53 protein-coding genes and 4 pseudogenes (1 of these 57 running past the window's edge) are annotated in these 55,737 nt (G+C 67.2%); 27 read left to right on the top strand and 30 right to left on the bottom strand.

Going from position 1 to position 55,737, the window contains the following annotated elements:
- Nucleotides 1-71 precede the first annotated feature (71 nt).
- A complete protein-coding gene (locus JQX13_RS12985) occupies nucleotides 72-1,430 on the top strand; it encodes a S41 family peptidase (RefSeq protein WP_203409314.1) in 1,359 nt (452 codons plus the stop codon).
- Nucleotides 1,431-1,546: 116 nt separating this feature from the next.
- On the opposite strand, the gene JQX13_RS12980 is transcribed toward JQX13_RS12985, so the two are convergent.
- Both JQX13_RS12980 and JQX13_RS12975 read right to left on the bottom strand, forming a co-directional pair.
- The gene (locus JQX13_RS12980) at nucleotides 1,547-2,104 is read right to left on the bottom strand and encodes a GNAT family N-acetyltransferase (protein ID WP_239014724.1); all 558 of its coding nucleotides are present in this window, start codon (nucleotides 2,102-2,104) and stop codon (nucleotides 1,547-1,549) included.
- A gap of 391 nt (nucleotides 2,105-2,495) precedes the next feature.
- Complete coding sequence (locus JQX13_RS12975; RefSeq protein ID WP_203409313.1) at nucleotides 2,496-4,220, bottom strand: RICIN domain-containing protein; 1,725 nt, start codon at nucleotides 4,218-4,220, stop codon at nucleotides 2,496-2,498.
- A gap of 238 nt (nucleotides 4,221-4,458) precedes the next feature.
- Between JQX13_RS12975 and JQX13_RS55360 the strand changes: the two genes are divergently transcribed.
- Complete coding sequence (locus JQX13_RS55360; RefSeq protein WP_275424994.1) at nucleotides 4,459-4,587, top strand: hypothetical protein; 129 nt, start codon at nucleotides 4,459-4,461, stop codon at nucleotides 4,585-4,587.
- 217 nt (nucleotides 4,588-4,804) lie between these two features.
- Here the strand turns inward: JQX13_RS55360 and JQX13_RS12970 are convergent, their stop codons facing one another.
- Complete coding sequence (locus JQX13_RS12970; protein WP_203409312.1) at nucleotides 4,805-6,649, bottom strand: cellulase family glycosylhydrolase; 1,845 nt, start codon at nucleotides 6,647-6,649, stop codon at nucleotides 4,805-4,807.
- Between the two features lie 325 nt (nucleotides 6,650-6,974).
- Here JQX13_RS12970 and JQX13_RS12965 point away from each other — a divergent pair, with 325 nt between their 5' ends.
- Together JQX13_RS12965 and JQX13_RS12960 are read left to right on the top strand one after the other, a co-directional pair.
- Nucleotides 6,975-7,379, top strand: coding sequence for a RidA family protein (locus JQX13_RS12965; RefSeq protein ID WP_203409311.1), 405 nt, complete (start codon nucleotides 6,975-6,977; stop codon nucleotides 7,377-7,379).
- A 277-nt stretch (nucleotides 7,380-7,656) separates the two neighbouring features.
- Nucleotides 7,657-8,592, top strand: a complete 936-nt coding sequence (locus JQX13_RS12960) for a polysaccharide lyase (RefSeq protein WP_203409310.1) — start codon at nucleotides 7,657-7,659, stop codon at nucleotides 8,590-8,592.
- A 394-nt stretch (nucleotides 8,593-8,986) separates the two neighbouring features.
- On the opposite strand, the gene JQX13_RS12955 is transcribed toward JQX13_RS12960, so the two are convergent.
- The 3 genes from JQX13_RS12955 to JQX13_RS12945 all read right to left on the bottom strand — a co-directional run bounded on the left by JQX13_RS12955 (nucleotide 8,987) and on the right by JQX13_RS12945 (nucleotide 11,365).
- Nucleotides 8,987-9,391, bottom strand: a complete 405-nt coding sequence (locus tag JQX13_RS12955; protein WP_203409309.1) for a hypothetical protein — start codon at nucleotides 9,389-9,391, stop codon at nucleotides 8,987-8,989.
- A 271-nt stretch (nucleotides 9,392-9,662) separates the two neighbouring features.
- Entirely contained in the window at nucleotides 9,663-10,271 is a 609-nt protein-coding gene (locus JQX13_RS12950; RefSeq protein ID WP_203409308.1) for a pyridoxamine 5'-phosphate oxidase family protein, read from the bottom strand.
- Nucleotides 10,259-11,365: an iron-containing redox enzyme family protein gene (locus JQX13_RS12945; protein ID WP_203409307.1), complete on the bottom strand. Its 1,107-nt coding sequence runs from the start codon at nucleotides 11,363-11,365 to the stop codon at nucleotides 10,259-10,261. Before JQX13_RS12945 ends, JQX13_RS12950 begins: the two co-directional genes overlap by 13 nt.
- Nucleotides 11,366-11,912: 547 nt before the next feature.
- Between JQX13_RS12945 and JQX13_RS12940 the strand changes: the two genes are divergently transcribed.
- Entirely contained in the window at nucleotides 11,913-12,581 is a 669-nt protein-coding gene (locus tag JQX13_RS12940; protein ID WP_203409306.1) for a hypothetical protein, read from the top strand.
- 38 nt (nucleotides 12,582-12,619) lie between these two features.
- Here the strand turns inward: JQX13_RS12940 and JQX13_RS12935 are convergent, their stop codons facing one another.
- Nucleotides 12,620-13,945, bottom strand: a complete 1,326-nt coding sequence (locus tag JQX13_RS12935; protein ID WP_203409305.1) for a glycoside hydrolase family 16 protein — start codon at nucleotides 13,943-13,945, stop codon at nucleotides 12,620-12,622.
- Between the two features lie 223 nt (nucleotides 13,946-14,168).
- Here JQX13_RS12935 and tnpA point away from each other — a divergent pair, with 223 nt between their 5' ends.
- The 4 genes and pseudogenes from tnpA (at nucleotide 14,169) to JQX13_RS55880 (ending at nucleotide 16,359) form a co-directional block, all read left to right on the top strand.
- A complete protein-coding gene (gene tnpA / locus JQX13_RS12930; protein ID WP_203409304.1) occupies nucleotides 14,169-14,549 on the top strand; it encodes an IS66-like element accessory protein TnpA in 381 nt (126 codons plus the stop codon).
- A 135-nt stretch (nucleotides 14,550-14,684) separates the two neighbouring features.
- A complete protein-coding gene (locus tag JQX13_RS12925) occupies nucleotides 14,685-15,392 on the top strand; it encodes an IS66 family transposase zinc-finger binding domain-containing protein (protein ID WP_203409066.1) in 708 nt (235 codons plus the stop codon).
- Nucleotides 15,338-16,188 (top strand): annotated as a pseudogene (gene tnpC / locus JQX13_RS55885) (IS66 family transposase); the annotation flags it as partial. The gene JQX13_RS12925 and the pseudogene tnpC, both read left to right, overlap by 55 nt.
- Complete coding sequence (locus tag JQX13_RS55880) at nucleotides 16,174-16,359, top strand: transposase domain-containing protein (RefSeq protein ID WP_343211149.1); 186 nt, start codon at nucleotides 16,174-16,176, stop codon at nucleotides 16,357-16,359. The pseudogene tnpC and the gene JQX13_RS55880, both read left to right, overlap by 15 nt.
- 66 nt (nucleotides 16,360-16,425) lie before the next feature.
- On the opposite strand, the pseudogene JQX13_RS12915 reads toward JQX13_RS55880, so the two are convergent.
- The 7 genes and pseudogenes from JQX13_RS12915 to JQX13_RS12885 all read right to left on the bottom strand — a co-directional run.
- Nucleotides 16,426-17,077, bottom strand: a pseudogene (locus JQX13_RS12915) (isoleucine--tRNA ligase); the annotation flags it as partial.
- 84 nt (nucleotides 17,078-17,161) lie between these two features.
- Nucleotides 17,162-17,488 carry a DUF4150 domain-containing protein gene (locus tag JQX13_RS12910; protein ID WP_430384172.1) on the bottom strand — a complete coding sequence of 109 codons (327 nt, stop codon included), beginning with the start codon at nucleotides 17,486-17,488 and terminating at the stop codon, nucleotides 17,162-17,164.
- A gap of 59 nt (nucleotides 17,489-17,547) precedes the next feature.
- Nucleotides 17,548-18,567: a DUF2169 family type VI secretion system accessory protein gene (locus JQX13_RS12905; RefSeq protein WP_203409301.1), complete on the bottom strand. Its 1,020-nt coding sequence runs from the start codon at nucleotides 18,565-18,567 to the stop codon at nucleotides 17,548-17,550.
- A gap of 19 nt (nucleotides 18,568-18,586) precedes the next feature.
- Nucleotides 18,587-19,888: a TIGR02270 family protein gene (locus tag JQX13_RS12900; protein ID WP_203409300.1), complete on the bottom strand. Its 1,302-nt coding sequence runs from the start codon at nucleotides 19,886-19,888 to the stop codon at nucleotides 18,587-18,589.
- A gap of 163 nt (nucleotides 19,889-20,051) precedes the next feature.
- Nucleotides 20,052-20,411, bottom strand: a complete 360-nt coding sequence (locus tag JQX13_RS12895) for a hypothetical protein (RefSeq protein ID WP_203409299.1) — start codon at nucleotides 20,409-20,411, stop codon at nucleotides 20,052-20,054.
- A 36-nt stretch (nucleotides 20,412-20,447) separates the two neighbouring features.
- The gene (locus tag JQX13_RS12890) at nucleotides 20,448-20,990 is read right to left on the bottom strand and encodes a hypothetical protein (protein WP_203409298.1); all 543 of its coding nucleotides are present in this window, start codon (nucleotides 20,988-20,990) and stop codon (nucleotides 20,448-20,450) included.
- A gap of 13 nt (nucleotides 20,991-21,003) precedes the next feature.
- Nucleotides 21,004-22,038 (bottom strand): hypothetical protein, encoded by a 1,035-nt coding sequence (locus tag JQX13_RS12885; protein ID WP_239014723.1) that lies wholly within the window; start codon nucleotides 22,036-22,038, stop codon nucleotides 21,004-21,006.
- 63 nt (nucleotides 22,039-22,101) lie between these two features.
- Here JQX13_RS12885 and JQX13_RS56260 point away from each other — a divergent pair, with 63 nt between their 5' ends.
- The 12 genes and pseudogenes from JQX13_RS56260 (at nucleotide 22,102) to JQX13_RS12835 (ending at nucleotide 27,678) form a co-directional block, all read left to right on the top strand.
- Nucleotides 22,102-22,464, top strand: a complete 363-nt coding sequence (locus JQX13_RS56260; protein ID WP_430384204.1) for a zinc-binding dehydrogenase — start codon at nucleotides 22,102-22,104, stop codon at nucleotides 22,462-22,464.
- A 233-nt stretch (nucleotides 22,465-22,697) separates the two neighbouring features.
- On the top strand, nucleotides 22,698-23,285 hold the full coding sequence (locus JQX13_RS12875; protein WP_203409296.1) for a hypothetical protein: 588 nt from the start codon (nucleotides 22,698-22,700) through the stop codon (nucleotides 23,283-23,285).
- Nucleotides 23,192-23,824 (top strand): hypothetical protein, encoded by a 633-nt coding sequence (locus tag JQX13_RS12870; protein ID WP_203409295.1) that lies wholly within the window; start codon nucleotides 23,192-23,194, stop codon nucleotides 23,822-23,824. Before JQX13_RS12875 ends, JQX13_RS12870 begins: the two co-directional genes overlap by 94 nt.
- A 27-nt stretch (nucleotides 23,825-23,851) precedes the next feature.
- The gene (locus JQX13_RS12865) at nucleotides 23,852-24,019 is read left to right on the top strand and encodes a hypothetical protein (protein ID WP_203409294.1); all 168 of its coding nucleotides are present in this window, start codon (nucleotides 23,852-23,854) and stop codon (nucleotides 24,017-24,019) included.
- A gap of 373 nt (nucleotides 24,020-24,392) precedes the next feature.
- Nucleotides 24,393-24,884, top strand: a complete 492-nt coding sequence (locus JQX13_RS12860) for a transposase (protein ID WP_203403352.1) — start codon at nucleotides 24,393-24,395, stop codon at nucleotides 24,882-24,884.
- Nucleotides 24,824-24,976: pseudogene (locus tag JQX13_RS56255) on the top strand (hypothetical protein); the annotation flags it as partial. The gene JQX13_RS12860 and the pseudogene JQX13_RS56255, both read left to right, overlap by 61 nt.
- 59 nt (nucleotides 24,977-25,035) lie before the next feature.
- Entirely contained in the window at nucleotides 25,036-25,341 is a 306-nt protein-coding gene (locus tag JQX13_RS12850) for a transposase (protein ID WP_203407016.1), read from the top strand.
- Nucleotides 25,329-25,709: a hypothetical protein gene (locus JQX13_RS12845; protein WP_239013989.1), complete on the top strand. Its 381-nt coding sequence runs from the start codon at nucleotides 25,329-25,331 to the stop codon at nucleotides 25,707-25,709. Before JQX13_RS12850 ends, JQX13_RS12845 begins: the two co-directional genes overlap by 13 nt.
- Entirely contained in the window at nucleotides 25,697-25,828 is a 132-nt protein-coding gene (locus JQX13_RS55355) for a hypothetical protein (RefSeq protein ID WP_275424884.1), read from the top strand. Before JQX13_RS12845 ends, JQX13_RS55355 begins: the two co-directional genes overlap by 13 nt.
- Before the next feature lie 196 nt (nucleotides 25,829-26,024).
- Nucleotides 26,025-26,174, top strand: a pseudogene (locus tag JQX13_RS56250) (RCC1 domain-containing protein); the annotation flags it as partial.
- 21 nt (nucleotides 26,175-26,195) lie between these two features.
- Nucleotides 26,196-27,245: an RCC1 domain-containing protein gene (locus JQX13_RS12840; RefSeq protein ID WP_203409293.1), complete on the top strand. Its 1,050-nt coding sequence runs from the start codon at nucleotides 26,196-26,198 to the stop codon at nucleotides 27,243-27,245.
- A gap of 118 nt (nucleotides 27,246-27,363) precedes the next feature.
- Nucleotides 27,364-27,678 carry a hypothetical protein gene (locus JQX13_RS12835; RefSeq protein WP_203409292.1) on the top strand — a complete coding sequence of 105 codons (315 nt, stop codon included), beginning with the start codon at nucleotides 27,364-27,366 and terminating at the stop codon, nucleotides 27,676-27,678.
- Between the two features lie 166 nt (nucleotides 27,679-27,844).
- Here the strand turns inward: JQX13_RS12835 and JQX13_RS12830 are convergent, their stop codons facing one another.
- The 3 genes from JQX13_RS12830 to JQX13_RS12820 form a co-directional block, all read right to left on the bottom strand.
- The gene (locus tag JQX13_RS12830) at nucleotides 27,845-29,218 is read right to left on the bottom strand and encodes a serine hydrolase domain-containing protein (protein WP_203409291.1); all 1,374 of its coding nucleotides are present in this window, start codon (nucleotides 29,216-29,218) and stop codon (nucleotides 27,845-27,847) included.
- A gap of 389 nt (nucleotides 29,219-29,607) precedes the next feature.
- Nucleotides 29,608-29,958: a hypothetical protein gene (locus JQX13_RS12825; protein WP_343211083.1), complete on the bottom strand. Its 351-nt coding sequence runs from the start codon at nucleotides 29,956-29,958 to the stop codon at nucleotides 29,608-29,610.
- Between the two features lie 156 nt (nucleotides 29,959-30,114).
- Entirely contained in the window at nucleotides 30,115-31,044 is a 930-nt protein-coding gene (locus JQX13_RS12820) for a DUF2381 family protein (protein ID WP_203409289.1), read from the bottom strand.
- 443 nt (nucleotides 31,045-31,487) lie between these two features.
- On the opposite strand from JQX13_RS12820, the gene JQX13_RS54020 reads away from it, so the two are divergent.
- A complete protein-coding gene (locus JQX13_RS54020) occupies nucleotides 31,488-32,033 on the top strand; it encodes a hypothetical protein (RefSeq protein WP_239014722.1) in 546 nt (181 codons plus the stop codon).
- 80 nt (nucleotides 32,034-32,113) lie between these two features.
- On the opposite strand, the gene ileS is transcribed toward JQX13_RS54020, so the two are convergent.
- From ileS to JQX13_RS12755, 12 genes are all read right to left on the bottom strand, one after another.
- Complete coding sequence (gene ileS / locus JQX13_RS12810; RefSeq protein ID WP_203409288.1) at nucleotides 32,114-35,857, bottom strand: isoleucine--tRNA ligase; 3,744 nt, start codon at nucleotides 35,855-35,857, stop codon at nucleotides 32,114-32,116.
- A gap of 74 nt (nucleotides 35,858-35,931) precedes the next feature.
- A complete protein-coding gene (locus JQX13_RS12805; RefSeq protein WP_203409287.1) occupies nucleotides 35,932-38,691 on the bottom strand; it encodes a glycoside hydrolase family 44 protein in 2,760 nt (919 codons plus the stop codon).
- On the bottom strand, nucleotides 38,691-40,292 hold the full coding sequence (gene epsD / locus JQX13_RS12800) for an exopolysaccharide biosynthesis glycosyltransferase EpsD (RefSeq protein WP_203409286.1): 1,602 nt from the start codon (nucleotides 40,290-40,292) through the stop codon (nucleotides 38,691-38,693). The genes JQX13_RS12805 and epsD overlap by 1 nt, the downstream gene beginning before the upstream one ends.
- Complete coding sequence (locus JQX13_RS12795) at nucleotides 40,289-40,927, bottom strand: hypothetical protein (protein WP_203409285.1); 639 nt, start codon at nucleotides 40,925-40,927, stop codon at nucleotides 40,289-40,291. The genes epsD and JQX13_RS12795 overlap by 4 nt, the downstream gene beginning before the upstream one ends.
- Nucleotides 40,928-41,034: 107 nt before the next feature.
- Nucleotides 41,035-42,564, bottom strand: a complete 1,530-nt coding sequence (wzy, locus tag JQX13_RS12790; protein WP_203409284.1) for an exopolysaccharide repeat unit polymerase — start codon at nucleotides 42,562-42,564, stop codon at nucleotides 41,035-41,037.
- 31 nt (nucleotides 42,565-42,595) lie between these two features.
- Nucleotides 42,596-43,786 carry an exopolysaccharide biosynthesis GT2 family glycosyltransferase EpsU gene (gene epsU / locus JQX13_RS12785; RefSeq protein WP_203412005.1) on the bottom strand — a complete coding sequence of 397 codons (1,191 nt, stop codon included), beginning with the start codon at nucleotides 43,784-43,786 and terminating at the stop codon, nucleotides 42,596-42,598.
- A gap of 39 nt (nucleotides 43,787-43,825) precedes the next feature.
- Nucleotides 43,826-45,334, bottom strand: a complete 1,509-nt coding sequence (locus JQX13_RS12780; protein ID WP_203409283.1) for a GumC family protein — start codon at nucleotides 45,332-45,334, stop codon at nucleotides 43,826-43,828.
- Nucleotides 45,335-45,338: 4 nt separating this feature from the next.
- Entirely contained in the window at nucleotides 45,339-45,737 is a 399-nt protein-coding gene (locus tag JQX13_RS12775; RefSeq protein WP_203409282.1) for a response regulator, read from the bottom strand.
- A 20-nt stretch (nucleotides 45,738-45,757) separates the two neighbouring features.
- Nucleotides 45,758-45,931, bottom strand: coding sequence for a hypothetical protein (locus JQX13_RS12770; protein ID WP_203409281.1), 174 nt, complete (start codon nucleotides 45,929-45,931; stop codon nucleotides 45,758-45,760).
- A gap of 12 nt (nucleotides 45,932-45,943) precedes the next feature.
- Nucleotides 45,944-47,185, bottom strand: coding sequence for a hypothetical protein (locus JQX13_RS12765; RefSeq protein WP_203409280.1), 1,242 nt, complete (start codon nucleotides 47,183-47,185; stop codon nucleotides 45,944-45,946).
- Between the two features lie 4 nt (nucleotides 47,186-47,189).
- Nucleotides 47,190-47,816, bottom strand: a complete 627-nt coding sequence (epsY, locus tag JQX13_RS12760) for an exopolysaccharide export protein EpsY (RefSeq protein WP_203409279.1) — start codon at nucleotides 47,814-47,816, stop codon at nucleotides 47,190-47,192.
- 17 nt (nucleotides 47,817-47,833) lie between these two features.
- Entirely contained in the window at nucleotides 47,834-49,465 is a 1,632-nt protein-coding gene (locus tag JQX13_RS12755) for a flippase (protein WP_239014721.1), read from the bottom strand.
- Between the two features lie 111 nt (nucleotides 49,466-49,576).
- Here JQX13_RS12755 and sitA6 point away from each other — a divergent pair, with 111 nt between their 5' ends.
- Nucleotides 49,577-50,320, top strand: a complete 744-nt coding sequence (gene sitA6 / locus JQX13_RS12750) for a SitA6 family polymorphic toxin lipoprotein (RefSeq protein ID WP_203409278.1) — start codon at nucleotides 49,577-49,579, stop codon at nucleotides 50,318-50,320.
- A 7-nt stretch (nucleotides 50,321-50,327) separates the two neighbouring features.
- Complete coding sequence (gene sitI6, locus JQX13_RS12745) at nucleotides 50,328-51,050, top strand: SitI6 family double-CXXCG motif immunity protein (protein ID WP_203409277.1); 723 nt, start codon at nucleotides 50,328-50,330, stop codon at nucleotides 51,048-51,050.
- 33 nt (nucleotides 51,051-51,083) lie between these two features.
- Here sitI6 and epsZ read toward each other — a convergent pair whose 3' ends face one another.
- Complete coding sequence (gene epsZ / locus JQX13_RS12740; RefSeq protein ID WP_430384171.1) at nucleotides 51,084-52,658, bottom strand: exopolysaccharide biosynthesis polyisoprenyl-phosphate hexose-1-phosphate transferase EpsZ; 1,575 nt, start codon at nucleotides 52,656-52,658, stop codon at nucleotides 51,084-51,086.
- 298 nt (nucleotides 52,659-52,956) lie between these two features.
- On the opposite strand from epsZ, the gene JQX13_RS54015 reads away from it, so the two are divergent.
- The 3 genes in view from JQX13_RS54015 to JQX13_RS12730 are tightly spaced (each overlapping or abutting the next) and all read left to right on the top strand, a layout consistent with a single transcriptional unit that may run on beyond the window.
- Nucleotides 52,957-53,739 (top strand): HAD family hydrolase, encoded by a 783-nt coding sequence (locus JQX13_RS54015; protein WP_239014720.1) that lies wholly within the window; start codon nucleotides 52,957-52,959, stop codon nucleotides 53,737-53,739.
- Entirely contained in the window at nucleotides 53,740-54,552 is an 813-nt protein-coding gene (gene otsB, locus JQX13_RS54010) for a trehalose-phosphatase (protein WP_239014719.1), read from the top strand.
- A protein-coding gene (locus JQX13_RS12730; protein ID WP_203409276.1) for a glycoside hydrolase family 65 protein crosses the window boundary here: on the top strand, nucleotides 54,549-55,737 show its 5' end (the start). Its footprint extends 1,265 nt past the window's final position; 1,189 of the gene's 2,454 nt are visible here — the first part of the coding sequence; its start codon is at nucleotides 54,549-54,551; its stop codon lies off the right edge, out of view. The genes otsB and JQX13_RS12730 overlap by 4 nt, the downstream gene beginning before the upstream one ends.

The raw sequence follows: 55,737 nt of genomic DNA, 5'->3' as shown, positions 1-55,737 counted from the left end.
GCTGAGAGGGGTGACATCGAGCCTCGGCTCCGGTGTTCCTATCGGGCAACCTTTTTCCTGAAGAGGAATGGATGACCCTGTGGTTTCGGATGATGTCGCTGGCGCTGCTCGTGATGCTGGCCGCGTGTGGGAAGGACGGGACTGACGATGGCGGAGGAGCACCCCCGCCCGCGGAGACGCTGGAGGGGAGTTGGACCACCGAGGGCTATGGCTTCACCTTCCGCTTCCAGGGCGACACGGTGACGCTCTACGAGACCACCGCGGTGAGCTGTCTGAAGATCTCCGAGGGACCCCTGGAGGACGGAGTCCTGCCCGAGCTCGGGATGCGCTTCCGGCTCGAGGGAGACAGGCTCGTCATCGACAATGGAGGAACGCTCTTCATCACCGGGCGGCGTACCCCCTTCCCGGAGGTCTGCACCCGGGTGATGCCCCCGCCGGATGACCCCGTGTTCAACTTCGAGGTGTTCTGGCGCACCTTCGCCGAGCACTATCCCTTCTTCGACCTCCACGGGGTCGACTGGAATGCCCGTTATGAGACGTTCCGGCCTCGTGTCTCGGCCGCGACCACGGATGCCGAGCTCTTCTCCCTCCTGTCCGAGCTGCTCGAGCCTCTCGAGGACGCACACATCGGGCTCGAGGCGGGCGAGTGGCGCTTCAACCCCAAACCGCCTCCCGAGTGGGTCGAGGCGTATGGCGCGCGGGTCGAGCAATACCTGCTCGAGCACTACCACGGAGGGCCAGGTGTCACGGTGACGGGCGGCGGGATGCTGGCCTATCAATCCCTCGACGAGCGCGTCGGGTACATCCACATCGCGGCCATGGCCGGATTCAGCGAGGGCGAGCAAGAGGAGGAAGTTGACGCGGAGGCGGCCGGCCGTGCCATGGACGAGGCGCTGGCGGCGCTCGCCGACAAGGAGGCCCTCGTCATCGACGTGCGCTTCAATATAGGGGGCTACGACTCCACCTCGCTGGCCATCGCCAGCCGCTTCGCCGACAGGGAGCGGCTCGCCTTCACCAAGAAGACTCGCGCGGGAGAGGGCTTCACGCCGTCACGGGAGTACCGCTTCGCCCCTGCGGGTGCGCGTCAGTTCACCAGGCCGGTCTACCTCCTCACGAGCAACCTGACCGTGAGCGCGGGGGAGATCTTCACCATGGCGATGGGAACGCTCCCGCATGTCAACGTCGTGGGCGAGAGGACGACGGGCGCTCACTCCGACATCCTTCCCAGGCACCTGCCGAACGGCTGGGCCTTCAGCCTGTCGAATCAGGTGTACACCGCGCCTGACGGACAGGTGTACGAGCGGGTCGGGCTCCCTCCGGACGTGGAGCTTCCGCTCGACGCGCCGGCTCTGGTCGAGGGCTCGGACCGCATCCTCGAGGAGGCGCTCCGGCTCGCGGCGACGCCAGGGGCTTCGCGGATGCTCCATTAGGCACGGGGCTCCGGGTGTGAGATGGGGGAGGGCCGCTCCGTCCCTCGGTATGGGGCCTGGGCCGTGGCACCTTGCTTCGTGGGGTGCGCGGCTCCACCTGGAGGAGGTCGGGGGCTTCAGGTTTCCTTGTCCGACCCCTGGAGGTGTCTGCGTTGGGGTCGAACGTGGGGGCTCCTCCACGACCTCTCGGAATCCGCCCCTCCCAGCTCCATCCGGAAGTTGCGCAGCACCTCCCCGGCGACGGGCACGTCCTGCGCCGCGATGAGCGTGAAGCCACGGCGCTCGAAGAAGGGCCGGGCGGTGAGGCTGGCCTCGGTGTAGAGGCGCCTGAGGCCCGCCGCCTTCGCGCGGGCCAGGATGTGGTCGAACAGCGCCGCGGCGACGCCCCGCCCTTGATGGTCCGCGTGCACGAACAGCATATCGATGTGGCCGTCAGGCTCCAGGTCGCTGAATCCGGCGATCTGTCCGCCTATCTCGGCGACGAAGGTGGGCCTGGCGGCCAGGCGCTCGAGCCAGCGCTCCCGGTCCATCCGCCCGGCCCAGGCCCGCACCTGGGCTTCGGTGTAGTCGCGTCGCGCCACCTGGAGCACCGCGGTGCGGAACAGGTCCATCAGTGCGTCCACATCCTCGGGGCGGTAGTCACGCACGACGATGGCGGCGGAGGTCCGATCCATGACGCGGAGCCTAACATCGATGGGTCCGGGTGACGGCGTCGGCGGCGCTCGCACCATGGTCGACGACCGGGTGCGAGCGCGAAGTCGAAGCCCATCACCCGCGGCGAGCCGGACTGGCCGCTGGGATATGAGCCGACGGAACCGAGCACGTAGATGCGGCCCGTTGCCGCGTTGAAGGCGATGTTGCCATCAGGACTGGGGCGGTTCACCCGGTGGGTCTTGATTGCTCACACCGTGCTGCACCGCGTGTACGACAAGAGCGATGGAGCAGCGCCCGCCTGGCACGGGAGGTCATGCCCGAGGGCTATAGCACCGAGCGTTGCGGGTGACAGGAGCCCCCGGGTGCCGGCCATGTGGCCGCTGAACGTCTCCCGGCGCGGGTGCGTGCCGGTCAGGGAGTCAGGTTCCAGAGCTGGCCTGGGCCACCCCAGAAGGTCCACGTATCGACGTTGGCCCCGTCAGCGGTGCCGAGGTTGTACACCTCCAGCGCCTGTTCCGGATGGGTGCGCATCCGGACCGTGCCCGCGGCGGTGTCCACCGTGAACCGCTGGTTTGCATTGCCGTTACACGTCCAGAGCTGGATTCTGGCGCCATTCGAGAATGAGCCACCGTTGTCCAGGCAGTAGCGAGGATCCTTCTTGCTGCGGATCAGGCCGGATCTGGCGTCGTAGCTCCACTTCTGCCAGTCGCCGCCATCGCAGGCCCATTGCTGCACCTGGGTGCCATTGGCCATGGTGCCGTTGCTGATGCCCAGGCATCGGCCCGAGTTGCGATTGACGAACTGGTGGTAGATAGCCGCCGCTGGCTTGGAAACCTGTGGTGCATACACGACTCCCAGCTTGTCGACTTCATCCCCCGCACGGCCATGGAAGCCGACGATCTGCCAGCCACTGGGGGCGGTGTACGTCGTGCAGTTGGATGTGGCCTTCCCACCCGCCAGACTGCGGCCAGCGCTGGTGGTGAACCGGGTGTAGAAGATACGTGTGGTGTTGTTGTAGCTCCCGGAGCACAGATACAGGGAGGTCAGGTACTCATTGCTGGCCAGCGGCAGGGAGCTCTCCGTGCCCCCCGTGCCCCCGTGGGAGAAGATGTAGCCATTGCTGAGCGTGACCTCCACGCGATCCACGCGATTGCCGCTGCGAATCGTGAGCGTGCTCACCGCGGGATTGTCCGGCAGGCTGTACACATCGTTGAACGCGATGCCATGCGGGCCGCCCCATACGTCGCTGAGCTGCCGGTTCGAGGCGGTGGAATAGCTCCAGGTCGTCTTGATGCCACGATGGTCGGAAAGCTCCTCACCCGCCGCGTTCTGGGTGTCCGTGGGGATCAGGAAGGAGAGCGCCTGCAAGCCGACGAAGCCATTGTCACGGAAGAGTACCTTGTCCACCACCTCGCAGTTGGGACTGGTGTAGGCCGGCGAGCAGACCAGGGCTGCGGTCCCCTCGGCGGGTACGTCGCCATGGCGGACCTTGCTGACCCAGACATCCGTGAAACCGCGCCGCAGGAACTCCCACATGTTGTCGCCACTGCGGGTGTAGCGTGTGTTGGTGTCCCCCATCACAATCACGGCATTGCCGGCGGAGTGCGTCTCGATGTACCCGAGAATCTGCAGGATGTCCTCGCGGCGCGCGACCAGATCCGCGTCTTCTATCTGGGCCTGCGTGTGCAGGTTGTAGATGTCCACATACACGCCCTCAGCCAGGCGGGTCCGCGCGATCGTGAAGCCCTTGGGGGTCAGGCAGTCAACCCCATTGCAGTTGTTCCAGGAAACGCGCTCCCAATCCATGTAGGGGAAGCGGCTCATCGAGTTGAGGCCACTGCCGATACCGGCCCCTCCGCTGGTGGGGGAGCGATATGGGTGGTCATCGCAGGTGTCGTAGAGTGCCGCGTGATAATTGAAGTCTTCCTGCACGTTGACGAAGTCAAACTGCTTGACGTAGCAGCTGATTCTCTCCGTGGCATCCTGGCGGGCGCTGGTGGCGCTGGAAAGCACCTCCGGCAGGCCGGCAATATTGTAGGTGAACGTGCTGAAGGAGCCGCTGGTTGCGTGGGCCGGGTCGCTCAGAAAGACTGTCATGCCCAACGCGAGACATCGAAGAAGACCCTTCGTTTTCATCAGATGCTCCTCTCGAGTGTGCGGCTCGCGCAATCATGGGCGCATGAGCCGACCGGGGACGGTAGCGGATTTCCGAGCCCCGCAGAGGTCAAATGACATTTCCTTCGAGGTGGGCGGACAAGGGGATGTCAGGGTCACGAGCCCCTGCGGGTGTCAGGCCACAAGAGGCGAGCCCAGAGCCCACTGATGCCAGCGAACCCCGGGAGGCCGATTCCGCTGCGAGTGGGATGCACTGCTCGTGGTCGAGCGCACCCGATTCGAGGAGGCCCCTTCCCTGGATGCGCTCGTCACCGCCAGCGTCCGGCTCGATGTTCCCCCGATTGAGATTGACGAGGGATTGTCCGGCTACGTGGGTTGGCTGCGGTGACTCGGGGCGAGTCGGGAGCCCAGGCTCGTAGCTGCAATGGGCAATCCCAGGTGCTCCACTCATGTCCGAGCGGTTCGTCCGCTACGCCGACGAACCGCCAACGTGCGAGGACCGGGGGCATTCGCCCTCGGGCGCGCGGGGCTGGAAGATCGCCGAGCAGGCGGCGGGAGCTCCCCGAAGACGACCTCGGGGAGACCACCCGGCGGGGTGGAGGGCGTCAGCCTCCGAACGCAGCCGACACCCACGCCGCCAGTTCCGCCCCTGCTGCCTCCAATGACTCGCCACCCTCGCCGTTGGTCACCAGCGCGAAGTGGAGGTTGGAGTCCCGTGTCGAGAGCAGGAGCCGGTTCACGCCCGGGACACCCGGTTCCGCCGCCGCGGCCACCGACTCGGCGCCGGTGTACGCGGGCACACCCCTGACCGAGCCGAGCGAGCTCACCACCGTCGTCGCGCCCGGCGCGAACGACGCGGGCAGGTGCAGTTCGGTGGGCGCCGTGCCGCCGTTGGACCGCCACACCAGCACGCCGAACTGCCCCGTACCAACCAGTGCGCGCACCGCGGGCATCGTGTCGGGAATCTTGTTCCACGTCAGCACGGTGCTGCCGTCGCGCGCCCGGTCCTCGTAGGTGAACGCCGCCGTCGTGCCCGCCACGGCGCGCGGGAACAGCCGGTCCACCAGGCGTTCGTCCACGGTCAGGGCGGCGGTGCCGTTGTCATCGACGTGCACGGCGGAGAAGTGCTCATCGTTCATCGCGTCTCCGTCGGTGCGAACCTTGTCGGGGTTGTCGTTCATCAGCTCGTGGTGCCGGTCGTAGTTGACGTCCCAGTGCCACTGGCTGCCCGATAGCACCGGACCGGACGACGCGGCCGACGCCCACCACCGCGCGCCGGACAGGCGCGAGTCGAGGCCCTGGTACATGGCCTTGAGCACGGTGGACTTCTTGTCGGAGGTGTTGCCGTCGACCGGGTGCCCGTACTCGGTCACGATGCCCGCCGTGCCCAGGGCACTCGCGCGGTCGCGGATCTTGTTGAAGTCACCGGTGTACTGCCCGTCGCTGGCCTTGCCGGGCATCAGCACGCCGGACTGGGCCTTGCCGTCGTAGAAGTGCGCGTTGAACACGTAGCGCTGCCCGAGCGCCGGCACGTCGGTGAACCCGCCGGGTTCGGCGAAGAAGTCGACGTTCTGGTTCCAGAACACCAGCGGCTCGACGAACGCGGGCTTGTCCGCCCAGCCGACCTGGTCCATGCGTGCCCGGAACTGCTGGTGGAACGGCCACAGCAGGTCGCGCTCCCACTCGATACCGTCCTGGCCGGAGTCGTAGCGGCCGGCGTAGGGCTCGTTGAGCGGATCGACGCCCACCACGAGCCGGAAGGCGTCGGCGGACAGCCGCGACTTCACCCGCGCCATCGCTTCGCCGGCCGCGTACAGGAACTCGTCGCGGATGCGGATCGGCCCGGCGGAGGTGGTCACCTCACGGTTGTGCCAGAAGTCGTAGGTGGCGGCGGTGACGGCGTTGTTGTTCTTCATGTTCTGGCCCCAGTGGAAGCACAGGCCGCATGACTCGCGCGGGTAGCCGCCCGCGCGCACCACCCACTCCGGGGCGCCGTCGCCGGTGTACCAACTGTCGCGGTTGAACAGGTACCGCGAGTACAGGTCCTGGTGGAAGTCCAGGTGGACACGGATGCCCTGGTCGGTGAACGCGCTGATCTGTTCGGCCACCTGGTCCAGGTAGGCGATGTCGATGCGGCGGGGCTCGGGTTCGATCCACGCCCAGGTGAGCAGGAAGCGGACCGAGTTCGCGCCGGTCAGCCGCCGCATCGCCGCAGCGGAGGACCGGGCGTCGGCCGTGCTCGCGAATGGCAGGCCCCGGTACTCGGCGAGCTTGGCCGTGCCGGAGACGTTGAACCCCCGCAGCACCACCTCACGGCCGTACTGATCTCGGAACGCGCCGTCGGCGACGTGCACCGCGGCGTCGTCGAACCAGAAGCGGTCCGCCGCCGCACCGGCAGGCGTCACCAGCGACATCAACAGGAGCACCAGGAAGAGCACCGATCGCTTCACGAAGTCACCCCCACGTCTGAAGATAAGAGCGCTTCGTATGTAGCTGCTCAGCGGCGACATAACCCCCGCCGGACGGAGGGGCCGCCCCTGTCCCGTGATGTGCCTGTCCGGAAGCCGACAGCGACAGCTTCGATTCCACGTGGGGCGCCTCGGACAACGGCGGCATGTCATCGCGCGAGCGGACCGTCGCGAACTCGCTGTTGGGCACCAGGAGTGACTGCGGGCTCCCGCGTCGCCAGAGAGGGGAACGCCGTTCGTCAATGGACTCGGTATACGAGCCCGGCAATCACCCCTTCAACCCGACACTGCCAACTGGAGATCGCTGATGCCCGTAACCCTGATCAACCCCGATGGACTCATGAAGACCGACGTGTATCGACAGGTGGCGATTGCCACCGGCACCCGGCAGGTGCACATCGCAGGGCAGGTCGCGTATGACGCGGAGGGTCAGCTCGTCGCGCGGGGTGACCTGGCTGGACAGGTGGCGCAGGCCTACCGCAACGTCGCCATCGCCCTTGCGGCTGCCGGGGCGACGTTCAGCGACGTCGTCCGACTGACGTTCTATGTGGTCGACTGGAAGCGCGAGCTGATGCCCGACTTCCTTGCCGGCATCGAGAAGGTCTCCAAGGAGTTGCAGCTCGTGCCGGCGCCGGCATCGCTGATCGGGGTCTCTGTGCTCTACGAGCCGGGCGTCCTCGTCGAGATCGAAGCCACCGCGGTAGTGGGTTGACCCACGCGGCGACCTGCGCACGAGGCGAGGGATGGAGCGCAGGGGTCGAGGAGGGCCGCTGACGGGGCCTCCCGAGTGATGCACCCGGCCGTACAGCTCGAGCGCGCGGCCGCGTGCACCCGCCCCACGCCCCGGGGCTGGTGGAGCCTCCAGAAGTCCTGGAGAAATACAGGAGGAATCGCGCGATGCTGTTTTTTTAGACGGCGAGCTGGGTGAGGCCTCTCTCATTGTGGAGAGAAGACGAAAGCCCGTGCACCAGCATCTCCTGGAGACGCCCATGAACCCCCCCGCCCGCCGCATCCCGCTTCACGTGGTTGCCATCCGTTTCGCGCTCGTGCCTCTGCTCGTGGTGGGGTGCGGAGGACCCGAGGACACAGGAGCGCAGGAGTTGGGGGAAGCCACGCAGGCCCTGGGCCGAGCCTGGACCTTCGAGAACCAGCCGCTGGATACGTACACGCACGCTGATGCGAAGTTGGATTTCGGCTCGTCGACGGGCTGGGACCCCACGAGTCAGATCTCCGTCGCCTCCTCGGGAGGAAGCAAGTACCTGCGCGTGCTGCTGCCGAGTGCCACGGAGAACCGGGGCGGGAAGTTCTATCCCCAGCTCTGGACCTCCGGGGAGTACCCCGCCGCGACCCTCCGCTGGAGGATGCTGCTGGAGCCCGGCTGGGATTTCTACAACGGCGACATCAAGATGGCGGGCACGGGCGGAGGGAAGAACTACACCGGGGGCGCCGGTGACGAGGCCCAGGCGAAGTGCGACGGGTGGAGCGCGCGGTTCGTGCTCAGCGGCAATCCCAACAACAAGCTGAAGGCCTACTACTACGGCTGCGACATGACCGGGACGCCGTCCGGCGGAATCCTGTACGGCACCACCCTGGGCACGGGCTGCACCGTCACGGTGAACGAGTGGTACACGCTGACGATCTCGGTCCAGGCGAACCAGAGCGGCCTGGCCAACGGACGGTTGCGGATGTGGGTCCGGCGGGACAGCGACGGCGCCTTGTGCACGGTGGTGAGCTCCGACACGCGGAAGTTCGCCAACGACACGGCCACCTACCCCTGGCACGAGAACTATCCCCGGCTGTGGAACGCGGAGTTCTTCCGGGGCGGCGCCGGCACTCCGCCCGCGGAGAACCACCACGTCCGCATCGACGATGCGCAGTGGAACAACTCCTTCTACGCGGCCTACCCCTCAGCCCTCTCCCTCTGAGCGCGCTCCACGCCGTGCGTGGGCGGCGGCAACGGCTCGAAGCGACGGCTTCTACCTCGCCACCGGGCGGCAACTCTGGGACGCGGCCTCCATCCAACACCACGCACTTCGTCCACCTGGACCGGCCGGAGCTGGGACGCGGAGTCCTGATGGAGGAGGTCACCCGCGCAGTCCATGAGCCTGTGCTCCGCGACCCAATCCCTGCGGAGCATGGGAAGGGATGAGAAGCCCATTGCGGCTATCAGCAATGGCATCGGGATTTCGAGGCCTTCCTCCGAACATGACGCTGGTGCCCACCGAGGAGCTCGTCTGGGAGCCGCTGGAAGTCGGGCTGTCGCCCGGCCCGACTGAGGCCGCATGAGCTGGCTCCCGTGTCGCCGGCTTGTAACCGAGCCTAGACGTCCTCGGTGAGGTACGTCAGCAACTCGTCCTCATCCTGGGAGATCATCCGTTCGAAGCCGTCACTTCGGGCATGACGTTGGATCTGCATCACGCCGACGGTGCTGCGCACGAGCACGCCGACCTTGCGGAAGCCGCCGACCCAACGGGGGCGGTGGTGCTGCTCCATGATGCTTTCGAACTCGGGATCGTTCCGGCCGGGGCCGGCCCGGAGGTCGGCGAGCAGTCCGTATCGCGAGCGCCCCAATGCATCCAGGGCATCACCGAGCCGCGCGAAGATGCCGCCGAGCTCCTCGATCGAGGGGAACGGTGTGCTGCTGCGAACGGTGCGGACGATGCCCTTCCGCTCGTCGACGAGGACAGTGAAGTACGCGTCCTGGAAGACCTGCTTGTCTGTCATGGAGGGTGACCCATCGATTGGATGTGCACCCGTCTAGCGCGATTGAATCAGCCGTGGCAACCAGGCCTCGCCACTCACGAGGGTGGTTGGTATCCAACAGCCCAGAGAAGGTGTCAGACGATTCGAGTTTGGCGCCTACCGCCGTTCGAGGATGGCATCACCGGCAATGGGCCGGTCCTCCTCCAGTCAAGGATGCGGTCTGTGGCAGCGATGTGCTGTACAAATCCCCTGCACAAATCCTCTGACACCTTCTGCGGCCTTCAGGCGGACCTCAGCCCTCTGTCGGCTCCGGTCGCGAGGGAGAGGCAGGGTCGGAGAGCACAAACGTCTCATCGAAGGAGGGCAGCCCGTCGATGCTGGTCCGGTTCCACCGGTCGCGGTAGGCGGCCAGGCGTTGGCTGCCCAGGTTGTGGGCCCAACGGGGGATAATGTCGCGCTCTCCGACGTACCGCATGAGAGGTACGCCGGTGCCACAGGACTGCGAGACCCGGGCGACCGTGACGAGGACGATGGCGCGCACGCCGTCGTGGGGCGCGTCGGGGAAACGGTCCAGCCATGACGCAAACGCTGGCGTGGCTGCGGCGATGGCAGCGCCGGTACCGTGGATCCGTACGAGCCTCGGCGCACCCTCGAAGGCGCAGAACATCAGGACTATGCGACCGTTTTGTCGTAGGTGGGCGACCGTCTCGGCGCCGCTGCCGACGTAGTCGAGATAGGCGATGGTGCGCTCATTCGCCACATGAAGGGTGCCACGCATGCCTTTGGGGGAGATGTTGACATGGCCCCCTGGACCGTCGCACGCGGTGCCGACGAAGAACACCGGTTGGGCGGCGATGAACTCGATGGTCTTTGGGTCGAGGGCCTTCGTTACCTTCGCCATGGTGTCTCCCGCGCGTCAGAAGAACGGGTCATGGACAAGAGCTCGAGCGCGGTCGCGCTGCGCTCAGACCTGAACTTCGCCAACATCGCGTCGTAAAAGTCGGCGCACGTGTTGAGCCGTAGCTCGGCTCCAGCGAGCACTGCGGCTGTCATCTCCGGCGCGGCGGTCACCGCGGAGAGGGTGACGTTGTCCAGCCAGCCGCTGCCATGTGCGCGCTCGAGCTCGACGTGGACCTGGAAATACTCGCGGCTCTCGGTGTCCCACAGGCCGGTGCGTCGGAGGCCCTTGAGAACCTTTTCGTTGTGGTCGGGGTCCAGCGCCTCGCTCGCCCCCATCGCCCCAAGGTACTCGAAATGCAGCCGCCGGTTGAGGCCGAGGAGGAAGAACACGTTATACCCGGCGAGCGCTTCCCAGCCCATGCTGCGGGCCACCTCGTCCGGATCGGCGGTGTACCCGACGGAGTTCATTGAAGCCAGGACCAGGCCGGTGTGGCCTTGAGTACCAGGGGCGGCGTTCTCGTCGACGAGGTTGTCGACGATCTCGCGCCGCATCCGGTCGCTGGTCAGGCCCACCAGCGCGAGCGCGATGAGATCGAAGAAGCGCAGGTTGAGCAACCCGCTCCAGGTCACGTACCGGCCGAACTCGGCGCGGGTCGCCTCGTCGGCGAGGTAATCCGACAGCGGATGGGCGCGGACCCGGTGCTCGGCGAGCAGCCTGCGGTGGGCGGCGAGGAATTGCTCCGGCCCCGAAAGCCCGCCCTGCGAAAAGGTCAGTCGGGAGCGTTCGCGACGCTCCCAGGCCCGCTCCAGGAGGCGGCGTATCTGGACCAGTGTCGGGTCGAACTGGTTGACCAGGACCTCCTGGGCCGGGGTCCGGACATTCTGCTCGTACAGGCGGTACAGCGTGCGGTGCGCCACGAGGAGGGCGGCCGGCTCGGACTCGACAAACGCACGATGAGCCACGTTTCTCGTGGCGTTGAGGATACGAACGCGAAGGGTCGGCTCGCTATCGAACAGCGACTCCAGATCGTCAATCGCGAGCAGTTCGTTGACCCAGGAGTCAAGCGCTGGCTCTGGCTCAAGTGGAGTCGTCATATGTGCATACTGAGATTGAATAACCGTCATGTTCTGATTTCGTCAGGGCGACTGTTCACAGCTCTCCCTGCACACGCTGTGCCGGAGAGCACCGCTCGCCCCTGCGCTGCATTTTAGAGGGAAACACGAGGAGACAGACCCGTCGCGGCGTGTCGATTGACGTGCCAAAGGTGGGCAATGACACTGCGATGACGTGTCATTGACGTGTCAGCCAGAACCCGGCACGTTCGTGCCGCCGCAATGTATAGCTCGGTGGCCTCCACGCCGGTGGATGGCCAGCCGCCTCATGACTGCTAGACGCAATGCCCGTGTAATGAGGTGAGTCAAAATGTTTGACAATTGAGCGCTGTGCATGGTACAGTGTGTCCAAGTCAATGAATGTCACCAGGCGCTTCCCGAGCGGGGTGTCTCATCCTGTGATGCATTGATTCGACTGGAAAGTCAGATGTCCGCGGCGCTGGATATGGTTGGAGTTGCCTCGACCACGTAACAGCGGCTCAATGAAGTCATCGACAGCCGCTACTCGCCCCATCCCTTCGAGGAGGGCGTGGAGTCCCAAAACGTGCGGCCGCTGCTCCAGAACTTTCTGGCCCTATCCCAGGCGTTCCCCTACCTGCTGGCCGGAGCGCAGAAGGAGCTCATCTTCGACGCCATGGAGAACGACCGGGACGTTCCCGTCGAGGTGGAGATCACCTCGGTGGTAGGCAACTACCTGTGCTGGGACGAGACGGGTGGCCACTTCACGCTCACCCGGCACGGCATCTCCGGGCTGCCGCGCATCCTCGAGACGCACAAGACGTTCCACGCCAACCACCTGCGCCGCTACATCGAGCGGCTGGTGGGCACGGCGAAGCCCAGCTACAGCCCCGTGACACGCGAGTATCTCACGGACCTCTACGAGGGCCTGTCGAACAGCTCGGCCCTGGAGCGCTGCGCGACGCTGGCGGCCTTCGCGCTGCATGGCCACCGGCTGGTCAACGGGCTGTGGCGCTCGCTCACCGCGAGCTACCCGGACGTGCAGAAGGAGGAGCAGAGCTACTTCCTCATCCACGTGGGCGAGGATGATCCGGCCGAGCCCTACCACATCGCGCTCACCAGCGGGATGCTCGAGCGGCTGGTTCCGCCGGCCCAGCAGGAGGAGTTCCTGGAGCGCTTCGAGGTGCGCTACGCGCGCAACGTGGCCTGGTGCCGCGCCATCCGGACGCTGCGCGAGTAGACCGCCAGCCCTCCCGCGCGCTTGGCGTGAGCCCAGGCTCAGGGACTGGTGGGTGGACCCGCGTACCAGCGCACGTAGTCCACCTCGAGCACCTGCGGGAACGTGGTGTTCGAGGGATCTCCCCCGATGTCGCCGAGCGCGAGGTTGAGCAGCACGTAGTTCGGCTGATCAAAGACCCAGGTCTCGCCGGAGCCCCGCGTGTACGTCATGCGCTTGACGCGGTCGACGTACCACTCCACGCGCGTCGAGTCCCAGAACATCCCAAACGTGTGCCAGGCATCGCCGACATTCGCGGGCGCCATGTCGACCAGTCCCCCGTTCGAGTCCCACCCGTATGAGAGTCCGGGTGCGTGCAGGGTGCCGTGCGCCTGCGTCGGGGCATCCCCTTCGCCCTCGAACAGGTCGAACTCGCCGTTCGCCGGCCACTCCCCCGTGCTCCCCATCATCCACGCCGCGGGCCACGTGCCCTTCCCGGTGGGGGCCTTGAGCCGCACCTCGACGTAGCCGTACTGGCGCTCCATCAGGCCCTGGGTCTGGAGCCGCGCGGAGGTGTAGTCCCGGGTCACGCCGTCCTCGCCCGTGTAGCGCTCGCGCCGGGCAATGATTCGCAGGTGCCCGTTGCCATCGAGCTGGCAGTTCTCCGGGCGCGCGGTGTACTGCTGGAGCGTCCGGCCATGGTCCCACATGCCGCCTGTCTCGAGGTTCCACACCGCGGGATTCGGGAGGCTCCCGGCGAGCCCGTCGAACTCGTCACTCCACAGGAGCACAGGCTCGGTCGAGACCTTCTGTAGGCTCACCGCGTCAGCGAGGAAGGCGTCACCCGCGACGGCATTGTCCTGGAGGAGGTACACATCCAGCGTGTCGCCCGTCTGCTGCACCGTGGCCTGCACAGAAAGCGTCTGGAACGCCGTCTTCAGGGACACGGGCTCGGACTCCCAGACGCTCACGATGGCGCCCGAGGCGTTCCGCTCGCGGAGCACAATCACCAGGGGCTTGCCGACGGCGCTGCTGCTGCCGGCCGCAACCGAGGCGGAGGCCTCATACCTCGTTCCCGCGACGGCGCTCGGCACCGTGTCCGGCGAGTCATCCAGCGAGTAGAGGGTGCCGGTGCTCCTCGTGACGCGCGCGACGTAGCTGCCGCCAGGCGCCGCCGTCGAGGTCTCTCGGAGGAGCGTCCCCTGCCAGCTTGCCCAGCCCGCGGTGCCGGTCTCGAAGGAGGGGTTGCTCACGAGGTTGCTCGCCGCGAGCTCCGCTCGCCGCGGCTCGAGCGGCTGCGAGGGCGCGTCGTCTACGCAGCCCAGGGCTCCCGTCTGGAGCGCGGCGGTCCACCAGAAACGAGCGAGTGAGGAGTGTTTGGATGGCATGGGTGACCTCTCGGATGGGGACGCATCGTGGAAGAATCTCACCGAAGACACAGGCTGCGGCCAGATGGCGCATTTTCCCCATCAACCGCCAGCGACGTACGTCGTCCGCATCCGCGCCCTTCGGGAAGGCAATGTGGACCTGTACAAATCGTAAGCGCTCGGCGGACCACACCTTCCGAGAGAAGGGAGGGCCGTGCAGCGTTGCGAACCAGGAGGAGTGGACATGGGACGCAACGCGGAAGAAGTGGGAGCACCACTGGCGAGGGCAGCGGCGAGCAGCTACTGGTCGGAGTCCGAAGCACGGGCTGTGCTCGAGGCGTATGAAGAGAGCGGGTTGTCGGTGGCGGAGTTCGCCCGCCGCCATGGGCTTGGGCCGCAGCGGCTGAGGTGGTGGAAGAAGCGGAGGAGAGAGGAGGCGAGCCCGGAGCGCTCCTTCGTCCCGGTGCACGTCGCGGCGCCGCCGTCGAGGGAAGAGCGGGAGACAGCGGCGGGCGCAGCCAGCATGGAGGTAGTGCTGGCCAGGGGCCGACGCATCCGGGTGGAGCCGGGTTTCGACGCGGACGCGCTGGCGAGGTTGGTGAGGGCGCTGGAGGAAGCGTGCTGACACTGCCCTCCTCGGTGCGAATCCACCTGGCGAGCCGATTTGAAGGCCAGCGTGCGTCGGCCGCGCTGGCAGCCCCCACCTGTGGAGTCACCTGTGAGAGAAAACCTCTTGCGTTGAGGGGCCGGGCCGTGGCTCATGTCGCGCGTCATGAGCGGTGAGGCCCCCGGCAAGAAGAGGACGGACGTGCACGGGGTGGCGGCGCTGCCGCGGGGGCTGCTGGCCGAGGGCCAGGAGGAGCAGGCCATTGAGCTGGTGGTGGGGCTGCTGACACAACTGGTGGAGAAGAACGCCGAGTTGGAGTTGCGCCTGCTCAAGGCGATGCGCCAGCGCTTTGGCCGCACCAGCGAGAAGCTGTCGGCCGAGCAACTCTCGCTGTTTCTGACACAGCTGGGACAGGAGGACGCCGGTGCTCAGCAGGCGCAGGCGGCGACGCCTGGTGCCGGGGACGCGGGCCTCGCGCAGGGCGCTCCACCCGCGTCCGAGCCGCCGAACAAGGAGTCGCGGAAGAAGGAGCGCAAGGGACACGGACGCCGCCCGCTGCCCGCCCACCTGCCGCGCGAGCAGCGCGTCCACCAGCCCCCGCCCGAGGCGCTGCGGTGTGAGGCGTGCGGGCGGGACAAGTCTCGCTGTGGCGAGGAGAAGAGCGAGACATTGGAGTGGGTGCCCGGCCACTTCAAGGTGATTGAGGAGGTGCGTCCCAAGTACGCCTGCCGGCCATGTGGCGACGGGCTGGTGGTGGCACCTCCCGCCGACAGGGTGATTGAGGGGGGTTGCCAGGGCCGGGCCTGGTGGCACACGTGCTGGTGTCCAAATACAAAAACAGCCTGCCGCTGCACCGGCTGAGCGCAATGTACGCGCGCCAGGGTGTGGAGTTGCGCACCTCGACGCTCTCGGACTGGGTGGCGGCGGGGGCCGACCTCCTCCAGCCACTGGCGCGGGAGGTGGGCCAGAGGGCGCTGGCCTCGCACGTGCTGCGGAGCGACGACACGCACCTGAAGGTGCTCGACAAACAGCACCCCAATGGCCTCAAGCGCGGGCACATGTGGGTGTACCTGGGGGACGCCACCTGGGCGGCCTTCGTGTACACGCCGGACTGGAAGCAGGAGGGGCCGCTGTCCTTCCTGGAGGGGCGCACCGGCTGGCTGCTGGTGACGGGTACAAGGGCTACGACAAGCTGTTTACGCGCGAGGGCGCCACTGCGGTGGAGGTGGGGTGCTGGAGCCATGCCCGGCGCTACTTCGTCGAGGCGTTGGAAGCCGGCGGCACGCGGGCGGCGCTGCCGCTCAGTCTCATAGGCCGGCTCTTCGAGGTGGAGCGCGAGGCCAGCGAGCAGCAGGTGGACGAGGCCGAGCGGCTGCGCAGGCGCGACGTGCTCTCGCGCCCCATTACCGAGCAACTGGGACGCTGGGTGGCCAACACCTACAACGCGGAGCCCCCGAAGAGTCCACTGGCCCAGGCGTGTCGCTATGCCCTCAACCAGTGGACGGCGCTGCTGCGCTTCCTGGAAGACGCACGGCTGCCACTGCACAACAACGCCTCGGAGCTGCGGCTGCGGGAGATTGCCGTCGGCAGGAAGAACTACCTGTTCGCCGGCAGTGACGCGGGCGCCGAGCGCGCCGCGTGCGTGTACACGCTGGTGGCCACCTGCGTGCTGGCGGGCGTGGACCCGCAGGCGTACCTGACCGACGTGCTGGAGAAGCTCTCCCGGGGCTGGCCGCGGCGCCGGCTCGAGGAACTGCTGCCGCCCATGTGGAAGGCGTCGCGCGAAGCCGCCGCTCAGGCTCCCTCTGTCTCGCCCGCGACCACCTGAGCGCCGCCCCTCCCTCTCGAACCAGGCCGCGCGCCCCTACCACATCTCCGCCTCCACGCTGCACCGCCGCTCCTTGAGCTCGCGCTGAATCTCCTTGTCCGCGTCCTTGACGAAGCGGCCGGAGAGGTGGGGGAAGTCCTCGGAGAAGGTGCCGTCCGGGCGGATGGCGCAGAACATCTCCAGGGCCTCGGGCCGGGCGAAGCGGGTGCGCTCGTGGCGGAAGGCCTCGTAGTCGTCCTCGCCGAAGGCCGGGGCGATGTGGACGATGCCCGTGCCGCTGGAGAGGGTGACGAAGTCCGCGCCGATGACGCGCCAGGCGGGCGAGTCCGTGCCCCCGTTGGCGAGCGGCAGTTCCGTGTCGCCCACGCGCTGGAAGTACACGTCGTAGGGCGGGATGTAGCGCCGGCCCACGAGCGAGCTGCCCTTGAGCGTCTCCAGGACGGGCAGCTCCTTCTTGAGCTTCTTGCTCAGCTCCTCGCGCAGGGCGGCGGCGACGATGAGCTTGCGCTCGCCGGCGTCCACGGTGACGTAGTCCACCGCGGGGTTGACGGCGGCGTACATGTTGGACGGGAGCGTCCAGGGCGTGGTGGTCCAGATGAGGAGCGCGGTGTCGGTAGAGCAGGCCCTTGCGGAACAGCTCGGCGAGCGCCCACCAGACGCTCTCCACGTAGCTGCGGTGGTAGGTGACGTAGGCGTCCGGGAGGTCCACCCAGAAGCCTGGACAAATCCTCTGACACCTTTGCGGCTACTCCACCTACAAACTGCACGCGCCTCTGGTTGTGGCCGCCCCCGTCGCGGCCCGCTAGCCCATCGTGTTCTTCTTGTTATGGAAAAGCGGATCTCCCAGCCGACACACATTCTTGCCTTCGAACTTGACGTCGAAGGAGTACATCATGAACTCCGCGGGTCCCTTGGTGGAACTGCTCATCACTCCACCGCCGGCCGTGCCCGCCTCATCGCCCACGGATGTCTGATATTGGGCGCCCTTCACCGCGGGCATTTTGCCGTTGATGGTGACCGTCTTCGGTCCTTTTGACGTGTCTGAAGACTTCGCCGTATTGGGGTAGGGAATGGGGACCGGCCCTCCGGGGGAGGGCGTCTTGCAGACATCCGGCAGAACGATGCTCATGCCCCCGCTCCCACCGTGAGCAATTCCCCGTCCATTGGCGTACGCTTTCGTTCCCATGTTTAGGCTCCTTTGAGCTTCTCGAGCTGGATGTGGACCTCGCGCACCTTCAGGACGCGCTTGTCACAATGTAAGGCTCCACGCCACGTCATGCACACCCGGGAATCTAACGGTTCGAGCAGCACCGTTTCCAGCCGCAGGGCGGGTTTTTCCTCGGCGCGGTCCAGTAGGACGCGGACGTGGAATGAACACACGGGCAGCTGGAATTGGAGCACGCCCATCGGTGAGAGGTTGACGAGCTTCACCGGCTCGCCGCCCACCAGGGGGTTGTGGCTGTGCAGTCCTGGAGAGGCGACCTGGAAGAACTGCTGCTTGAAGTCAAGTGGAAGGTAGGGGGCCCGCCGGGTCTGCCAGGTTTCGTCGTAGGTGCCCGCCAGGGAGCGGCGAGGCTCCCACCCCGGAGCGATGCATCCGACCCCGGCGGGGGCTGGAGCATCCGAGATGCTGCCAATCAGGTGCTGCGGGTCCTCCAGGTTCGGCAGGGGCACGCCTACCATATCCGAGGCGCTCCGCTTCCCTCGGAAGCCCTTGCCCACGGGGTTGCGGGAGTCGAAGAGGACCTTGCCCTGCTTCGGGTCGACCTCGTGCTTGCCGCCGAAGGCACGCTCATAGACGAGTGGCATGGTCCGGAATGGCATGGGCGAGGATATCCGCGGCGAGAGCACTCCGCCCTGCCAGGTCCGGTCTCCGAAGACTTGGATGCCCTTGCGCAGGGCGCCCACCTGCAGGGCCACGAAGCAGGAGTCAACCGGGCGCGGCGAGTGGGCCTCGCCCACCAGCACGACGTCCGTTCCGGGCTTCATCAGATGGGCCTCGCTCGCGTACTTCACGCTTGACTGCCCAGGCTCGCCCCAGTACTCGTCTGCCATTATCACGGGGCGTTGCTCCCGCGCGATGGCTAGCGTCCCGGCCCACAGTTCAAACGTGGCCTTCACCACGACGTACGCCGTGTCCACGCCCTGCTCGTCGGGGAAGAGGAAGAGATGGGTGTTGAAGGGAGTCTGGTTCTTGACCTGAAGCACTTGAAGTCTCCTGCTTCGTTCAGCCGCCGAGAGTTCGCGAGAACATGGAGGCATTCAGATGCGTCTGGGTGGCCCGGGCTCTTGCCAATCCCGCGTACTGCTGCTTGGTAAAGGCGCGCGTCTGGATGAGGCAGGTGCCTTGGCTTCGGACGGCCAGTTCCAGAGCGTGCGCGTGCCGACGCCGCATGGGTCCCCGCTCGAGTTCCCCCAGCAAGCCGTCGACGCTGAACGCCACCCCGCGCATGTAGCGCCACTCCCGGTTGAAGTTCTTCCGGGCCTGCGACCACCAGGCGGTTACTGCCTCGCGGTCCGGCACCGGTAGGGCATCCTCTGGCTTGGGCCCAAGGTCGCGCTCCAGATCCTCCTCCAGGGGCGGAAGTGACTCCTCCTCCTGCTCCTGCATCACGTACGATGCCGCTAGCTCTAGCCCGGTCATGGCGCTGAAGGCCTCGCCAGCCAGGGCTGCCATGGGCTTCTTCTCCATCAGTTCCAGACACGTCTCCATGGCCTTTACCTGGCCGCTGAACCCCAGTGCGAAGAGCGCACTTCCGTCGGCTCCGTTGGACAGGGCCCGTGCGACCAGAAGCTCGATGTCCTGCTCCTTCCCAGCGAGCGCTAGCAGCAGCAGCGTGTCCCGGCCGACCTCTCCGCGTCCTTCCACGGCCTTGCGGCACGCCTCCCAGGCTGCCCGCGAGCCCGAGATCGCCCCCGTCGCGATGGCTGCCTCCCGGACCCTGGGCCGTCCATCCGCCAACAGCCGGGGGAGTTCCCGGGAGAGCAGTTCTTGAGTCAAGGGCCGCAGGCCCCGAAGCGCTGCCACCACGACCTGTTCGTCTGGGTGGGAGAGGAGTTCCACGCACGTTGCTGGAGGCAACTTCCCCTGGAAGGCGAGAACCTCAAGAGCCAGCGCCTGGTGCGAGGCACTCCCGTCCTTCAGCAGCGGACGCAGTGCCGTGCCGACCTCCTCGCGCTCGTTCAGTTCCAGCGCCCGTCCCAGGGCGGCGAGCGAGTCCTGGGGGGCCGCCCGCAGCAACTCCGTTACCTCGGCGGGCTCTAGCAGCCCCGGCTCGGCCAGCAGGGACCAGAGGGCGGCGGACTGGCGCGGCGCTTCCCCTGATTCCAACGCCGGCTTCAAGAGCGCCTCGGCCACGAGCTCGCCCCCGAGCACCAGCCCATCTAGATGAGCCAACAGCCGTTTTTCCAACTCGGCCGATCCTTCAAGGTTGAACTCCGGCGCCACCAGAGAGTGCTCCCACCGCGACCACAAGAAGGTCGCCTCGTCGAGGTGCTCCTCGTAGACGTCCATCATCACTGAAGCCATGGTTCCTTCCCCTCTGTTCCGCTCGTAGATGGCGATGGTTGAGTGAGGAGTCACCCTCTCGGTAGCGGCTGATTCCATGGCCACCAGGAAGTAGCTGTCATCCAGAGTCCCTGGATACTTCCAGTGCCTACCGTCGCTTCATCCCAGGAGAGGCGGCTGCGCATCATCCCCCCCCACCACCGCCTCCTCCCTTCACTGCGGAGAGTCTGGGCTCTCGTCCCAGCAGGAAGAGAACGTACCCGACAGCATCTATTTCCTTCTCGCTGCCGTCATAGTCGAAATCCGCGGTGGTATCGATTGACAGGCCGAACTGACATCCGCTCGCTGCCGCAACGGATTCCGGCAATGCGAAAAATACGAACTTGAGTCCGAAGCACCGGGAGACGAAGTCTTCCCCCTCGTCCTCTGGTGTTGAGATGTCCTTGACGAAGCGCGGGATTTCCAAGGCCCGAGCGACGAGCCCGGCTGTCTCATCAAGAGGCAGCTCGGACTTTATCCTGATATCTCCAAATGCGTAGAACATGCAGCATCCTTCCTGTGCATCTGTGAGCAACTCGGGTCACCAGATCACAATGATGGCCCCGTGCTGCGTGACGTAGTTCTGGTCTCTCGGGTGCCACACACGAAATCCGAACTCGTTCTTCATGTGGGTCAGCTCCGCTCTACCTGTCAGCGCTCGCCTGAGCGAACTCTGAAGTGCGCGAAGGTTACGATCGCGGCTCCCCCAGCACCTCCCCTTATCGTCTTTGGGGAGTGTATCGAACAGCTTTTTTGAAATCAGGAATCCATCGATGTCGTACTTCGTTCCACACTCGCCCCGGATATCGGGCTCGTATCCGTAGTGAGGCTTGTTCCTATTCCCAACGACTCCCGCGGCGACACTACCCCGATAACCCAGGAGTGCCGCTGCATCGAGCGCTTTGACCTCGACCTTGAAACCCGAGAATACCTCCTGGATTGCCCTGCGAACCTGACCCAGGGTGGGTTCTTTCTTCTTCCAAACTGCCCCACATACGGGGCATTCTCGCGGCGTTTCTTGCTCATCGGGGTCTTGCGACTGGTCCCCACTGGCAACCGAGACTGATTCCCCCACCTCTGGCATTGATGCCTCGTCGTTACGCTGTCTGTACCATGGTCGCAGCCCGAGCCTCTTTATCGGAGGAGCACCACACCAGGCAAGGTGACGGACGATATTGTCGCTGGATTCCGATGGCTGCGAGACTCATCAGAATGGCTCCAAGTGCCGCTCCCGGATCACCAATGTACTCGATGGGATGCGCCATGAGATGGTCGGGTTCGAAATGCCGGGAGTTCCTCAGGTAGGCCACACCCCATTCCTTGGCCCAGAAGTTTTCCCCATTCAGACCGGCATATACACATCTGACCTTGTGTGTGTTGACCGGAAGGGAGGCGAAGAGATCGCGAAAGGCATCGGCCAATCCATCACCTCGATGAGGCTCCTCGCTGGAGAAGTGTCCTTTCTCGGTGCCGATACCGACACCTGTTATGCGCGCGATTGGGTTGAGCTTGAGGTATCTACCTGCACCAGGAGAGCCCAGGAGCAGGAAAGCCGCCCCTTCTCCTGGGATGAATCCGTCGGAGGGTCCCCGTGTGTGGAGGAGCCGCCCTTGCGAGTCCAGAGCATCCAGCAAGTCCAGATCGAAGTAGGTATCCACGCCCCCCACACAAACGGTAGCGAGCCGATTCGTGTTGAGCATGTCCAGTGCATGCTGGAGGGCCAGAAGAACCCCTGCCCTGCCTTCCCTGATGAGTTTGCTCCGACGTAGGTCGAGTTCCACCCCGGTCTGCACGACCAGATGCTTGAGGAGGGATTCTTGCGAGGGCTCGCGCCCGTCCGGATGCGGCTCGGGCAAGGCCAGCAAGAGCGGAGGTGGCGGCATACGCTTCCATCCTTCGGAAACCTCTCGCAGTGCCAGGGTCGCCAGCCTCAGCATACGTCGGTGCCACGCCGTCAGTTCCTGCAGATCTTCCAGGGACGCCTCTAGCGGTGGGATGTACTCCTCACCTACCAATCCCAGGCGAATTGAATCACCACGCTGATCGTAGACTGTCGATTCTTTGATCCGCGTGATCCCTGCCCGGATGGCGGCCGCCGTGCTCGCGGCGTTCAGACCAACGGGCGTCGTCATCCCAATCCTCAGAATCTCCGCTGATTGACCGTGCTCCATACCAACCGAACCCATTTCTGCGGCATGGGAGGTGCGGCCGCCCGCGATAATTTATCTGGGAGGCCAGTCTTGTCCACTGCTGCTCGAGAGGGGAGGGCGCGTGGCCCTCGTTTCTCTTCTGTTCGCAATACCTCGGCCGCTGCGCGCGCTTCATGGCCCTGGCGCCTCGGAATGCACGGGGGCGGATGGGCAGCGCCCGTTCCGGGGGCCGGGGCATTCACCGGGTTTGAGTTGAATGGCCAGGGGAGCGGTACGCCGCACCGCCTGACGACTCCAGCCTGCATCAAGCCGGTGATCGACTTGAGCTTCCCGCTTGAAGGCATTGCCGACGCCTTCCGCCGCCAGGAGTCGGGTCGCCACTTCGGCAAGATCTGCCTCGAATGGTGAGCCGAGACTGCTTCGGCGACGACAAACGCCTCCTCCACTCCCAGCCCGCCGTAGCGGAACGCGCTAGCCTCGACCTCCATGTCCGAACGCGTGCACATAGAGGGTGCGCCGGGTTCCTGGGAGCGGCGCCTCTCCATCGAGGACGTGCGCCGTCAGCTCGAGGGCCGCCTCGAGACGGTGGAGGCCGCGCGTGCCCGCTATGCCGCGCTGGAGTCGCTCCTGTCGGGCCCAGCGTGGAAGCGCCACCTGAGCACCCCGAGGCCCTCCAGGCCGTGCTTCGCCAGGAGCCCACGTTCGAGGAGGCCCAGGCCCGCATCCAGCGCCGCGCCCAGACGGACCAGTGGCCCGAGGACCTGCCCGTGCTCGCCACCGTGCGCGAGACGCGTGCCCTCCGGGCCCGGCTGGAGGCGCTCGTCCACAAACGGCTCCGCTCCCTGTCCCGGGTCTCCGGCACACCGTCGCTGGTGGAGGCGCTTCCCCGGCTGGAGGCGCTCGTCCTCAAGCCCATGCCCCTGGAGCCCATGGCGGGGGAGGTGCGCGTGCTCGAGGGGGACTCGGCGGATGCGCGCGCCATGCTCACCGTCTTTCCGGTGAGCTTCCTGGGGGTGCTCGCCTCCGCCATATTCTTGATGGACGCAGGCGTCTTCGTGTTCCTGTCGCTGATTCTCGCGAGCGCCATCTACACCGTGGCGCACTCCGCAAGTTCTGGCTCACCAACGAGCGGTTGGTGTGGAAGCCCCTCGTGGGCGAGCCGGTGCAGCTCCCCCTGCGCTCCATCCTCCCGGACGGCATCCGGTCCTCCCTCTTCAGCGTGCGTGTGATAGGGGAGCGCACGCTGCACCTGCTGAAGTCGAAGAATCAGCAGACGGATCTCGGGGCGGTGCTGGAGTTGCAGCGCCAGTCGCCATTGCTCGGCTCCATGGCCGCCGAGCGCGTGGCCGACGTGGTCTGCTACGAGGCCACGCTTTCGCAGGGAAGCACCTCGCGGAAGGGGGTCGCGGTTCTTCGTCCCGGTTACGTCGCGTTCCTTCCGCAGAATCGGGGCCTGGAAGTGCTGCGGGCCATCACCGGCGTGGCGCCTTCCCGGGGCGTGGAGTCCATCCACCTCCCATCCGTCATCGGACAGCTGCGTCACCTGCCCTCGGAGGTCACCTTCGATGCGTGCATGGCGCGCGCGGTGGCCGTCGAGGGCGCCGTGCGCTGGAGCGCCTGGAAGGTGCGCTACGACGCTCGCGTGCCGGTGTGGACGGACATCCGCATCCAGACCGGCGATCCGCGCCCGCAGGTGCTGAGCGGCAAGGTGGACTGGAGCCAGCAGGCCGCGGCCGAGCGCATCCTGGCCGACTGGCCCAAGCGCTGAGTACGGTGCGCCCCGTCGTCCGAGCGCGTGTGCACGGAATCCCTTCGCGGCCTCCTCGCGGAAGCCCCTTCCTCCGAGGACGTGCGCCGCCAGCTCGAAGGCCGGCTCGAGACGGTGGAGGCCGCGCGCGAGCGCTACGCCGCGCTGGAATCGCTCCTGTCGGGCAAGAAGTGGAAGCGCCGCTTGCACGAGTAGCCCGAGCTCCTCCAGGCCGTGCTGAGCCAGGAGCCCGCGCTCGACGAGGCCCAGGAGCGCGTCTACCGGCATGCCCGGACGGAGCCGTGGCCGGAGGAAGTGCCCGCGCTCGCCACCGTCCGGCAGGTGCGGGCGCTTCGTGGCCGGGTGGAGTCCGTGGAAAAGTGTCAGAGGATTCGAGTTGGAGCCTGCCGTTATCGAGGGGGGACATTACCGCAACGAGCCGGCCGTCCTCCTGTACAAATCCTTTGACCCCGCCTTATTCACGAGAGGTGCAGGAGGATGACCGGAAAAGGAGGGTGACGCGCCTGACCTCCCGAGTGGTAGAGGGGTGTTGTTCAGACATCCACCACCACAAGGCAGGAGGCGCGTCATGGGTGAAATCCTCAACGACTTCGGGCTGGAGTTCAACGGCTCCGTGAAGCTGGAGGCGAGGGCGGAGCGGTTGACGTCGGAGGCAGGTGCGGTGCTGCTGAGGGAGGTGGACGAGCGGTTGGGGCTGACGCGCTGGCTGGGGGAGATGTTGACGGACACGCGAGACGAGAAGCGGATAACCCACTCGCTGAGGGAGTTGGTGCGCACGGACCTTCTGCTGTTGGGGCAAGGGTGGAGAGACCACGACGACGCGGACGCGCTCAGGAGGGACGCGGCGTTGAGGTTGGCGGTGTCGGACAGCAAGAGCAGCGTGCCGCTGAGGGGGAAAGAGGGGGGAGCGGAGGGGTTGGCCTCACAGCCCACCTTGTCGCGGCTGACGGCCATGTTGGCGCGAGAGGAAAACCGGAAGGTGCTGCACGAGGCGCTGGTGTGGCAGACGGGGCGGAGGCTGAGGCGCAGCAGCCCAAGGGCCAGAAGCTCAAGCAGGTGACGGTGGACGTGGACGGGTTGCCGGTGGAGGTGCATGGGCACCAGGAGGGCAGCGCGTACAACGGGCACTACGGAGTACGCATGTACCACCCGATTGTCGCCAGTCTCGCCGAGACGGGAGACCTGCTGGACGTGAGGTTGCGCGAGGAAACGTGCACAGCGCCAATGGAGCGCTGGAATTCATCGACGAGTTGCTGGGGCGAGTGGAGAAGGAGGTGTGTGAGGTGGCGGCGGTGCGCTTCGACGCGGGCTTTCCCGAGGAGAAGCTGCTGGCGAAGCTGGAGGAGCGAGGCACGCCCTACGTGGCGCGCGTGCGCAACACCAGCGTGTTGCAGCGGGAGGCGGCGCTGCCGCGCTTCATGAATTCGGGAGTGCCGCAGGGGAGCCGGGCACCCACCTGTACGAATGGGAGTACCAGGCGCAGGGCTGGAGCCGTGCGCGGCGCGTGGTGTTGGTAGTGCTGGAGAGGAAGGACGAGCTCTTCCCGCACGCCTTCTGGCTGGTGACGAGCTGGAGCAAGGAGCAGATGCCGGCCGAGGCGCTGCTGGAGCACTACCGCCAACGCGGCACGGCGGAGGGCCACTTCGGAGAGCTCATGGACGTGCTGGCCCCGGCGCTCTCCTCGGCCAGACGGCCCAAGTCCAAGTACCGGGGGCAGCCGCCCGTCCAGCGCGCGGTGTCCATCGACGCCTTCGCCAACAACGAGGTACGCCTGTTGCTCAATGCCCTGGCCTACAACCTGGTGCACGCCGCGCGCGTGCTGATGGAGCAGGCCACGGGCGAGGGCTGGGGCTGCTCCGTGTGCGCGAGCGGGTGCTCAAAGTAGCCGCGCGGGTGCTGTTACACGCCAGAAGAGTGGTGCTGGTCATTGGCCGGGAGTCGGCCAGCCTCTGGCAGAAGCTGTGGACGAAGCTGGGCTCGCTGAGCACAGCGCAAATCACGTAGCTGCCTGGAGTCAATTGCAGCTCACGTGTCGCACTCTCCCCACTCCCCTCTCCATCTCCTCCTGCTTGCTACCCGCTGCCCCGGGGCGGGCTTCCTCTGCCTTGTGCCCGATAACTCAACCCAACGCGCTCGACCTCAGCCTTCATGCATGTCTTGAGCCAGTCGTCGCGAATATGGTGGGTTCACACCGACGCTCGTGGTAGGGCTGAGCGGGGTGGTGGCCATCGCGACAGATTATAGCCACTCACTCGCACTGCGTTCCGACGGTACCATCTGGGTCATGGGCCAGAATTACTTCGGCGGGTTGGGCGATGGCACCACGAGCACTCGTCTCTCACCGGTTCAAGCTCAAGGGTTAAGTGGAATCATGGCAACAGCCACGGGCTCCGACCATTCCCTCCTCCTTCATTACGACGGAACCGTCTGGGCCTCGGGCCAGAACTACCACGGCCAGTTGGGCGATGGCACTCGAAGCAATCGAACCATGCCGGTGCGGGTGCAGGGGCTCGACGGAGTGATTGCCGTGGCCGCCGCTTCCTCCCATTCGATGGCGCTGCGCTACGACGGAACTGTCTGGTCTTGGGGTCGAAACGACTATGGTGAGCTTGGTGATGGCACCAGGAACATCCGCATCTCTCCCGTACAGGTGGCGGGCTTGCATGAAGTCGTGGCCATTGCCGCAGGCGGTTCTCAGTCGTTGGCATTACGCGCCAATGGCACCGTTTGGGCTTGGGGTGATATCTTTGTTCGCGATACCGGGCCAGATGGCCATCAGGGCACCATTCAAACCACGCCCGTGCAGGTGCAAGGGCTCAATAGCGTCCTGGCCATTGCCGTGGGAGGTTCCCACAGACTGGCACTGCGCTCCGACGGCACCGTGTGGGCCTGGGGCAACAATCACTCTGGTCAGTTGGGAGATGGAACCCTGAATGGCAGTGCCACGCCCGTGCAGGTGCAAGGTCTCGCTGGGGTTGTGGGCATCGAAGCGGGCTATGCCCACTCGCTGGCATTGCGCCCAGACGGCACCGTGTGGGCCTGGGGCGACAACTCCTACGGTCAGTTGGGAGATGGAACCACGACGAGACGCACTCCGCCAGTACTGGTACAAGGGCTGAGTGACGTCATATCCATCGCTGCGGGAGGTTTTCAGTCGTTGGCACTGCGCTCCGACGGAACCCTGTGGACCTGGGGCAACAACTCCGACGGCCAGCTGGGAGATGGAACCACAACGAGGCGCACTTCGCCGGTGCAAATGCAAGGCGTGAGTGAGGTGGCGGCCATCGACACGGGCGCTGCCTACTCGCTGCTGGTGCGCTCCGACGGTACGGTGTGGACCTGTGGCTCCAATTCCGACGGACAGTTCGGTCATGGACCCAGCTTGTACTCAACCGTACCACTCCGCTCCTTGCTTTACTGAAGCGTAGCCAGGGATGGTGTCAAAGAAATTGTTTTGACACCTCGCTCCTGAGTCCCCCTACAAGTCCTACAAGTCGTCTGACACCCTTCTCGGCGTCAGCGCCACCTCGCCGGAAGTGATGAAGGAGCTCGGTCTGAGGGTCAACCGCTTGCCCGTCCAGGGTCAGCCGCATCCCCTGGGGAGCATCGAGCTCAAGAGCGGGTGTCTCGGCCTGCTCGTCCCGTTCGAGCCAGGCTGCAGCGCCGAGCAGGTCGAGTCCACGGTTCGCAGCGGACAGCCGCTGCATGTCGATAACGGTCACGTGCTCGTGCCGCTGCCGCCGGGAACCTACGACATCGTGGACGAGTCACTCGCGGAGACACGTTCGGACTGGGTGGACGACGAGCTCGGCCGCTATCAGGCTCGCATCCGGATTACGCGACGCACGACCTGACAAGCATAAGCATAAGAAAGATGGGAGGCGGATTGGAGGCGAGGGCTGGAGCGCAGGGGCCGAGGAGGGCCGCCGACGGGGTCGCCCGAGAGATGCTCCCGGCGAGGGAAAGGTGTCAAACGACTCGGCGGATGATGCTCAGAGGGCTCTCCCCTTGTCTCCAGGCCTACGGCTTCGACTCCGCGGGCTCACGGAGGAAGACCTGTGGCGAGCCCCCATCCGAAAGACGCGTGACGGCGACGGCCCGTCCGGCCTCCAGGGTGAAGCGCAGGTGCAGGTCGGAGTTGTCCGGGAAGAAGAACTCCGTCGGGGACAGGGGCTGGATGAGGCCGGGCGGCCCCTCCCCGAGCACGCTGTAGAGGTGACCGTCCCGCAGGCGAATCGTGCGTACGGCGTCCCCGCTGCGATAGCGCCCGACGAGCACCTGGAGCGCCTCCGCGGGAACCACCGCGGGCATGGGCTCCGTCAGGGGTTGCCCGATGGCCAGCGCCGCAAGGCGTTTGGCCAGGAACTCCGGTGACACATCCCCCTCCTCCCCGTTCATCAGCACGACCACGGCAACCCTGGACCGGGGCAGCGCCGCGACCTGCACGTGATAGCCCGGGTCGTCTCCGCTGTGGTGGATGTAGGGCTGCCCGTGCAGCTCGCCAATGCGCATGCCCAGACCGTAGCGGGTGTCCTGCCCATCCTTCAGGTGGAACGGCGTCGTCATGGCCTGGAGGCTCGCGGGCGAGAGGACCTTGCCGCCATGGAGGGCCAGGGTCCAGGCCGCCAGGTCATCCGCGTTGGAGACCAGGCCTCCCGCGGGGCTCGGGCTCACGACGGGAGCAGGCCTGGGCCCACTCGAATAGGGCGAGGCCAGCCCCGGAACCAGCTCGCCATGGTTGGGAAATGCGGTGTGCGTCAGGCCGAGCGGCTGGAGGAAGCGCTCCTTCAAGAAGGTCTCGTAGGGCTGGCCGGAGAGCCGCTCCACCAGGAGCCCGATAAGGATGTATCCGGAGTTGTTGTAGGCGAAGCGCGTCCCGGGCTCGAATTCGAGCGGCCGGCCCTCCAGCCTCGCGATGAGCCCTGCGGGTGTCACCGGCTCCTGCAAGCGGAAGTCCGGCGCGCGGGAGTACTCCCAGAGCCCCGAGGTATGGGTGAGGAGATGCTCGACTGTGATGGCAGCCCAACCCGCCGGAAGCTCGGGAAGGTAGCGGCGGATGGGAGCCTTCAGGTCCACCTTGCCTTCCTCCACCAGCTCGAGCACGGCCGCGGCGGTGAACTGCTTGGTGGTGGAGGCAATGCGGAACACAGTGTCTGGTTTGACGGGGACGCCCAGCTCCACGCTGGCCAATCCGTAGGCCTTCCGGAACAGCGTCCTGCCATCCTTCACCACCAACACCACGGCGCCCGGTTGGTCCGCCCGGAACTTCCCCGCCAGCAGCGCGTCCATCGCGGCGGCGGGAGCGCTTTCCGGAATCTTCCGCACCTCCGCCGACCGGGCTCGGACGGGTGTGACGAGTGCAAGCAGCAGCAGGACGGAGAAGAGGGTTCGCATGCAGCACCTCGGGACGATGCACGGCCCCAGGCACGCGCGCGAAGCGCAGCCCCGACCGAGCGCGGAATGGGATGGGTGCACGCCATATTACGAAGACATTCGTACATGTCAACGAAAACCTTCGTAGATCGAGCAACGAAACGGACGCATAAGAGAGATGGGGCTCTGTTGAGGGGGAGGAAGGGTGCAGAGAGGCCGAGGAGGGCCGCAGGGAAGGTGTCAGACGATTCGAGTTTGGCGCCTACCGCCTTTCGAGGATGGCATCACCGGCAATGGGCCGGTCCTCCTCCAATCAAGGAGGCGGTCCGTGGCAGCGATGTGCTGTACAAATCCTCTGACACCTTCTGTGGAGCATCTCCATATGGCGTTCTCAATGCTCCCTTCGGAGTTCAGCGGAACGAGTTCACGATGTAGACCCCTGCACTGGAGAACTCGAGGATGGCCATTCCGGGCTTGGACTCGGGTTTCTTCTTGAGTTGCCCGCGTGCGAGCCGAGCCACGGCGCAGAAGGCAATGGGGTCGCCGTCTGGTGGGTGTGCCTCATAGTACCGGATGACCACCTGCGGGCCACCCGTCCAGACCCGTCCGTACAGACGGGTGGTGGCCGGGAGGAGTCCGAGACCGCTGTTCAGCATGCTTTCAACCGGACCCTCGTACAGCGTGATGGGGCTGTCGTCGGTCTGGTTCACGTCGAGCTCGACGTCCCCACCATCTCCGACTTGCAGGCGAAGAATTCGCATGGTGTCGAGTGCCTTCGGCGGGCAGTCCTCCGGCCCGGGACTCCCATCTGGTCGGATCGACACGCCACCGGAGGTTGCGCAGCCAGCGGACGTGCAGAGCAAAATGCAGGAGGCAAGAAACAAGGTTCGGGTAGAGGTCATGGGCTGCGGCATCTCCTAACGTATCATCCGTTTTTCCAGAAGAACGTAGGCCTGCTGTAGACCGTCTCCTCGGAACAGTTCGAGGACGAGCCGCTCGGGACCCGTCTTCGAGTCGAAGGCGCTCATGTCCATGACGACGGCGATCTTCCCGTTCTCTCCTCCTGGCCCCCACTGCTCCCGGCTGGAGCGGAGCGCGAACGGCCTTGGCTCCTCACGAGACTCGGTCCACAGTCGAGCCTCCATCAACTGCCAGGACCTGTCGGTGCTGTTGTTGCGCACGTTGAAAACCACGGCTGCCTTGGCCTGGTCCCTGCTCGTGAGCACGGAGACCTGGATCTCCACATCATCATGGCTCTTCAACAACCACTTCTGCCGCAGTTGTAATGGCGTCAGTTTCTCAGCGCCCTTCGCCAGGAGCGCCGCGAGTGCGTGGTTCACCGAGTCTTCCCTGCGGTAGCGCTCGTTCTCCTCCCGGAGCTTCTGCTCCCGCTCGAGTGAATCGCGAAGGGATGCAAGTACCGCATGCGGGGCCGTGTGGTCCCTGAAGACGTTGACCTGTTGATCCACCGACCGGTCGCCGTCGCGCCCCTTTCGAGACGTCACCGTGAAGGGAAGCTCCGTCCCGTCCGCGAGCGTCACCAGCAGGAGGAACCGGTCTTCGGGCTTGAGGTCATGGAGCGGCACCAGGAGTACCGACGTTCCGGTACAGACCACGGGCTCGAAGCGGCCTTCCCAGCCCAGCATCTTCGTTCGTGTCGGGTCACAAGGCTGCTCGAAGCGGAGGACCGTCACGATGCGGCCGGCGACATACAGCAGAGGGGGCTCCATCCCCGGGTGGTCCGAGAGGTAGATGTTGCGCTCGGCGGGCTCTGCGCCCCTGGCCGCTGCAACGGGCGCCACGAGCATGAGCAGCAGGGTAGACCGGAGAAGTAGGAGGCGCGACATGACGCCGCACATCCTATTGTAATGGGTGACGGACGACCAGCCCTGTGTCGTTCAGGGTGCTTTCGCCAGGGGCTCCCCGCCTGAGGTTCACTCCTTCAGGCGCCCAGAGCAGGGACCAGCGGATTTGAGTCGGCGCCTACCGCTTTCGAGGTATGCATCTCCGGTAATGTGCTGGTCCTCCTACGGTCGAGGACGCGGTCCGTGGCGGCGATATGCCGGCCAAATCCTCTGACACCTTCTGCGGGCCTTCCTCCGGCAAATCTACAATCGGCCGGCCATGCGCGCGAGGTTCCCCAATGGTTTCTGAGCCAGCTCCCTCTCCGCGTTTCTTCGTCTTGGAAAAGGGGGCGCTCTGGTCTCGTTATGATGTCGAGGTCGATCAGCTCGAGCCCGTCAATCTCGGAGAGGGGGCCGACTGCTCGCGATGCGGTGGCCCCATTGGAATGAGGCAGTGGCTTCCTCCCTACCGCGTCGAACTGGTCCTGCACGGAGATGAGCTCGGAGACTTCATCGAACCCACGGGGCATGAACTGCTCATGTCCGAGCGGTTCGTCCAGGCCTTCCGGGAGGAGGGGTTCACGGGGTTGGAGGGCTTCCACCCGGTGGAGGTGGTACGGGTGCGCCGCAAGCGGAAAGGCCCCAAGCCCGCCCACGTTCCCCAGTATCTGGTCGTCACGGCTCGCTACGGCGGCGCGGGGGTGGACCTGGCGCGCAGCCGCATCCGCTACGCCGACGAACCGCCAACGTGCGAGGAATGTCGTAATGCGACCAAGAACGCCATCTACGGCTTCACCCTGGAGCCCGGCACCTGGTGGGGAGAGGACATCTTCCGCCCCAGGGGGCTGACGGGTCGCCTGGTCGTCTCCGAGCGCTTCGCTCGCTTCGTGGAGCGCCACGGGTTCACCAACATGACGCTGGTGCCCACCGAGGAGCTCGTCTGGGATCCGCTGGAACTCGGGCCGCCGCCCGGCCCGACTGGGGCCGCATGAGCTGGCCCGAAATGTCCGCTCTTTAGCCGGTGGGAAGGAGGCATCGTCCAATCCTGGAGTGCCCCCTTCCCCTTTTCCCGTCAGGCGCGCTCGACGCGGATTCGCGCGGGCAGGCCGTTGAGGCTGAGCTCCTCCTCCTGGCCGGTGAGGCCCTCGGGACCCACGTTCAGCTCCGAGGCGAGCGTCTCGCGCGAGATGGACTCGCGCGCCTCCTGCGTCACCTTGCGCACCCGTGCATCCCCGTCCACCCACAGGCGGATGCGGTCCGTGTAGCCGAGCGCCATGTCCTTGCGCGCCGCCTGCACCCGGGCGAGCAGCTCACGCACCAGGCCCTCGTCCACGAGCGCCTCGGTCAGCTCGGTGTGGAGCACCACCACGCCCACTCCCGCGCCCGCCGCCGCGTAGCCGGGGTTTGCCTCCACCAGCACCTCCAACTCCTCGGCGGGGAACACCATGGCCTCACCGTCGACGGTGAGCGCCACCTTGCCCTCACGTGTCAGCTCCCGCTGGAGCAGCCGGCTGTCGGCGGCGTCGAACGCCTTGCGCACCGGGGCCAGCTTGGGGCCCAGGCGGCTGCCCATCGCGCGCAGGTTGGGCCGCACCTTGTAGCGCACCACGTCCGCCTCCCGGCCCTCCTCGAGGAAGCGCACCTCGTGGACGTTCAGCTCGTCCGCGATGAGCTCCTGGTAGACGGCCACGCGCTCCTGCAGCTCGCGGCGCGCGAGGATGACGTCCGCGTGCGACAGCGGCTGGCGCACCTTGAGCTTGTTGTCCGTGCGCACCTTGAGGCCCAGCGACACCAGCTCGCGCACCGCGCCCATCTCCGTGGACAGCGCCTCGTCCACCAGGCGCATGTCCGCCTCGGGGAAGCGGCCCAGGTGGACGCTCGCCGGCTGCGACGTGGGCCAGGGACGGACCACCAGGTTGCCCCACATCTCCTCGGCGAAGAAGGGGATGAAGGGGGCCGACAGCGCGGCGATGCTGGTGAGCGCCTCGTACAGGGTGAAGTACGCGTCCAGCTTGTCCTGCTCCAGGCCCGGTCCCCAGAAGCGCTCGCGGCTGCGGCGCAGGTACCAGTTGGAGAGCGCGTCCACCAGCACCACCAGCCGCTGGGCGGCCTCGTACACCTGGTAGGTGTCCAGCGCCCGCGTCACGTCGCGCACCGCGAGCTGCACCTCGGACAGTATCCACCGGTCCAGCACCGTGCGCTGCTTGGGCTCACGCCAGCCGGTGCTGCGGCGGATGGCGAGCCAGGGCACCTCGGTGGCGTCCGCGTTGCCGCGGGCCGGGGAGAAGCCGTCGATGTTCGCGTAGATGGTGAAGAACGAGTAGACGTTGCGCAGCTTGACCTGGAAGTCCTTCTGCAGGAGCCGCACGTTGCTCAGCGAGTGGCGCGTGTTGGACCAGGTGGGGCTGGCCGCGAAGAAGAACCAGCGGAACGCATCCGCGCCCGGCGAGCGGGTGGACGGGTCCTGCAGCACCACGCGCTCGGTGGGGGCCAGCCGGGGCACCTCCACCGGCATCACGTCCGCGCCGCGCGCCGAGGGCGCCACGCCGAGCGCCTCCAGCTCCTTCTTCGAGAGCAGCACCACGCGCCGCTTGAGCTTCTTGTGTGCCTTCACCGTGAGGGTGACGGCCTTGTCCGGCGCGTCCGAGCGGAAGACGCGCACCTTGGCGCCCTCCTGCAGGTCCAGGCCCTCGAGGTCCTCGCGGGCGATGAGCGCTTCTCCGGCCACGCCCGGGACACCCGCCGTCTTGTCATCGAGCACGGCGAAGTCCATGCGGACCTCGTCGAGGATGATTTCGGGCGGGGTGTAGTTGCCCTTGGACTTGGACTCCTTCTTGCCCTCCTTGTCGGACACGTGGCCGAGCACGATGCAGCTCTTGTAGGGCATGGGCCAGCCGCGCGTGGGAGACAGGCCCTCGCGCTTCTGCGTGTCCTCGTCGAAGACGAGCGTGCTGACCATCAGCAGCGAGTAGAACCAGCCGCGCGTCTGGTCGATGGCCTCGGAGATGAAGTCGGCGGGGAAGGCCTGGGCGAACTTCTCGCGGGAGCCGGCCGCGTGCGGGTAGCCCCACTGCGCGAAGGGCATGCACCCCGAGTCGAACCACACGTCCACCACCTCGGGCACGCGCACGAAGCGGCCGGGGGTGCCGGGCTTCTCGAAGGTGACCTTGTCAATCCAAGGCTTGTGGACGATGAGGTGCTCGGTGCTGGTGGCGCCGGAGGGGCGGGTGGCGAGGAAGGCCTTGAGCTCGGCCTCCACGGCGGCCAGGTTGCTGCCGGGCTTGTCGCGCAGGGCCTCGAGCGAGGAGATGGCCTCCACCTCGCCCGTCTCCGAGTGCACCCAGAGGGGCAGGGGCGTGCCCCAGTAGCGCTCGCGGGAGAGGGCCCAGTCCACGTTGTTGGCGAGGAAGTCGCCGAAGCGGCCCTCCTTGATGTGCTCGGGGACCCAGTTCACCGCGCGGTTGTTGGCGATGGCCCGGTCCTTCACCGAGGTGGTGCGGATGTACCAGGCGGGGCGGGCGAACTGGATGAGCGGGTCGTCATCGGCGCGCCAGCAGAAGGGGTACTCGTGGCGGTACTGCTCGATGAGCACGAGCCGCCCGCGCTCCTTGAGCTCGCGTTGGATTTCCTTGTCCGCGTCCTTGACGAAGCGGCCGGTGAGGTGGGGGAAGTCCTCGGAGAAGGTGCCGTCCGGGCGGATGGCGCAGAACATCTCCAGGGCCTCGGGCCGGGCGAAGCGGGTGCGCTCGTGGCGGAAGGCCTCGTAGTCGTCCTCGCCGAAGGCCGGGGCGATGTGGACGATGCCCGTGCCGCTGGAGAGGGTGACGAAGTCCGCGCCGATGACGCGCCAGGCGGGTGAGTCCGTGCCCCCGTTGGCGAGCGGCAGCTCCGTGTTGCCCGCGCGCTGGAAGTACACGTCATAGGGCGGGGAGTAGCGCCGGCCCACGAGCGAGCTGCCCTTGAGCGTCTCCAGGACGGGCAGCTCCTTCTTGAGCTTCTTGCTCAGCTCCTCGCGCAGGGCGGCGGCGACGATGAGCTTGCGCTCGCCGGCGTCCACGGTGACGTAGTCCACCGCGGGGTTGACGGCGGCGTACATGTTGGACGGGAGCGTCCAGGGCGTGGTGGTCCAGATGAGGAGCGCGGTGTCGGGCGAGTCGCGCAGCGGGAAGGCCACGTAGGCGCTGGGGTCGTCCACGGTGCGGTAGCCCATGCCCACCTCGCCGGAGCTGAGCGCGGTGCCGCCCTGGGGCCACCACCAGACGATTTTATGGCCGCGGTAGAGCAGGCCCTTGCGGAACAGCTCGGCGAGCGCCCACCAGACGCTCTCCACGTAGCTGCGGTGGTAGGTGACGTAGGCGTCGGGGAGGTCCACCCAGAAGCCGATGCGCTCGGTGAGCCGCTCCCACTCGTTGGTGTAGCGGAAGACGGACTCGATGCAGCGCTCGGTGAAGGGCTCCACGCCGTAGCGCTCGATTTCCGCCTTGCCGTGGATGCGCAGCTCCTTCTCGACCTCGACCTCGACGGGGAGGCCGTGGGTGTCCCAGCCCGCCTTGCGGGGGACGCGGTAGCCGCGCATCGTCTTGTAGCGGGGGAAGAGGTCCTTGATGACGCGGGTGAGGACGTGGCCGTTGTGGGGCAGGCCGTTGGCGGTGGGCGGGCCCTCGTAGAAGACGAAGACGGGAGCGTCGTCCCGGCCCTGGAGCGTCTGCTCGAAGATGCGGCGCTCCTTCCAGAAGGCGAGGGTGCGGCGCTCGTCAGCCGGGAAGTCGATCTCGTTGGGGACCGTGGCGAACAAGGGGGAGGGGGGCTGGGACATGGCGCTGGAGTGATAGCACCTGTCGCGCCGGGAAGGGGCTCAAACCCCTCCCGAACGCCCCCTGTCGGACGCCCTCACCGCCGGGTGAGCGTGAGGTCCAGGACGGTGATGGACCAGGGGGGGAGCATCACCTGGACGTTGCTTCCGGACTGGAGGAAGGACTTGCGCTCGGAGAAGCCCGAGGGCTCTCCCGCGTAGCCCAGCACCCGGGCGTTGGCCACGTTGCCACAGCCGCGCAGCTCCACCTGGGCGTTGCGAGCCGAGTCCGGCTCCAGGTTGAGCGCGATGGCCACCAGGCGCTTGCCGTCGTCACTGCGCGAGGCGAACAGCGACATGCCCTGGGTGTCCGACTCCTTGTCGAACTTCGAGGGCACGAAGTTGTCCTGGAAGCGTCCGCCCTTGCCGTCGAAGTTGCGGTAGGCGCGGAACGCCCAGAAGGCGGGGCTGCGGTAGGGCGGGTAGGTGAAGAGGAAGGCCGAGGTGAGGTTCTGCTCGGCGAAGCGTCCCAGCGCCTCGGCCTGCGCGAGGCCGCCGCTCATGTGGCCGGTGGCGCCGAAGTTGTACTCGCCGATGGACAGGCCCCGGCCCGGGTAGTTCTCGGCGATCCACCGCTTGATGCGGGGAATCAGCTCGATCTTGTCGTCGATCCAGGACTCGTCCTTGTACTTCGGATCCCACAGCGCGCGCGTGGAGCGGATGCGCCGCGCGGAGGTGTCCGGATCCGTGGCGCCCCGCTCCTCGAAGCCGATGCCCTCGCCCTGCGGATAGAAGTGCACGTCCACCACGTCGAGCAGGCGGGTGCCGGTCTGCTTCTCGTGCTCGTGGAGCTTCTTCAGGTACCAGGCCAGCAGCGGCATGTTGCCGTGGGCCTTGCGGTCCTTCTTGTTTCCGCCCGGGGCCAGGTCCGCCGCCGAGTTGTAGTAGTTCGTCCAGCCCCACTCGGCGGGGCCGGCGATGACGGCGTCCGGGTCCGCCTGGCGCACGGCGGTGCCGTAGGCGATGGTGCGCTCGAGCAGCTCGTCGTAGGTGGCCGGCTCCGGGTGCACGTCCCGGTGCGTGGTGTTCCAGAGCATCGGCTCGTTGTCGAGGATGTACATGTGCACGCTGCGCCCGCGCGTCTTGTCCTTCTCGCGGATGGTGCGCACCCACTCGTGGATGAACGCGGGCGGGGCCTCGACGCTCGTCTGGGTGGGCAGGGGCGGCGTGAGGGCGTCACCCGAGGGGGAGATGCCGTTGCCGGCCTCCGTCACGTCCGGATCCATCTTCTGCTGCACGCCGAAGAGGGACTTGGGGAAGCTCACGGACGTGGAGTCCTTGGCCACCCAGCCGATGATGGGGACGGTGAGCGCGGACTGCATCCCGCGCTGGAGGTTGGACTGGAGGAAGGTGTCGTAGGTGTACTGGGGGCTGGTGCCGAGGACGATGTTGCGGAAGAAGTAGTCGTTGGCCGTATTCCAGACGTTGCCCAGCTTCCAGTTGTAGCGGGTGGTGGGGTTGCCGCCCCAGCGGCGCGCGGTGGCGCCGAGCTCCCACTGGTGGCTGTCCTTCAGCTCGCGCAGGTTGTTGAAGGCGATGCCGTAGATGAGCGGGCTGATGGGGTGGCTGGAGGCGGCGCAGTCCACCACCACCTTGGTCGCCTTGGCGTCCCCGAAGGCCACGCGGCCACCGCCCACGGAGGCCGCGTCCGGGGGCGCCTGCTGCTGCATCACGGCGGCGGGGGTGACGAGCCGGGCCAGGCCCACCTGGTTCAGCTCGACCTGCTCGTTGCCCACCTTCTTGTACGCGCGCAGGACGAGCTGGGTGAAGGCCTTCTTCTCGGGGTTGAGCTCGTCCATGGGGACGAACACCTGCGTCCAGTCTCCGTCGCGCGCGGTGACGTACGTGTCCGACAGACGAACGCGGGGAAAGAGCGTCTCGCTCTCGGAGTCCAGGCGCACCTCGAGGAAGTCCCCGAAGTCCGAGGGCGCGCGGTAGCGCAGCGTCAGCCCGCCGTATTCACCCTGCAGGCCCGTCTTGCGCAGCATCCAGCCGCCCATGTTGCCCATGCGCAGCTTCGCGGGCGTGGGCCCCTTCAGCTCGCGCTCGGACCAGCCGTGGTCCTCCCAGCCCTCCTGCAGGCCGTTGTCATAGGCCAGCTCCATGGGCTCGACGATGACCCTGGCCGCCGTGCCCGGCTGCGGCGATTGCTGCACCAGGCTGGTGCCCTCGGCGGGCGTCATGCCGCCGGGGGCGGTGAGGCCCACCTGGTCCAGCTCCACCCAGTCGTTGGACACCTTCTTGTACGCGCGGATGACGATGCGGGTGAAGGGCACCTTCTCCGGGTTGAGTTGCTCGAGGGGGACGAAGAGCTGTACCCAGTCACCCTCGCGGCGCGCCACGTGGCTCGCGTCCACGCGCACGCGGGGGAAGAGCGTCTCGCCCTCGGAGTCCAGCCGCACCTCGAGGAAGTCGCCGAAGCCGGAAGGCGCGCGGTAGCGCAGCGCGAGCCCGCCGAACTCTCCCTGGATGCCCGTCTTGTGCAGCATCCACCCGCCCATGTTGGCCATGCGCAGCTTCGCGGGGCCCGGGTCCTTCAACTCACGCTCGGACCAACCCTCGTCGTTCCAACCCGGCTGGAGGGTGCCGGCATAGGCCGTCTCGGTGAGCGGGGGGATGTTGTAGACGCCCGAGGGTGAGGAGGGCTGCGTGGTGGTGGCCGCCCGGGAGGTGCTCTGCCTGCAGGACCCCAGGAGGGACACACCCACGAGGGGCACGCCCAGGCACACGCCGACCAGCAGGACCGTCCGGGTCCTCCTGCCGCGCCACGGTGCGCCGCTCCCGACGGCCTGGCGCATCACTCGCCGTCCACGTCCTTGCGCGGGATGATGCGCGCGGGGATTCCCACGGCCACGCTGTCGGGGGGCACGTCCTTGAGCACCACCGCGTTGGCGCCGATGCGCGAGCGGGCGCCGATGGTGATGGGGCCGAGGATGCGCGCGCCAGCGCCCACCCACACGTCATCCTCGATGACGGGGTAGCCGTCGTCCCGGGCGGTGCCCACGGTGTTGTTGCCGTAGAAGCGCACGCGGTTGCCGACCTTCGCGTCGCCGCCCACCACGGTGCCCAGGCTGTGGACGAAGTAGACGCCGCTGCCCAGCTCCACGTCCTTGCCAATCTCCACGCCGAGCACCGCCGTCTGGGCCACGCGCAGCGCGTGGTTGCCGAGCGGAATGCCCAGCCCGCGCGCCGCCTCGCGCAGCCGCTGCAGCGCCAGCACCCGGTAGCCGTCCGAGGTGAGCACCATGGCGGCCACGGCCTTCAAGCCGGACTGGCCATACTCGGAGCGCGCCACCTGCACGGCGTCCTCCTTCAGCGCCTTCGCCAGCTTCAGCACCTCGCCGGGCTTGCCTCCGGTGAGGGCGAAGCGGGCCACGTGCCGGGCCACCTTGGGCAGCGAGCCCGCCTCGGCGCGCGCCCCGCGCAGGTACTCCATGACGTAGGCCACCGAGGTGCCCGCGAAGGCCGCCTTCGTCAGGCCCGCCTTGTCCGCCAGCTTCGCCGCGCCCATCACCGCTTCCGTCACCGGGCGGGTCGCCTCGGGCGCCACCACCGCGGCGGCCAGCAGCGGCCGGGCCAGCGGGTTCATCACGAAGAGGAAGCGCCAGGGGTCCACCTGCGGCACGTCCGGGTGCAGGGCCGCCACGCGCGAGTCGAAGATGCCGTAGCGGTGCGCCCGCTTCAGCCACTTCTCGAAGCTGGTGTGATCCGAGCCGTGCAGCACGTACGCCGCGGTGCAGAACTCGAAGCGGCAGCCGGCCTTCTCCAGGCGCACGCCCAGCTCGATGTCCTCGGACTGGCCGAGGCTCTTGTCGAAGCCGCCGGCGGACACGTAGTCCTCGCGCCGGAAGGAGACGTTGCCGGTGAAGAGCTGCCAGCCGCGCGCACGCCGCTTGGGGCCGCTCATGCTCGCAGCGATGCGGTTGTTGAACCACGCGTACCACCGCTCGAAGAGCGGCATGTCGGAGATGGCCGGGTCCGGGCGGATGCTGCCGATGACGACGTTGCGCGAGCCGGGCGGGTGGCGCTCCAGGTGCTTCGCGAGGAAGTCCTCGGCCACCTGCATGTCGTCGTCGGTGATGAGCACCACGTCGCCGCGCGCCGCGAGCACGCCGCGGTGACGGGCCGCCGCCGCGCCGGCGTTGGCCTGCGTCTCCACGCGCAGGGTGAAGGGCAGCTTCAGCTTCTCCAGGTGGGGCGCCACCGGCTCGCGCGAGCCGTCATCCACCACCACCACCTCGAAGTCCGAGGCCGACAGCGTCTGCCGGGCGAGCTGCTCGAGCAGGCGCTGGATGAGGTCCGTGCGGTTGTAGGTGGCAACGACGACGCTCAGCCTCGGGCGCGAAGCCACGGGCCGAGGAGGAACGACGGCGCCAGGGGCGCCGGGGGCTGCGCTCATTTCTTCGGGGCTCCGGACGTGGGCTGGAGGGTAACGCTTCCGAGGAAGCGCTCCTTCCCAATCAGGTCCAGCGTACGACGCGCCGAGGTGTAATCCGAGGTGCCGAGCGCCACGGTGAGCAGCGCCCGCTCGGCCGCCAGCGCCACTTCCAGGCCCACGGGGTTGGCGACGACGGAGTCGATGAGGACCACCACCCGGTCCCCCTGCTCCACGTACGCCATCATCTCGTTCACCACGTGCTGCGCCGCGCCCAGCTCCAGCCCCTCGGCATCCAGGAAGTGCACGGGCGTGCTGCCCTGCCTGCTGGCCACCTCGAGGATGGCCTGCGCCGCCTGGAGTCCCGAGCCACCCTCGTGCGAGGGCACCACCACCAGCGACGACCAACGGCCGCGCTGGTTGAGCATCGCCCACAGGTGCAGCAGCGTGCTGGAGGGAGCGGTGACGGGCCTGGCCTGTTCGACGCCCTCGGCACCGTCACCCGTGGGGGGCGGTGGACCGGGAGGAGACGGAGGCGTGGGTTGCGGCCGGTTGCCACGAATCACCGAGAGCGGCTGCACGACGCGCCGCTGATCCGGTGGATTCGGACCTCCGTTCCGCGAGCCACCCTTCGTCTTCTTGTCTTGAGGCTCGAACATGGGCAAGCCCATGTTACCGCGTCGCGGAGCGTTTGGCACCACCGAAGAGGCCGGAATAGGGCCCCTGGTGTCAAATTTCCGTGGCCTCTTCGGTTTGCGGTGCGGTATCATACCAGATTTCCTACCGGGCTGCTCGAATTCTCAGGAGCCGAGAATTCTTTCCTCGTTTCCAGAGCGGACGGCCAGGCGTTGGTGACGACGGCCAGCTTGCTGGCACAGGTGACCGCCATCGCCGATAGCAGGCTCCCCATCCAGCTGATGCTGGCCATGTCGCCAAAGCACTGCTGGGTATAGACCACAAACACCGACAGCGCCACCAATCCGCCCGCACGTTGCATCGGCTCGTGGGCGCGGTGGTAGGCGCGCACGGCCATGAAGACGCCAACGGCTATCCATATCCACAGCCCGGAGAAGCCCACCACGCCGCCGAAGGCGAACAGGCCCAGCACCGAGTTGTGCGGGTGGTAGAGGTAGTCCGGGAAGGCGTGGGAGATGTCGGGCAGCATGAGGATTTCGTCGAAGGTGTGCCCCCAGCCGGTGCCGAGGATGGGGTTGCGGTTCCACGTGTGGACGACATCGAAGTTCTCGATGTCGCGGTAGTCCATCTGCCCCTTGGCGAGGTTCTCGCCCACCAACATGGACTTGATGGTGCCCACCGGCCCGAAGATGCCCGAGGGGTTCTTCCATCCCACGGCCACGTAGATGGGGAAGATGGGCAACAGGATCAGGGCGATGCGGGTGAGCTTGCGCTTCATCCCGCTCCACGGGCTGACGAAGTATCCGAAGATGAGCACCAGCTGGAAGCTGGCGTAGGCGATGCGCCGGTCGTTGTAGTGCATGCCCATGAAGATGATGGCGCACACGCAGAGCATCCTCCAGAAGTGCTTCCGGGTGGGCTCCTCCATCCAGGCCCAGATGACGCAGGCCAGGCCGGTCACGTACAGCATCGAGTCCGCGTGCGTGGTGGCGTACTCGTGGTACAGGCCCCGGGGCCGGGCGATCATCACGATGAACCAGGCGCCCAGGAAGGCCTTGGTGCAGCAGGCCACGACGATGATGCGCCCCAGGGCGAGGAAGTCCTTGGGGCCGCGCAAGGCGGCGTTGAAGAGCATCACCATCAGGGGGATCACCAGCATCTGGTGCCACTGCACCTTGGCCACGCGCGCGACGCCGCCGTTGATGACGATGCCCCACACCTGCATCCAGAGGATGGTGGCCGGCAGTACCATCAGCGCGATGACCAACGGCCTGGGCATCGGAAGCGGGGGCGGGTCTATCTTGATGCCCATGGCGCGCCGGTAGATCATCAAGCCGATCAGCCCGATCACGGCGAGGTCCAGCAGGGGCAGGCTCATGCCGGGCACGGTGAAGAGCAGCTTGCCGGGGAAGTACAGCGGCGACTTCCACTCGCCCTCGTAGGGGACCTCTGGGACGAGGTCCACCGTGATGGCCGCGGCGAAGACAGCCAGCGTCAACGTGCGCAGCGGTTGACGGCACACCCACCACAGGAAGACGGCGCCCCCCACCGGGAGGATCGCGAGCGCCGGGGCGAAGATGATGAGCCCCACCGTCGCCAGCACCACCAGGGCCAGCAACGACATGAAGACGGGCGTACGCGACAGGAAGGCCTGAATCATCGTCCGGGACGGGCGCTCCTACGCCAACAACTCAGGGCTTCTGGGTTTCGCGCGCGGTGCGCACCCACTCGCCCTTCTTCTCCTCGGGGCGGCTCATCATGAGCCAGATCTTCCACGCCACATAGAAAGGCGCCCGCGCCAGGGCCATCAGCCCACCCAGGCCCATGCCGGACACCCACCAGCCGCGCATCACGTAGAGCACCAGCGCCAGCACGCTCGCCGCGCCCAGGTACGCGGGCAGCGCCACCTGTCCCCGCCACAGCGACAGCGCCACCGCGGCCAGCGTCACCCCGCCCGCGCCCAGCACCACCCAGCTCAGCGGCGGCACCAGCAGGTCCATGGCCAGGTCCACCAGCACCTTGTCGCCCTTGCGCAGGCCCTCGGCGAGCAGCGGCGCGCCGAACCTCCGCATCATCGCCATGCGCCCCCCCTCCCAGCGGCGGCGCTGCGAGCGCGAGGCCTTCTCGCTGGACACCATCTCGCCCAGCGCCTCGGCCTCCCAGGCGTAGTGCACGCGGTGGCCGGCCTGTCCCAGGCGGATGCCGTACTCCAGGTCCTCCACGATGGAGAAGGAGTCGTGCGGCACCTGGCGGATGAGGGCGTGGGTGAAGCACATGCCGTTGCCGCGCAGGCCGCACGACACGCCCAGCCGCTCACGGCCCAGCGAGCGCACCTTGTGGAAGAGCGCCATGGAGACGGCCATCAGCTTCGTGCGCCACGAGGCATGCGGGTTGAGCACGCCGTAGTGCGCCTGTACCGCGTGGGCGCCCGCCTCCAGCCGCAGCGCGAAGGCGTGCAGCAGGTTGGACGTCACCTCCGTGTCCGCGTCCACCACCACCACCGCGTCGGCGAAGCCGTCCGCCAGGCTCCACTCGAAGGCATACTGCAGGGCGTAGCCCTTGCCGCGCAGCTCCTTGTTGTCGCGCACCAGCACCGTGGCTCCGGCCTCGCGCGCCCGCTCCGCCGTGCTGTCCGCGCAGTTGTCCGCCACCACGACGATGCGCCGCAGCTCCACCGGCCAGTCCACCCGCGACAGGTTGGTCACCGTGCGGGCGATGCCCGCCTCCTCGTTGTGGGCCGGGATGATGATGTCGAACTTGAGCCGCGGTGACACCTGGGGCGGTGCCGCCTTCTCCCCCGACAGGAGCGTGAGCAGCAGCAGGTAGCCCGCGGCGACGAGCACCGGCAGGGCCAGGAGGACGAGCATCAGGTCGAGCAGCATCACGGCTTGGGACTCCGGGGGTGACGCGGGGGCTCCGCGCTACTGCGATTGCGTCTCCAGCTGTGCAGGCGGCGTCTCCAACTCCGCCAGCACGGGCAGTCCCAGGCCCCGCTTGACCTGCCAGGCCTGCAGGAACCGGCCGCTGAGCACGTCGCGCGCGAGCGCCGCGAAGACGCCCAGGATGAGCCCCGCGACGATGCCTCCGAGGGCGATCACCTTCGCGTTGGGCTTCACCGGACTGCGGGGGAACTCGGCCGGGGTGAGCAGGGTGTAGCGGTACTTGAAGGAGGCCTGGGCGATGTCGCGCTCCAGCTTCGCCGCGTCGATGCGCCTGCGCAGCTGCTGCATGATGATGGTCCTCGAGCGCACCTCGTCCAGGGACACCGCCGCCTTGGGGTTCTCCGACACCGCCGGGAGGATGCCCATCAGCACGCGCTCCAGGCCGTACGGGTCCGGCATCGGCTCGTCGGGGAAGGGCACCGACTGGCCGCCGTAGCGCTCGTACTCCCTGTTCAGCTCCTTCTCCTCGCCCTGCAGCACCTTCGTCTGCGGCGAGCCCTGCGCCCGCAGTCCCGCGATGCGCTGCTGCAGCTCGACGATGGCCGGGTGGCTCTCCCCGTACACCTTGCGCAGCGCCACCAGCTCCGCGTTCATCTGCTCCAGGCGCCGGTTGTGCTGCTCCTCGGAGTCCGAGATGGCGCGCCGCTTGGCGCGGATGAGGAAGCGCAGCTGCGCCAGGTGCTGATCCGTGTTGAAGCCGCCCACCCTCGGGTCTCCCACCGCGCGCCGGCGTTCGAGCATGATCTCCGAGAAGACCTTCTCGAAGTCCACGAAGGCCTTCTTGTAGTTCTCCGCGGCGAGCTGCTCGTGCTGCTCGAGGATGGTGAGCGCGTCGTTGATGCTGGAGAGGTCCTCCTTCTGGCGCGCCTCGAGGAAGCCCTGCTGCGCGGCATCCACCAGCTCGTAGGCCAGCTGCGGGTCGGGCCAGATGACGCCCACGACCACCTTGCCGTCATCGGTGTTCACGCTGAGCGCCTTCTCCAGCATGCCCACCATGGCGTCCAGCTTGATGTCCTCGGTGGGGCGCCCGGAGATGAGGTGCATCACCTGATCCTTCAGGCGCAGCAGCGGGGCGCGCGTGGCGTCCCAGCGGTCCAGCAGGTTCACCCGCTTGATGAGGGCCACCAGGTTCTCGCGCCGCATCACCGACTGGGCGGCCGCGCGCGTCACCGAGTCCACCTCTCCGGGCGGGCGCAGCGGGTTGGGGGGATCCGGATCCAACGCGGCGATGCGGTCCGGGTTGACCAGCGCGGCGATGGTGGAGGCGCGCCTGGGCAGCAGCGTGGCCTCCGCGTAATAGCTGCGCGGCAGGAACTTGGCGAGCGCCAGCCCCATCGCCGCCGTCACCACGAAGGTGGCCAGCGCCAGCAGCTTGTGCCGGAGGATCGCGTTCTTCACGTAGCCGACGTAGTCGCGCAGGGCTTCCCAGTCGAAGATGTTCGCCTGCGCCCGCTCGACCTCGGGCAGTTCGTCACGGGGCGGAGCCATGCGCCTAGGCCTCCTTCCGGGGACGTGCCGCCATCACCCGCTCCACCTGCTGGCGGAGCTCCTCGGGGGTGAAGGGCTTGATGAGGTACCCGCTCGCGCCAGCCTCCTCGGCCTGCGCCCGGTCCATCGTCTGCGTGCGCGCGGAGATCATCAGCACCGGCACGTCCCGGAGGGCCTCCGTGGCGCGGATGTGCTCGCACACCTCGTAGCCGGAGATGTCCGGCAGCGTCAGGTCCAGGCACACGAGAACCGGTGGCTGCTCCCTCAGTCGCTCCAGGGCCGCCTGCCCGCTGGAGGCCTCCTGGATGTTCGTGAAGCCCAGCATCTGGAGCATGTCACTCAACATCCTGCGGAACATGGGCGAGTCCTCGACGATGAGGACGGTTCCCTGTTGCTGCGCCATAGAATCTCTCAGGCCTTTTCTCAGTCTTCCATCGACGTCCAGACCACCAGGACGAGGAAGGCATAGAGGAAGTTGTATGCCACGAACATCGCCACCGCCCGTTTTACGCCTCGGACCGCGTTGCGCTCTCGCGCCGCCAGGATGGGCAACACGATGACGGCGTACAGTACCGACATCAGGATGAACTTCTTCATGGCATGGTACGCCTAAAGCCTACCACGATCATATCGCACCACCAATCCGACGCTTGTGTACCACTGGACGACAGGTTCCGTGCCGACGACCGCGTGATTGAGCCAGGTGTACGTCCCCTTCCCCTGCACGAAGAGGTAGCGGGAGAGCGGCAGCGGGTAGAGCGCCTCGACTTCCATCTTGGTCTCCGCGTCATCCCGGTGGAGGCCCGAGGTGAGCGGATGGGCATAGCGGAGCTTTCCGAGAATCTTGGCCTCGCGCCGGCCCTTCCACTCGAGCTCCAGGCCGACATCGGCCCGGGGGATGAGTTGTGTCGAGAGCGGATCCATATAGGGCAGGTAACGCGCGCGTACCTTGGCCTTCACCGGCCAGTGGTGGCCGATCGGAACTGGCGTATTGAGCGTGGTTTCCAGGGTTGGCATCACCCGGTCTTCCGGCAACTCGTCCGGTCGTCTGGGGTAGACCCTACCCAGGGCGATACCGGACTCGACGGTCAGGTCCACCAGGGGGGAGAACTGGTGCTGGAGGCCCGGTGCGAGCTGGAGGTAGGCGTCGCGGTTGCCGGTGGAGAAGGACACGTCCTTGCCGTACACCGACAAGGAGAGGTAGTCGCGACGCGTGGCGCCGTAGATGGTCTGGAAGCGCAGCTCGGGGTAGCGCTGCTGGGGGTAGGCCGCGCTGCCGCGTGGCAGCGGGCGCACCGGGGGATCCAACAGACCGTTGACGATCCAACCGAGCGTCCCGACGAGGGTCAGGCGCTTGATGCCGAGCGAGGTCAGGAAGCCCGCCGCGGTCTCCGTGTAGATGTAGGCGCTGCCCGAGCTGAACGCATTGGCGTTGGTGGTCGGCTGATTCACGGGGAGGCCGACCTCCGCCGCGCCACCGTAGGTCTCGAAGGGGAACTTGCCGAAGGTGGTGGTGTGGACGGCCAGCAGGGTGAGGTCGCGGCGGATCTTGTAGTCGGTGCGGGCGTAGACGGACTGCTGGGCCTCGAGCGCGCGGTTCTCCTTGGTCACCTGACGCAGGAGGAGCTGCGACTCGTAGACGAACTTCACCTCGAGCAGGTTGGTGTAGAGGGTGCTCTCCAGGCGCGGCGCGAGGATGATGTCGTTGAGCACCCTGGTCGTCTTGGGGAAGACCTCCTCGGTGAGCAGCTTCGAGCGGGTGACCGCCTCGATGCGAGCCGAGGCCTTGTATTTGACGGCTGGTGCGGAGGCCACCAGCAGCCAGCCGAGGGCCAGTGCGGGCAGCGCCATGCGGCTACTCCACCACCACGACGTCGCCCGTCTTCAGACGGAAGGAGGAGGCCGTGCCCTCGTTGCGGGTGAGCGCCTCCCAGGTGAAGCGGATGCGCGCCGGGGTCTGGTAGCCGGGCTCCTTGCGCAGCACGTAGAGGGCGTCGTCGCGGGCGTAGTCGGTGAAGCCGCCGGCCTCCGACAGCGCTTGCAGCAGCCCGGCGCCCGGGTCGAGCAGCTTCTTGCCCGGGTTGCGCACCTCGCCCAGCACGGCGACCTTGATGGGCTGGGCCTCGTCCACCATGACGGTGACGACGGGGTTGGCCACCAGGTCCTTGAGCTTCTGCTCCATGGCGCGGGCGAGCGCGGCCGGCGTCTGCCCGGCGGCGTCCACGTCGTTGAGGAGCGGCAGGCTGATGCGGCCATCGTCGCGCACGCGGATGCGCGAGGAGATGTCGCGCTGGTTCCACACGTTGACGTTGAGGATGTCGCCCTTGCGGATGAGGTAGCCCTCATCGCCCTGCGCCTGGGGCTCGCGGTAGTCGTCCACCCAGACGAAGCGGCCCGGCTTGTAGCAGGCGGACAGCAGCAGGAGCGTGGCCAGCAGGGGCCAGCGGAGCGGGGAGCGGGAGCGGAGGGTGTTTCGGCTCATGGCGGACAGGGCGTGCTTCATGCGGCGCGGGCCTCGGAGGGAGGCGTCGCGGTGGAGGCCTGGGGCTTGCGGCGGTTGCGCACCATGCGCACCAGCCCGAGCACCTCGTCCTTGCGCACCGCGCCGGTGAGGAGGATGAGGGCGAGGTAGACGGCGCCATCCACCACCAGGCGGGCGAGCCCGCGCACCAGGTCGCGCGAGTCCAGCCCCAGCCGGCCCAGCAGCAGGTGGAGGGCGGTGACGGCGGCACACGTGCCGAGCGTCTTGCCCAGCACGGCGAGCCCCCGCGCATCCCAGGCGCGCGAGCCGATGGCGGAGACGAGGATGACGGTGACGAGGACCTCGCAGGTGGCCAGGGAGATGGCGGTGGCGCTCGCGCCGCCCGCGGGACCCAGCCAGCGCAGGAAGGGCGGGATGAGCAACAGGTTGAGCGCCGGGTTGAGCACCGCGGCGAGCAGCGAGGTGCGAGTCACCGTCCAGGTACGGTCGGCGGCCATCAGCCAGCTGCCACACACGGTGGCCACGTAGGTGAGCACGAAGATGGGCGCGAGCAGCCGCAGCACCGGCGCGGCCGGCAGGTAGGCCTCGCCAATGAGCAGCTTCACCCACGTCTCCGCCCCGAGCGCCATCGCGAGCGTCACGGGGATGGAGACGGAGACGACGCCCTCGAGTCCCCGGCGGAGGATGCGGGTGAACTCCTCCTGCGAGCTGGCCGCCGCGCGCGACATCATCGGCAGCAGCACCCAGCCGAGGATGGGCGAGAGCAGCATCGTCATGCCGGCGATGCCCCAGACGGCGCCGTAGTAGCCCACCTCCGTCTTGTTGGCGACCAGGCCGAGGATGCTCACGTCCACGCGGCCATTGGTGGCCAGCGCCGCCTCGTTGATGAAGAAGGGCAGGGCGGCCAGCAGCGCCGTGACGGTGGAGCGCACGTCCAGCCGCATCTTCAGACCGGCGTGCTTGCGCGTGAGGTGGAAGAGGAACGCGGCCTTGAAGACCTCGGCGCCGATGAAGGGCGCGGCCAGCCACGGCAGCGGCGCTCTCGACAGCAGCACCAGCACCAGCCCGCCGCCCCAGATGCACTTCATGACGACGTGCGCCACCGACAGGCCGTCCACCTTCTCGCGCGCGTGCAGCACCGCGGCGAGGATGGCGTTGAGGCGGAAGAAGAACTGGTAGCCGCCCATCAGCAGCGCCAGGGTCTGTACCTCGGGCGGCTCGCCCCCGGCGCGCATCACCCACAGCATCGCGCCGGTCAGCCCCAGCGCCAGTCCCACCTGGAGGAGCAGCGTGCCGCCGAAGAACTCACTGGCGTGCTCGCGCCGGACGGCCACCTCCTTGCGGATGTAGACGTCCAGGCCCATCGCGCTCAGGACGAAGAACGCGCCGGAGAAGCCATCCGCCCAGTTGTAGCGGCCGAAGCTCTCCGGTCCCAGGTAGCGCGGCAACACCACGCGCATGGCGAGCGCGATGCCGTACGTCACCATCAGCGACCCGCCCAGCTTGAGGGCGTTGCGCAGGGAGGTGTGGGCGTCCACCTGGGCGGGCTCGGCCCGCGGTGACGCCTCGCTCGTGTGGGGCGTTTCGATGACGGAGTCCTCGACTGGTTGGGCGACGTGCAGTGAACGACAGCGGTGCTTCCCCGTCAAACAAACGGCTACAGGGCTGTAGGGCGGCCGGGCGTGCCTCCTATTCTTCGGGCAAAGCGCGGTTTGCTCGGAGAGCCTCCAGCCGAAGGCTGGGGAGGGGGGATGTGCCTCATGAAGACGTGGAAACTCTGGGGGCTGTTGCTCGGAGTGGTGCTGTCCGGGTGCGCGGCCTCGGGCCCTTCGCAGCGTGAAGAGGGGACACCCGACGCAGCCTGCATGGAGCGGGAAGAGACCGGCTCGTGCCTCACCCTCCTGTGCGACGAGGACGCGTGCGGCTTCTTCCGCTGCGAGGACATGTCGGCGGCGGTGGCCGCGAGCGAGGACGCAGATGAGGCGGAGGGCGAGTCCGGGAGCGTGGTGCTGGCGCGCACGGGAACGGTGGGCATCCGCCTGCCCTCTCCTGTCACGCCCATGCGTTACCGGGGCTGGCCGCTGCGGCTACCGGGGGACCGCGAGCCCATCTTCGTCATCCCCTGGAAGAACCACCACCTGCGCAACCTGCTGCCCAGTCAGAAGCAGCTCCTCCAGGAGGCCGAGCTGCGGATGCGCCGGCCTCACGAGAAGCACCACCTCTTCCCGCAGGAGTTCCGGGCCTGGTTCGCGCGCAATGGCATCGACATCCATCAATGGACGATGTTCATCGAAACGGGCCTGCACCGAAGCATCCATCGCGGGCCGAGAGGTGGTGCCTGGAACGCTGCGTGGAGGCAGTTCACGCAAGAGAAGGAAGGGAAGCGGGTGACGAAGGAAGAAATCTGGAAGTACGCCGGGGAGCTGTGCGTGCGCTTCGGCCTGATGGCTCCATTGCAGCCGTACTACGGTCGAACGAGGCAGCCGCCCCCCATCGGGTTCTGAGGAGAAGATGAGGTTCTACGAGCTGGATTCCGTCCCGGCTGACAGCATGCGCTACACGGGCGAGTACAACGCGGAACGCCCATGGGGTTTGCCCGGCCTGCATTGCCCCACGTGTGACGCGAGCTGGGCTGGTATCTCAGAGGCCTACCCGAGCGTGGACCTGTCGGGAGTGCCCGGGGCGAAGCAACTCGAGAAGGCCTGGCTCGAAGAGGACTTCGCGAAGTTCGAGCGTCTGCGCGCGATGGTGCGGCCTCTGGTTCCCTCCTGGGCACGGCTGACACCCGGCACCGGCTTCGGGCCACTCGTGGGCTCGGCTCGTGGCAACTTCGCCCAGCTCTACCTGCTGTACTCCTGGAGGGTGATCATCCGGCGTGATGCGCTGGAGCAACTCCTGGCGGAGGGTCTACGGGGATTGAAGGGGTGCCGCACCGGGCTGCGCTTCCGGCAGAAGAACGCACCGGAGCTGATGGAACTGGAAATGGAGCCGCACGGCTCGTTCCACCCGGACTGTCTGCCCTCTGGCAACACCGAGCCGTGTGCGACGTGCGGAGGCTATGACTACGATGTGCCGAAGCAGCCGGTGCTCGACGGGGCCTCGCTGCCGGAGCACCTGGACATCTTCCGACTGCGCAGCCGCGACGGTGTCATCGTGATCAGCGAGCGCTTCGCGGACACGCTGCGCCGGCTCGACTTCGAGGAGTTCTCCCTGCGCGAGCTGCCCGTGCGATGAGCCCCCAGCATGGGGCCCAGTTCCTGGCTCGCGTCAGCTCGCGCCGCTGCCGGTAATCACCACCGGCACCGTCTTGAGGATGAGGTTGATGTCGTTCTTGAGGCTCCAGTGGTCGATGTACTGCATGTCCAGGTACATCCACTCCTCGAACGAAATCTGGTTGCGGCCGGAGACCTGCCAGATGCAGGTGAGGCCCGGACGCACCGACAGCCGGCGGCGCTGCCAGGCGGCGTACTTCTCCACCTCGCTGGGAATCGGCGGCCGCGGCCCCACCACGCTCATCTCCCCGCGCAGCACGTTGATGAGCTGCGGCAGCTCGTCGATGGAGTACTTGCGGATGAAGCGCCCCACCCGGGTGATGCGCGGATCGTTCTTCATCTTGAAGACCGGACCCGTCTGCTCGTTCAGCGCCTCCAGCTTCGCCTTCAGCTCCTCGGCGTTGATCACCATGGAGCGGAACTTGAGCATGTGGAAGGGCTTGCCGTGCAGGCCCACGCGCTTCTGTTTGAAGAAGATGGGCCCGCGGCTGGTGAACTTCACCGCCAACGCCACTCCGACCAGCAGCGGAGAGAGCACCGCCAGCGCCGCCGCCGAGCTCACGATGTCGAAGAGCCGCTTGAGCGCCATCTGGTGTGGCTGGAAGGCGTGCGTCACGAAGTGCAGGTAGCCGTCCGAGACCGCGTGGTCATCCACCGGCCGCGCCCGATCGAACCGGAAGTGGTACGCCGGCAGCGCGAAGGGGATGCCGAAGTTCTCACACAGCTTCACCGCGGCCTGCATCTCCGCCGAGTGCTTCAGCATGTTGCCGGCGATGTAGACCTCGTCCACCGGCACCGTGCACAGGATGTGCTCCAGGTCCTTCACGCTCCCCAGCACGGGCGCCGGCGGCGTCGCCGAGGCCGGCTCGTTGCTGAAGCCCAGGTAACCGATGACCTTGCGACGGTTCCTGGTGCCCAGGTCCTCGCCCGTCAGCCGGCCCATGGCCCCCACGCCGATGATGAGCACCTCGTCCAGCGGCTGCTCCTGCACCGACAGCTTCCGGAAGAAGCTCAGGCGCAGCATCGCCACCGAGGGCCACAACAGCGGAGGAAAGAGACTGAGCGCGACGATCCACGACTCGGTGCCCATCACCAGACGCGTGAGGAAGAGCACCACCGTGACGACCATCACCTGGATGGAGATGAGCGCCAGGTCATCCAGCCGCTCGCGGTCCGCGAAGCGCACGTCATAGAGGCACAGCGCCGTACCCACCACCAGCCACGACACCACGCCCACGCCCAGCAACACCCAGACGTCCGTGCGCTCCAGGTGGAGATCGTGCCCCATCATCGTCGTGGAGATGAGCAGCGCGGCCACCACCAGCGCCAGGTCCGCCACCATGTTCATCTTCGCGGCGAACCCCGGGGCGAAGCGCGAAACCGGCGCCCCGGGCGCCTTGGGGCTCACCACCGCCAGCGGCTTCTCCGTGGCCGCCAGCGCGCCCGCCGACAGGATGGGAGGTGGTGTCTCGGCGGGAGCCAACCCGTTGGGTGGGGTGTCCGCACGCGTCTGAGATGCGGTGGCGGGTGGCTCGCTGGATGTCACGTCTACTTGAGATGCGGGCCGCATGCGGACCCTCCCTGATTCGACATCCGTCAGACCCTCATGATAGGGGAACCCTTACGCCGGCATGAAGCCAGGGATGGCCAACTGTTCAGATGGCGTATCCCCCTGATTCGACAGTGTGCAGCGTAGAGGGTTGTCCTGAAATCCGTCAACCTTCCGTGAATTTCTACACTTCCAGTGTAAGCACCAGTTGACACGGGTTGGCCCCGGAGTTCAGGCGCACACCCGCTGCCTCTGTAGGGGCATGGCGTGTGCAAGGCGCGAGGAGGGACGTATTGGGTCCTCCACGGGAGTCACCGCCATGCCCTCGCTCCAGCCCCCCGGGTCCACCGCGCTCGTGCTGTCCCGCCGCGACTTCGACGCGGTCCTGTTCGATCTGGACGGCGTGGTGACGCGGACGGCGGAGGTACATGCCGCCGCGTGGAAGCGCCTGTTCGACACGTACCTGGAGGCGCGCGCGCGACAGACGGGCGAGCCCTTCCAGCCCTTCACGGCGGAGGACTACCAGCGGTACGTGGATGGCCGGCCGCGCTTCGATGGCATCCGCTGCTTCCTGGAGAGCCGGGGCCTCGTGTTGCCCGAGGGCTCGCCCGGGGATGGCCCGGAAGCGGAGACGGTGCAGGGGCTGGGCAAGCGCAAGAATGAGTACTTCCTCGAGACGCTCGCGCAGCGGGGGGTGGCGGTCTTCGAGCACGCGGTGGAATTGTTGGAGCGTCTGCGGGCAGCGGGCTTCCGCACGGCGGTGGTCTCGGCCAGTCGCAATTGCGTGGCGGTGCTGCGGGCGGCCGGGCTGGAGCATCTGTTCGACGCTCGGGTGGATGGAGTGGAGTCGGGGAGGTTCGGGTTGCCGGGCAAGCCGGCCCCGGACACGTTCCTGGAAGCGGGGCGGCGGGTGGGTGTGCCGCCGGAGCGCGCGGTGGTGCTGGAAGACGCGCAGGCTGGAGTGCAGGCGGGCAGGCGAGGGCATTTCGGGTACATCATCGGCGTGCGTCGCGCGGGGCCGGTGGGGGCGCTGGTACGGGCCGGCGCGGACGTGGAGGTGACGGACCTGTCCACCATCCAGGTGGAGGAAGGAGTGTCTTGAATGCGGTCGATGCGGGACGTGCCCCTGGCGCTGGGTGAGTGGGAGTCGCTGTCGCGGCGGATGGAGGGCCGGCAGGTGGCCATCTTCCTGGATTATGACGGCACGCTGTCGCCCATCGTGCCCAATCCGGACGAAGCGCGTCTGTCGGACGCCATGCGGACCACGCTCCTGGAGCTGGCCCGGCGCTATCCGGTGGCCATCGTGAGCGGGCGGGACTTGCCCGTGCTCAAGGGCTTCGTACGGCTGGAGGGCGTGTCGTACGCGGGCAGCCACGGCTTCGACATCGAAGGGCCAGACGGGCGTGGCTTCCAGCTGGAGGAGGGCAAGGCGCTGCTGCCCGAGCTGGACGCGGCGGAGCGGGAGCTGTCGGTGGGGCTCGCGGGGATTCCGGGCACCCGGCTGGAGCGCAAGCGCTTCAGCGTGGCGGTGCACTGGAGGCACGTGGAGGAGGCTCGTGGGCCGGAGGTGGAGCACCTGGTGGACGCGGTGCTGGCGCGCCATCCGCGGTTGCGCAAGGGAGGCGGGAAGAAGGTGTTCGAATGCCAGCCGGCCCTCGACTGGCACAAGGGCCGGGCGGTGGAGTGGGTGTTGAATGCCCTGGGGCTGGCGCGCGAGGACGTGCTGCCGGTGTACCTGGGGGATGACCTCACGGACGAGGACGCCTTCCAGACACTGAAGGGACGGGGTTTGAGTCTGGTGGTGCGGGGCGAGGTGGAGCGGCCCACGGAGGCGGACTACGCGCTGACGGACGTGGAGGAGGTGCGCCGGTTCCTGGAGCTGCTCATCGACCGCGCCAGGGGGACGACCCGATGAGGCCGGAGCTCTGGCTCTTCACCTACGAGGGCTTCGAGCCAGCGAAGGAGGGCCTACGCGAGGCGCTCTGCACGCTCGGCAACGGCTACTTCGCCACGCGCGGGGCGGCGCCGGAGTCCGAGGCGGACGACACGCACTACCCGGGGACGTATCTGGCGGGCGGGTACAACCGGCTGAAGACGGACCTGGCCGGACGCGTGGTGGAGAACGAGGACCTGGTCAACATGCCCAACTGGTTGCCGCTCGGCTTCCGGCTCGAGGGCGGCGACTGGTTCAACCCGCGCGCGGCGGTGCTGCTGGAGTACCGGCAGGTGCTGGACATGGCGAGGGGGCTGCTGCTGCGCACGGTGCGCTTCGAGGATCGGCGGGGACGGCGCACGCGGGTGGAGCAGCGGCGCTTCGTGCACATGCGCGACAAGCACCTGGCGGGACAGGAGCTGGTGCTGGTGCCGGAGAACTGGAGCGGACGGGTGCACGTGCGCTCGGCGCTGGACGGGCGGGTCGTGAATGGAGGCGTGCCGCGCTACCGGCAGCTCAACTGCAAGCACCTGCGCACCCTGGTGGCGGAGGAGGTGGACGCGGAGACGCTGCTGTTGGAGGTGGAGACGGTGCAGTCGCGCCTGGAGGTGGCGGAGGCGGCGCGCACGCGGCTGTACGTGGACGGGCAGCCCGCCCGGGTGCGGCGAGGACTCACCGTGGAGGAGGGCTACCTCTCCCACGAGTTCGAGGTGGAGCTCCGCGAAGGGCAACGGCTGGCGGTGGAGAAGGTGGTGGCTCTGTACTCGTCGAGGGACCACGCGGTATCGGAGGCCGCGATGGAGGCCCGGCACGCGGTGGAGGAGGCGCCCGCGCGCTTCGACGAGCTGGTGGCCACCCACGTGCAGGCCTGGTCCCAGTTGTGGCGCCGCAGCGACCTGGACCTGGAGCTGGCCGAGCCGGACCACATCCAAACGGCCCTGCGGCTGCACATCTTCCACCTGCTACAGACGGTGTCGCCGCACACCATCGATCAGGACGTGGGCGTGCCGGCTCGCGGGTGGCACGGCGAGGCGTACCGGGGCCACATCTTCTGGGACGAGCTGTTCGTCTTCCCCTTCCTCAACCTGCGGTTGCCTGCCCTGACGAGGGCGCTGCTGCGCTACCGCTACCGGCGGCTGCGGCGCGCGCGCGAGGCGGCCCGGGCGG

The organism is Archangium violaceum (assembly GCF_016859125.1).
Lineage (GTDB): Bacteria > Myxococcota > Myxococcia > Myxococcales > Myxococcaceae > Archangium > Archangium violaceum_A.
The sequence above is the reverse complement of the archived record's forward strand: the minus strand, read 5'-3'. Positions and strand labels throughout refer to the sequence as shown.

Coding starts and splice junctions, on each gene's coding strand:
- JQX13_RS12985 (WP_203409314.1), top strand. CDS start 72: ATGACCCTGTGGTTTCGGATGATGTCGCTGGCGCTGCTCGTGATGCTG.
- JQX13_RS12980 (WP_239014724.1), bottom strand. CDS start 2,104: ATGGATCGGACCTCCGCCGCCATCGTCGTGCGTGACTACCGCCCCGAG.
- JQX13_RS12975 (WP_203409313.1), bottom strand. CDS start 4,220: ATGAAAACGAAGGGTCTTCTTCGATGTCTCGCGTTGGGCATGACAGTC.
- JQX13_RS12965 (WP_203409311.1), top strand. CDS start 6,975: ATGCCCGTAACCCTGATCAACCCCGATGGACTCATGAAGACCGACGTG.
- JQX13_RS12960 (WP_203409310.1), top strand. CDS start 7,657: ATGAACCCCCCCGCCCGCCGCATCCCGCTTCACGTGGTTGCCATCCGT.
- JQX13_RS12955 (WP_203409309.1), bottom strand. CDS start 9,391: ATGACAGACAAGCAGGTCTTCCAGGACGCGTACTTCACTGTCCTCGTC.
- JQX13_RS12950 (WP_203409308.1), bottom strand. CDS start 10,271: ATGGCGAAGGTAACGAAGGCCCTCGACCCAAAGACCATCGAGTTCATC.
- JQX13_RS12945 (WP_203409307.1), bottom strand. CDS start 11,365: ATGACGACTCCACTTGAGCCAGAGCCAGCGCTTGACTCCTGGGTCAAC.
- JQX13_RS12935 (WP_203409305.1), bottom strand. CDS start 13,945: ATGCCATCCAAACACTCCTCACTCGCTCGTTTCTGGTGGACCGCCGCG.
- tnpA (WP_203409304.1), top strand. CDS start 14,169: ATGGGACGCAACGCGGAAGAAGTGGGAGCACCACTGGCGAGGGCAGCG.
- JQX13_RS12925 (WP_203409066.1), top strand. CDS start 14,685: ATGTCGCGCGTCATGAGCGGTGAGGCCCCCGGCAAGAAGAGGACGGAC.
- JQX13_RS12910 (WP_430384172.1), bottom strand. CDS start 17,488: ATGAGCATCGTTCTGCCGGATGTCTGCAAGACGCCCTCCCCCGGAGGG.
- JQX13_RS12900 (WP_203409300.1), bottom strand. CDS start 19,888: ATGGCTTCAGTGATGATGGACGTCTACGAGGAGCACCTCGACGAGGCG.
- JQX13_RS12895 (WP_203409299.1), bottom strand. CDS start 20,411: ATGTTCTACGCATTTGGAGATATCAGGATAAAGTCCGAGCTGCCTCTT.
- JQX13_RS12890 (WP_203409298.1), bottom strand. CDS start 20,990: ATGCCAGAGGTGGGGGAATCAGTCTCGGTTGCCAGTGGGGACCAGTCG.
- JQX13_RS12885 (WP_239014723.1), bottom strand. CDS start 22,038: ATGACGACGCCCGTTGGTCTGAACGCCGCGAGCACGGCGGCCGCCATC.
- JQX13_RS56260 (WP_430384204.1), top strand. CDS start 22,102: ATGGGAGGTGCGGCCGCCCGCGATAATTTATCTGGGAGGCCAGTCTTG.
- JQX13_RS12860 (WP_203403352.1), top strand. CDS start 24,393: ATGGGTGAAATCCTCAACGACTTCGGGCTGGAGTTCAACGGCTCCGTG.
- JQX13_RS12840 (WP_203409293.1), top strand. CDS start 26,196: ATGGCAACAGCCACGGGCTCCGACCATTCCCTCCTCCTTCATTACGAC.
- JQX13_RS12835 (WP_203409292.1), top strand. CDS start 27,364: ATGAAGGAGCTCGGTCTGAGGGTCAACCGCTTGCCCGTCCAGGGTCAG.
- JQX13_RS12830 (WP_203409291.1), bottom strand. CDS start 29,218: ATGCGAACCCTCTTCTCCGTCCTGCTGCTGCTTGCACTCGTCACACCC.
- JQX13_RS12825 (WP_343211083.1), bottom strand. CDS start 29,958: ATGCGAATTCTTCGCCTGCAAGTCGGAGATGGTGGGGACGTCGAGCTC.
- JQX13_RS12820 (WP_203409289.1), bottom strand. CDS start 31,044: ATGTCGCGCCTCCTACTTCTCCGGTCTACCCTGCTGCTCATGCTCGTG.
- JQX13_RS54020 (WP_239014722.1), top strand. CDS start 31,488: ATGAGGCAGTGGCTTCCTCCCTACCGCGTCGAACTGGTCCTGCACGGA.
- ileS (WP_203409288.1), bottom strand. CDS start 35,857: ATGTCCCAGCCCCCCTCCCCCTTGTTCGCCACGGTCCCCAACGAGATC.
- JQX13_RS12805 (WP_203409287.1), bottom strand. CDS start 38,691: ATGCGCCAGGCCGTCGGGAGCGGCGCACCGTGGCGCGGCAGGAGGACC.
- epsD (WP_203409286.1), bottom strand. CDS start 40,292: ATGAGCGCAGCCCCCGGCGCCCCTGGCGCCGTCGTTCCTCCTCGGCCC.
- JQX13_RS12795 (WP_203409285.1), bottom strand. CDS start 40,927: ATGTTCGAGCCTCAAGACAAGAAGACGAAGGGTGGCTCGCGGAACGGA.
- wzy (WP_203409284.1), bottom strand. CDS start 42,564: ATGATTCAGGCCTTCCTGTCGCGTACGCCCGTCTTCATGTCGTTGCTG.
- epsU (WP_203412005.1), bottom strand. CDS start 43,786: ATGCTGCTCGACCTGATGCTCGTCCTCCTGGCCCTGCCGGTGCTCGTC.
- JQX13_RS12780 (WP_203409283.1), bottom strand. CDS start 45,334: ATGGCTCCGCCCCGTGACGAACTGCCCGAGGTCGAGCGGGCGCAGGCG.
- JQX13_RS12775 (WP_203409282.1), bottom strand. CDS start 45,737: ATGGCGCAGCAACAGGGAACCGTCCTCATCGTCGAGGACTCGCCCATG.
- JQX13_RS12770 (WP_203409281.1), bottom strand. CDS start 45,931: ATGAAGAAGTTCATCCTGATGTCGGTACTGTACGCCGTCATCGTGTTG.
- JQX13_RS12765 (WP_203409280.1), bottom strand. CDS start 47,185: ATGGCGCTGCCCGCACTGGCCCTCGGCTGGCTGCTGGTGGCCTCCGCA.
- epsY (WP_203409279.1), bottom strand. CDS start 47,816: ATGAGCCGAAACACCCTCCGCTCCCGCTCCCCGCTCCGCTGGCCCCTG.
- sitA6 (WP_203409278.1), top strand. CDS start 49,577: ATGAAGACGTGGAAACTCTGGGGGCTGTTGCTCGGAGTGGTGCTGTCC.
- sitI6 (WP_203409277.1), top strand. CDS start 50,328: ATGAGGTTCTACGAGCTGGATTCCGTCCCGGCTGACAGCATGCGCTAC.
- epsZ (WP_430384171.1), bottom strand. CDS start 52,658: ATGCGGCCCGCATCTCAAGTAGACGTGACATCCAGCGAGCCACCCGCC.
- JQX13_RS54015 (WP_239014720.1), top strand. CDS start 52,957: ATGCCCTCGCTCCAGCCCCCCGGGTCCACCGCGCTCGTGCTGTCCCGC.
- otsB (WP_239014719.1), top strand. CDS start 53,740: ATGCGGTCGATGCGGGACGTGCCCCTGGCGCTGGGTGAGTGGGAGTCG.